Genomic DNA, 57,671 nt, shown 5'->3' with positions numbered 1-57,671 from the left:
TTGGACAAGATGAGAGAGCTGCTGCGCGAGGAATACGAGGCTTTTGCCGCCAGCTACGACGAGGAGAAGGCTCAAGGCTTAAGGGTGAACCCGTTAAAGGCGTCCGTGCAGGAATTTGTCCGGATCGCTCCATTCGCGTTAAGCGGAGTGCCCTGGGCGTCGGAAGGGTTCTATTATGGAAAGGAAGACCGGCCGGGCAAACATCCTTACCATGAGGCGGGTCTGATCTATATTCAGGAGCCCAGCGCGATGGCCGTCGGCGCGCTCGTCAATCCCCTGCCCGGGGAAACGGTGCTCGACCTGTGCGCCGCGCCGGGAGGGAAGACGACGCATCTGGCCGGCCGGATGAACGGGGAAGGGCTGCTGGTCGCCAACGAGCCGCATCCGGCACGCGCCAAAATCCTGTCCCAGAACGTCGAGCGGATGGGCGTCCGCAATGCGGTCGTAACCAACGAGATGCCGGACAGGCTCGCGGAGAGATTTTCGGTATTCTTCGACCGGATTCTGGTCGACGCTCCTTGCTCGGGCGAGGGCATGTTCCGCAAGGATCCCGACGCCTGCGCGGAGTGGAGTCCCGATCACGTGACGATGTGCGCGAGCCGGCAGCTCGATATTTTGGAGAGCGCCGCAAGGATGCTGAAGCCCGGCGGGCGGCTCGTCTACTCGACGTGCACGTTTTCTCCGGAGGAGAACGAAGGAACGATCAGCAGATTCGCGGAGCTTCATCCGGAATTTGCGCTGGAGGACGCGCAAGCCTATGAAGGGTTCGATCGGGGCCGGGCGGACTGGACTTCGGACGCTGCGCCCGGCATCGGCGAGACGCTGCGGCTGTGGCCGCATCGCATACGGGGCGATGGCCACTACGCCGCCGTGCTGAGGAAGATGGACGGCGAGGAACAGCCTGTGAGACGCAAGTATCCGAAGAGCTTGACCGACCGCAAGGCGTTAAAGGATTACTTCGCGTTCGCCGAAGAGACGCTGACGGATACGCCTGCGGGAGAATTTACTTTGTTCGGGGACCAGCTGTACCTGCTGCCTTCCGGGATGCTCACGCTCGACCAGTTGAAGGTCGTCCGCCCGGGCTGGCATCTGGGCACGCTCAAGAAAAACCGCTTCGAGCCCTCGCATGCGCTGGCATTGTCGCTCAAGGGGGAAGAGGTCCGCAACCGTCTGAGCCTGCACGCGGATTCGCCGCAGACGTTTGCTTATTTGAAGGGGGAGGCCCTGCAGGCCGAAGGACCGAAGGGCTGGCATCTCGTCGAAGTCGACGGGTATTCGCTCGGCTGGGGCAAGCTGGCCGAGGGCACGCTCAAAAACCATTTTCCGAAAGGGCTTCGCTGGCCCGGATAATCAAACCAAAAGGCATGCAGCTCCCGATGCGATCGCGCGGGGCGGGCATGCCTTTCATTTTCCGACAGGAGTATTCCAAAAAAATTTACAGGCCGACGTTGCGCCTGCGTCCTTGAAGAAGTCTCCAGCCGGTCCGCAGCCAGAGGAGTCCGACGACCAGCCAGGCGGCCGCCAAGATCATGAATACCGATTTGCGGGCGATGGGGGACAGGAAGGGCGAGTATGCGGTTTGGAGCCGTTTCTCGGCCTTCTTCATCAGCTCGACTTGCAGCGCCGGATCGTTATCCATTCCGCCTGCGTTGAGACGAAATCCATTCGTCTGGCCCGCGGCGTTCAATCCGCTGCGCACCGTGAAGGTGATGTCGATGCCGAGCCGCTTGCAGATGTCGAGCGCCGCTTGGGAATACGCGCCGTAAGGGAAGGCGAGCGCGTAATTCGGCGTGCCCAGCTCCGCTTGCAAAACCTCGTTTGCTTTCCGCAGGTCCTCCGTCACGCGCCACTCGTACTCCTCTTCGGTCTCCAGCCTTTTTTCCTTTTTCAAGTATTTCGGCTTGGCCAGCAGCGGCTTCAACTCCTCGTTGCCGGGAGCGGTGGGAGCGTAGTGATGGGAGTCGAACGTATGGCTGAAAAATTCGACCCCGCCCTGCTGCATTTCCTTGACCTGCTCCCAGTCGGCTTTCGGGAAAGCGCCCTTGTCGTCTCCGACCTTGCCGACGATCAGGAAGGCGGCGGACGGGGCTCCGTACTGTTTCAAGAGCGGGTAGGCCTGGCTGTACAACGATTCGTATCCGTCGTCGAAGGTCAGCAGTACGGCGTTGTCGGGAACGTGAGTCGAATGAAGAATGAAATCCCTGTATTCGCTCATCGTAATCCATTTGAAGTTGTTGGCTTTCATCAGCTCGAGCTGCTTCCTGAAGTTGGCGACGCTGAGCGATTTGCCGTCCTTCGGCTCGGGGCTGACGTCATGATACATGAGCACAAGAACGCGATCCCGGTAATACACGCCGGCCGGTTCGGTCGGAGTCGGCTTCAGCCCGTAATAGACGGAAGGGGATTTATCCAGCGCGATCGCCTGCACGAGGGCGGGAACCGCGCGATGTAACGAAGGGAAATAGGAATTGTACCAGCGGATCGTAAGCAAGCCAAGCGCGAAGCCGCCCAAAATCAGCAGCGAAGTTAAAACCAGAAAAGTTCTTTTGAGCTTCATTCTCTAATTCCTTTCAGTCCATTCCGTTGGTTGATTATGTAATCCCTTCCTGATTTAATCATAACAGATTTTGCGAACGGATTCGAATCATTAGACGAGGAGAGTCGGCCAAGTGTTGCAAGGGGGAAACGATCTATTTTTCGCATGCCGGGCTGCCCAATCAGGAATGTTTATTATTTGTTTATAGCGGATGTGTAGAATAAAGTCGAATTCTATCGATTGGGAGAGATACATAATGGGCCGAAACAACTATAAGAATGGAGGAGCGGACTTGTTGCGCAAATCTTGGAACACGGGACTGGCTAAACTGTTGGTTGTCGCGCTGCTGCTGCAATGTTTTCCTCTGATACAGGCGGGCGGCATCGCTTCCGTTTATGCGGAGGATCTGGACGGCGATCAAGGCAACTATGAGTCGACCAGCGTTACGCAAAGCACTTACGGACCTGACGAGCCTTACGAACCTGAAGAGCCAAGCGTAACAACCGTCACCTATGGAAACGATCATTTGATCGATTATACCTGGGAACGGATGACGGGAGGCACATTTAAGCCGAATGCGAGAGACGCGGCGGCCATGGCCTACGACGAGAAGTACAATAATGTCGTGATGTTCGGAGGCGAGGGGAACAGCAGCCTGCTGGACGATACCTGGATATGGACCGGGGGCGCGATCAACTCTTGGGCGGAAGTTTTGCCGACGACCAAGCCGGCCAAGCGCAAGCATGCGGCAATGGCTTTCGATCCCGTCAGCCAAAGCGTCATTCTCTTCGGCGGGGAGGGGCAATCCGGCACTTTGCTGGGCGATACGTGGAAATGGGACGGCAGCTTCTGGACGCAAATGACCGGATTGACGCCGTCTCCTTCGGCGCGCAGCGGTGCGCAGATGGCCTCTGACGGACAGAATCTGATTCTGTTCGGGGGGTATACGCTTAGCGGTTCGACTAAGGTGCCGAATCGCGAAACCTGGCTTTGGGATGGAACGTCCTGGTCGAACGCGACCCCGGCAGATCCGGGCGATTCTCCGCCCGGAGCGTATAACGGCCAGATGAGCTTCAATGGTCAGACGGCCGTTATGTACGGCGGGATTACGGGAACGGTGACGGTAAGCGGCCATACGATTAAAGATAGCTCTCCGTTTTTGTGGATCTGGAATGCCGATACGAAAACCTGGAGCTCGACGCCCGGCCCGCTGGATTTCGGCCGTTGGGACCATGCGATGGCGTACGACGGCAAGCGAACCGTTATTTTCAGCGGAGCGCGGGACTATATTCATTCCAACAATGTATTGGTGCCGGAATTAAAGCTGCCTTCATCCATGTATCCTTATCCGAGAACCGGCATGGCCTATGGATGGCACAACGGGAAATGGGAGGAATCTCCGCAGTTCGGATCGTCTGAAGGCGCGTTTTTGGACGACGTTGGGTACCCGGGCCAGCTTCAGCTTTGGCCGAATATAACACCTTTTCCGATTACGGGCGCCAGCATGGCTTTCGACGGGTCCAAATTTATCGTTTTCGGCGGTCATCGCGATACTGTAAGTGTCTATACCATGCATCAAACGCAAACGCCTGATAAGCAGCCGCATTTGGATCATACGGAGCCTGCCAGCCGAATGAACGAAACGTGGGCGTTCGGCTATACGCCGCCGTCCGCTCCCGTCATCGAGTTGGTTGACGGCCCGCTCTTCTACTTCGATCCGGGGCATATTGACGATACAGTCAGCTTTATTACGGAAATTCAATCTACTGGCGGCAGAACAGTCAGCTCGCGAGGGATGGAGTATCGGCCGTATACGGAGGAAGGCAGCGAGGAATGGATTTCCGTCCCCTACACGGGCACAAATCCGCAAGGAGTCGGCTCCTTTACCGTTACACTGACCGGTCTCGACTGGCATCTTAAATACGAAGCCCGGGGCTTTGCCGTTAATGAAATAGGCAAGAGCTATACCGAGATCAAGCCGTTCGAGCTGGAGGACGATACGGATATTCTCCCGCCGGAGGTTCGTTTCGATCGCGTCGGCGCGACCTACGTCCATGTAAAGGACAGGAAGCGGATCGTTGCCATCGGCGAAGGCATCACCAATCTGCTGCGCAAGCCGCTGGATCAAATTCATTTTCATCTGAAGAACGGCGCTGCCGAGCATACGCTAAAATATAATATTTTGAACGGTCGTCAACTGGAGTTGACCTGGGAAGAGGATTTACTCCCGGGAAAATATGACGTCGTACTTGAACATGATTTCTATAATAAAGAAGCTGATAAAGATACGTCCGAAAAATATACGTTCCCGGAAGGGCTGCAGTTGATTGCGCTGGACTTCTACAAGCCGCGCGATTTCGCGTGGGTGGACGTGCCAAGCACATCCTCGGCCAACGAGCTTAGTGTTCTTAGGCTGCAAGGACCGTTTACGGAAACTCCGGAGGCGCCGAACGTATACGAGCTGAACGACGTCTCCGAGGTCGTTGCGATTAACAATACCGTTATGTTCAAAGGCAGCAGCCTTGTTGTGGACAAGAGCAATTCGGCGCAATCCGTCATTACCGGAGAAGGGCGCCTGTACGTCAATACGGGAGGCCAAGGGGCGAACGCGTCGTATACGCTGTACGACGGAAGCTTCGAGCTGACTTCGAACGATTTCTCCATCGTCTTGAGCGACGGCAAGGCCGCCGATTATTTGGGCATCGATATGCCTCTTAAACCGACGAAGATTACGTTCACCAAGGACGGCGTGAATTTGGCCGGTTCTCTGGAGCTCGGCTTTATGGTCGGCAGCCAGAAAGTGTCCAAAGCGATTGCCGTCGACGATCTGCAATATCGCTACGGACGGTTCGAGCTGGTCGGCGATTACCCGCTGGACAAGAGCTTTAAGGTCGGTCCGATCGACGTAAGCGACACTTCCTTCGTCATCGACAGCCGTTATCCGATGGTTAACGTGAAGGGCAAGGGCAAGCTGCCGGGAACGGACATCGGCTTCGACCTGCGTATGAAGCTGAACCAAGGACGGCTCGACGAGATCGGCTTCAGCATGTTCAACAAGTCGAATTTGGGCTCCACAGGCCTGCAGGTCGATTATTTGTACGGCAACGTGGACAAGCTGGCCGGCAAGACGCAAATACCGCAGCGTCTCCCGGTATCCGGTTCGGTGACGGACGTTCTCGTTCCGCAGCAGAAGCATCCGGCGGTGAGCAGCAAGTTTAACCTGCTCGGCACCGACGAGATCGCCGTCAATCTGACGCCTTACGGCTTCGACGCGACGGGGATCGAATATTACTACTGGCTGCCGATCAAGAACATGACTTTGCAAGCGGTCGTTAGTCCCTCGATTGCAGGGATCAACGGCTTCTCGAAGCCGGGTTTCCTGGCGTCGGGCGACATTAACGCCTTCGATACGATCAAAGGCAAAATCGCGGCGTATTCCTTCAATAAAAAAGGATACGACGGTATTCTGAAAGCGACCGTATACGTGCCGAAGGGCATTCCACGCATCGGCGGCGCGACGATTCGCGATGTGGTCTTAAGCGTGAACGACAAGCAAATGATCGGGATGATGAAGCACAACGGAATTAATGCGAGAGTGTCGTATACGTTCAGCAACAATACGATTTTGTTCGAGGTCGAAGCCGAGCCGCCGAAGAAGTCCTGGTGGGAGAAGGGGCTGGATTTCGTCGGCAACCTCTATAACAAAATCGACGATTTCTTCGAGAAAACCGCGCCGCTGGGCGACATTCTCGAGGAATTGATCGGCGCCGAGCCAAGCGGGCTGTCAGACTTCAGGCTTGCGGCCGGAGACGATTGGGCGAAGAGCTTCGACTTTGCCCGGTTCAACACGGTTGCCGCCCTGCCGACGGCATCCGGCGAGATGCAGAAGGTGTACGAGATGACGCCGGTGAACGGAATCGTGCAGCCGCAGGACGCCGCGGAGCGGAACGCGAAGGCGCGTTTTGCGGACGGTCAGCTGACCTCCGTTGAGCAGGGGCTGCCGATGACCGTGCAGAACGCGGCCGCAGGCCAGACGTCTTCCGCGTTCCGGTCGGATCGCGCTTACGAGGCATTGATTGTGATGACGGGCGATCAGCGCACCGCGTCGTTAAAGGTTGCCGCCGTCGACAATCCGAAAGCCGAAAGCGCGGTGAGGCCGGAGACGGTCTACGATGCCGGATCGGATCTTACCTTCATGCGGGTTTCCTTGCGTAAAGGCATCTGGAAGCTTACGGTTGGCGACGACAGCCAGATTCGCGTTAACGAGCTGCTGTTCGCGAACCGCTCGCTGACGCTGGAGCAATTGGCTCAGGTCTGGATGCAGACCGGCGAGCGGCTGGTTACCTCCTTATTGGTAACGGAGCGCGGCCTTCATGAGCTGATAGTGGACGAGCCTCCCGCCGAAATGATTCTCTACAAACCGGACGGCAGACCCTATCATCTGGAAACGTCGCCGAGTCAGCCGGGCCGGAACGCCTTTACGGACGCCGACGGCCGTCAGCGCATTTTGCTGGACGCTGCCGAAACGGGAACGTGGCTGATTGTCGCCCATACTAGTCCTCAGGCGCATTTGAGCCGCGTGCCGGCGGATACGACTGTCGATCAGCTCCGGCAGTGGGTGCAGGACGCCGCTTATCCGACGGTGTTCGAGCTGGACAAATGGACCAGCGGCCAGGCGATCGTGGAAATTTACGGAGCGGACGAGCATACGAAGCTGTATACGCCGTCAGGCGATGAGTATGCGATTCAGCCCGATTCGAATGCAAGCGGTATGAACATGATCTATGACGAAGCCCAGCGGAAAATGACCGTATGGATCGACGGGGGCGAGCTGAAAGGCCAGTGGAAGGCGGTCGGCAGCAGCTTTGCGAGCATTCTGGCCTATAAATTGAACCGGAAGTTCAAGTCGATCAAGCCGCTGATTAACGAAGGCCGTTATTCGAAATATTTTAACGTGGTGGAAAAAGGCGACTACATGCTGACCGTCAGCGGCGGCAATGCCGACACGGTCATCCTGAAGCCGGACGGCTCCCGTTATACGCTGGACTTCACAGCGCCGGGCGGCAACGCGTATGTGCAGCCGGCGGCGGACCGGGTGCCGGGCGGTTCCTCCGGCGGCGATCCGACGGAGCAGTCGCAGGTCGCAACGCCTTATCCTGCCGAGGACGGCCGGGACATGCTGTACATCTCTCTGCTGGACGCGCCTGCCGGAAGATGGCTGGTGCAGAACGGCACGCGGACGGAATTGGAAATCCAGAAGCTGATTTCTCTGCCCGAGGTGAAAGCATCCGTAGCCAAGGTGGCCGACAATCGCATTCGCGTGACCTGGTCGACGGCGAATGCCGCTCCCGGCACGGAAGTCGCGTTGATGCTGACCGGCGGCAAGGAAGATTATATCGGAGACGCGCTCGCGGAAGCTTTGCCGGCATCCGGCATGCTCCTGATCGATATTCCGGATTCGGTGCTGCCCGGAACCTATTATTTGTCGGCCGCGGCGACAAGCGAAGGCGAAGCGCCCGCTTACGGCGTTGCGGAAGAGACGGTGGAGGTCAAAGCCTCCTATGCGTTGGCCGCGCCGACGCAGCTTGAACTGCTGTCGACGGGCAATGGCGAAATATCACTGGGCTTCAAGTCCGTATCCGGCCAGGTGGAGAAATATCGGGTATGGATCGGCGAAGGCGCGGGCAGCCAGCCGGTTAATCCGGCGATGGACATCGAGCCTCAGGCCGACGCAACCCAGCAAGTGGTCATTTCCGGACTGCCGACGAACGCCGACTATACGGTGGCGGTATCGGCAATCGGCCAGTCGGACGGCCGGGTCGCGCTTAGCCCGCTGTCCGCAAGCGTCGCCGTGACGCTGCCGAATCCGCAGCCGGCCGCGCTTGCCGTGTCGCTGGATGCCGGGGGCAGTCCGGCTGCGGTCAAAACCAAAACCGTCCAAGCTTACGACGGCAGCGACCGCGTGATATTCTTTACAGCCGCAGACCATGCTCTGCTGAACATCGAAGCCGATCAGACGACGGCGGTAACCCTGACGATTGACGGGCAGCTGCTTGGCAGCAGCGCTCAGATAGCGGCGGGCGGCGTTCACTCTTTTGATTTGAATGTGCTGTTGAACGTCGGCGCGCTGGAAGAGCGGGAATACAAACTGCTGGTCGAAGCGGTGAACGAGCGCGGCGACCGCAGCTTCGAGACTCGCAGCCTGTTCGTAGATCGTACGGGGCCGCTGCTGATCGTTTCCGGCAAGGATGACGCGGGAACGCCAATCCCGCTCAACGGCTCGGTGGACAGCACCGGCAAGCTGCTGCTTGTCGGACAGACGGACATCGGGGCCAAGCTGGTCATCGGCGGCACGACCGTGCCTTTGGATGACGAGGGCCGCTTTGTCTACTACGCTCCGCTCGATTGGAGCGTCAACGCGGATCGGATTCCGATGGAAATTGTCGCTTCCGATGCGGCCGGCAACACAACGGAATACGGCTTTGAGGTACTGAAGGACAGCGACGGGACGTGGGAAGATTTCCCCGGCGATCTCGCGGCGCTGACGGTGGGAGGCGCAACATTAGACGCCGCCTACCAGTTCGGGAAGCTTGCCTATGAGGCGAAAGCCGATTCGAACCGGGTACGCGTCTTCGCGGTTCCGATGGTCGGAACGTCGACGGTAACGATCGACGGACAGCCGCTTTCGGCTGACGGTTATGTCGAAGTCGATGTGCCCGACGCGGGGAAAACGGTGCAAATCCGGGTTCAACCGGCCGGCAGCGAGCCGGAGAAGCTCTACGCGCTGCAGATCAGCGGAGGTTCGAGCATATCTCTTCTCGGCGATCTGACGATAAAATCGCAGACGGACGAAACGATTGCCGCAGCTCCTTTTGCGGGAACGGAAGAAACCTACGAGGTCTATGTTGATCATACGGTGGAAGGCGTGACGTTGACGCCAAGCGCGTTGAAGGCCGGATCGACGGTTAAAGTCGACGGCACCGCGGTGCCAAGCGGGCAAGCCTCTCCGCTGATCGCTCTTCAAGCGGGCGAGAACATCATTCCGGTTACCGTCGTGTCGCCTGACGGCGCGCAATCGCGCGTCTACCAGATTAGCGTCTGGCGGGAAAACAGCGGCGACTCCGAATTGCGTCAGCTGGGCACTCAGACGAGCGGCGCGGTGCTGACGCCGGGCTTTGCTCCGGAGATTGCGGATTATCAAGTGTACGTGCCGGAGGCGACAACGGTCTTTACGCTTCTGCCGGTTGCCCATCCGGACGCGGCCGTTCGCGTTAACGGTCAGCTTCTGACCGGCAGCGCGGCGACGCTTCCGTACGACGGCGACAGCCTGACCGTGCGGATTGAGGTCAGCGCGCAGGATGGAAGCATACGCGACTATACGCTTCACGTTGTGCGTCAGAAGGGCTCGCCGGAAGCGCCGCCGCTGCTGTCCGCTCTGGAAGCGAGCGCGCGGATTGACGACATCTTTACGCCGTACAAGCTGAGCTACGGCACGAAGCAGAAGGTGAGCCAGAGCAGCGTGTCGATTACGGCAACCGCCAACGACCCGCTGGCGACCGTCACCGTGATGGGCAAAACCCTGCAGGGAGGCGGCAGCTTCTCGGCAAGCCTGGCGACGGGACAGAATACAATCAACATTCGGGTCGAATCGCCGGATCAGAAAGTTTCGCAGACGTATTCCATCGGCGTGACCCGCGTAAGCTCCGGCTCGTCAACGACGGAGGTCGTGCGGCAGACGAAGGTTACCGGCGGAGCGGGAGATTGGGTCGTGCAAATTCCGATCGTCCGGACCGTCGGGCCGGACGGCAGCGTAACCGATACGGTGAAGCTGGACGCGGACAAAGCGAAAGACATCGTGGACAAAGCGAAGCAGGGCAAGACGAACGTCGCGCGAATTCAAGTGGACGATCTGCCGGACGATCCCGCCGCCGAGCGCTTCGTGAGTCTAAGCGCCCAAGCGTTGACGTTTCTGTCGGACAACGCGCTGTCGCTGCAGATCGAACTGCCGGAAGGCGTCATCGAGCTGCGGAGCGATTCGCTGAAGCAGCTTGGCCTGAAGGGAACGGACGCCTACTTCCGCGTCGTGCCGATCGTTGCGGCCGGCGAGCGAAAAGCGGTGGATACGCGCGTCCTGAACGCGGAGCTGATTACGGAAGCTGCGGGCAGCCTCCCGGTTTCCGTGATCGGACATCCGATCCAGATTGAAACGAACTATACCGGCTTCAAGACGGAATTGCTGTTCCGTCTGGACGGCTTGAAGCTGCCTGCCGACAAGGCAGCGGCTCAAAGGCTGCTCTCGGGGCTGAACGTGTACATCGAGCACAGCGACGGAGAGAAGAAGCTGGCTCACGGAGAAATTCGTTACAATACCGACGGCAGCGTGGCCGGCATTGCCGTCGAGGTCGACAAGTTCAGCACGTTTACGATTGTGCGAATCGGCGCGGACGAGGACGGCGCGGCGGACGGAACGCTGGAGCCGTACCTGTCCGGCTATCCGGACGGCACCTTCCGTCCGTCGCAATCGATCAAGCGCGCGGAATTCGCCACGATCCTGCACCGTCTTGGCCTGGAGGGCGCGGACGCTTCCGCGGCTGGACAGGCTGGCGGTTATCAAGATGTGGCCGCCAAGCACTGGGCTGCGGAGGCGATTGCCGACATGCAGCGCTCGGGCCTGATGCGCGGGGATAACCAGGGCCGCTTCCGTCCGGAAGCCGCCGTCACCCGCGCGGAGATGGCGAGCATCGTCGCCAGGCTGCTCCCGGCAGGAGCGGCGGATCGGACGTCGGTCGCTCTCCCGAGCGACGTGCAAGGGCACTGGGCGTCACCGGCGATCGGCCAGGCGCTGCAGGCGGGAATTCTGCAGGGCTACCCGGACGGCACGTTCCGTCCGGATCGCACCTTGACCCGCGCAGAGGCGGTACGGGTACTGAACCAGTTGCTCGAGAGACCGACGACCGCCGTCTCGACCTCCTCCTGGCCGGACGTACCGTCCAGCCACTGGGCGATTCGCGACATCGAATCGGCGTCCGGCACCGTAACGGTGTCGTCCGACGGCAGCATTCGTATCGTCAAATAAAGAAACAGATGAAGTCCGTGGACCCATGGGGCAAGTCCCCATGGGAGTCCGCGGACTTTTTTTATATCGTATAGACGCAGCGCCCCGCCGAAACAGCGGCGTGCGAGACCTCCAGTGGCGAGTCGCGGAGAATTTGTGGAATCGGGAGATTAACGGTCCGTGGGACCGTTATTTGTGGGCAGTGGGGGATATCGACGAAATAGCGGTCCGTGGGATCGTTATTCGTGGGAAATAGGGGATATCGGCGAAATAGCGGTCTGTGGGATCACTAATTGTGGGAAATGGGGGATATCGGCGAAATAGCGGTCTGTGGGATCACTATTCGTGAGGAATGGGGGATATCGGCGAAATAACGGTCTGTGGGATCACTAATTGTGGGAAATGGGGGATATCGGCGAAATAGCGGTCCGTGGGATCGTATCGGCACAGATGTGAAGGAGGATTAATTCTTTTTCGTTATATATAGACATAAAAAGTATATTGAAGTATCATTAAGTATACTAAATGATAAAAATCAGATACAGAGAATACCGGAGGTTGGGGAGCGATGGAGAAGTGGTCAGCAAGCTGGATCTGGGTGGAAGAGGGGCTGAGGAGCAACAATCAATATATGGAAGCGCGGGGCTCGTTCGAGCTCCCGATGGCAACCGAGAGCGCGGTGCTTCGCGTAACGGCGAACCAGGAATACGTGCTGTTCGTTAACGGCTTCGAGATCGGCAGAGGTCCTTCGCCGTGCGATAACGGCTCGCAATATTACGATATTTACGAGGTGGCGGAAAAGCTGCGTCCGGGACGCAATGTTGTCGCCGTTCTGGCCTATAACTTCGGGACGGACAAAGTGGTGACCGGACAGCGGCAAGGTCCGGGAGGCCTGCTGTGCCAGGTCGATTTGGGGCCCGTTGCGGAAGGCGGCGAAAAGGTGTGCGCGACAGCTACGGGAAAGGGATGGAAATGCCGCGTTTCTCCAAGGTGGAGGCCGGACTCGATTCGAGCGCATATGTGGGGCGGATATCGTGAAATTTATTTGGCCGATCGGGAGGACGGCTGGGAGCTGCCGGAGTATGACGATACGGACTGGGCGAACGCGACGGCCGTATTCGAGCCGAATGACAGGAGGTCGCCTTGGCCCAGGCTGCTGGCAAGGGAGATCCCCCATCTGCAGCGGCAATGGCTTCGGCCGATCGGCGTAATCGGAGAGATGGCCTATCTCGGAACGATAGCCAACGGGGATTCCGTGCTGGAGGGGGGAAACCGCTCCGTTCCGATGTCCATCGACGCCTCCGTGCCCGGCTCCTATCCGAACGTGACGTACGATTTCGGGACGGAAGTCGTCGGATATCCGGAGCTGGAGCTCGAGGCGCCCGAGGGCGGGGTCGCTCACCTTTTTTACGGAGAAGGGCTTGAGTTGGAGCATGTCGATACGTTCATTCTGAAAAAGGGGAGCAATCGCGTGAGTTCCTTCGGCAGACGGGCGTTCCGGTTTATGAAGCTTGCACTGCAGGGGACGCCGGAGCCCGTGGAGGTCCGTTCGGTGCGAATCAAGTCGGTGCACTACCCGTATGCGGAGCAGGGCAGCTTTGTTTGCAGCGACGAGAAGCTGAACCGCATTTGGGAAGTCGGCAAATATACGACGATCGTCAACAGCCAGGATCATTTTGAGGATTGCCCCCACCGCGAGGCCGCTTTATGGGTGGCGGACGCCGTCGTGATGGCCCGGGTCGTCTACCAGACATTCGGGGATTTGGCTCTGGTTCGCAAATGCTTGCTGCAAGTGGCGCGCATTCAGAACGGCGACGGCTCGATTCCGGGCACCGGGCCGGAGAACAATTCATTTACGCTCCCGGATTTTTGCGCGCATTGGCTGTTCGGCGTGAAGGAGTACGTCGACTACAGCGGGGACGAAAATTTCCTGGCCGAGCTGTGGCCTTCCGTCAACAGGCTGGAAGCGTGGTTTCGGACGCAGGAGGACGGGGACGGCTTGTTCGCCAATGCCAACCGCGACGGGTGGTGGTGTTTTATCGATTGGTCGGACGACATCGAGCGCAAGGATAAGGTGACGGCGATTTCCTGCTACTATTACAAGTTCCTACTGACTGTTGCGCAGCTTGCCAGACGCAGGGGAGAGGAGCCGAGGGCGCAGGAGTTGGAGGTCAAAGCGGACGGGCTGCGCAAGGCGGTTTGGGAGCGCATGCGTTTGCCGGAAGGGCCGCTGTTCGCGGATTGCTTGTCTGCCGACGGACTGTCCGACAGCGTAACGGCGCAGACCAATTTCGTCGCGGCTTGGTGCGGGATCATGGAGCCGGAGGAGGTCAAGCGTTTTATCGAGGATTTCTACCTGGCGGGCAAGCTTCCGCCGATCAAGGGCGCTTTTTTCTATCATATTGTCCTGGAAACGCTGTTTGCTTACGGCTATCGCGAGGAAGCACTGAAGGAAATTCGCTATTTCTGGGGCGCGATGCTCGACCGGGGAGCGACGACGTGGTGGGAGACGTTCGATCCGTCGCTGCCCGAATGCACGGTTCCCAGCCCTTATCTGGGCCATACGCCTACCTTTATGCAGGCCGCTATTCCGGTCAGCTTCTCGCACGGGTGGGGGGCTTCGCCTACCTACCTGTTGTCGCGCGAAACGCTTGGCGTCGACACCTCCCGGCTCGGGGAAGGCATTGTCGCGTTTCGTCCCGGCGCCGTGGGCGGACTGTCGTGGGCCAGGGGAACGATTCCGACGCCGCGCGGAGACATCGAAGCCTCCTGGTCCGCAGCGGAAGGCGGGGAGTATGCCTTCGAAGCGCAGCTGCCGGCCGGTCTCGAATGGTCCGCGGCCACGTCGCTCCAAAACGTCGAAGCGGCAAAGGACGGGGAGCGTACGCTCCTGACCGGCACCTTTACCGCTGCTCGATCCGACTATAGCTGCGTCTAAAGTGCCCCGTGCGGACGGCCGATTCTGGCCGTCCGTTCTCTTATCGCTCGCCCAGCCTGACGGAGATAAGCCTGTGCCGCGGGCTTAATGGATCGTACTCGCCAGGCCGGGGGGAGATAAGCCCGTGCCGCGGGCTTAACGGACTGCACTTGCCCGGCCCGGCAGAGATAAGCCCGTACCGTGGGCTTAACGGACCGCACTTGCCCGGCCCGGGGGAGATAAGCCCGTGCCGCGGGCTTAACGGACCGCATCCACCTGGCCCAGGGGAGATAAGCCCGTGCCGCGGGCTTAACGGACCGCATCCACCTGGCCCAGGGGAGATAAGCTCGCGCTACGGGCTTAAAAGACCTCCCCCGCCTGTCCCAGGGGAGATAAGCCCGTGCGACGGTCTTAACGGACCGCATCCGCCTGGCCCTGGGTAGATAAGCCCGTGCCGCGGGCTTAACGGACCGCACTTGCCCGGCCCGGCAGAGATAAGCCCGTACCGTGGGCTTAACGGACCGCACTTGCCCGTCCCGCCAGGCATAAGCCCCCGCCACAGTCTTAAAAGACCACCCACGCCCAGTCGAACGGGAATAAGCTCGTGCCGCGGCTCTATCAGCGCACTCCCCGCCACTCCAAGACCCAACCACCACCACCACGACCACCACGCCCGCTCCGCTGACCCGCGTTCGCAATCCCGGCAGCTGTTGCGTCTTGCGAAATATGCGGAGCTAAAGTATACTAATCCCAATTCGGGAGGAGTGTAGTCGCATGGTCACGGATAAATCGGACAAGACTCCGATGTATCGATACATCATGAACGATATTAAGCGCAAGATCGAGAACGGGGAGCTTAAGGCTCACGATCCGCTTCCGACGCAGATCGATCTGGCCAAGGCCTATCATACGAGCGAGATTACGTCGCGCCGCGCGCTTTCGGATCTCGTGCAGGAGGGCATCGTCTACCGGATTCGGGGCAAAGGCAGCTTCATTCAGGAGACGGGGGCTTCCGACTCGCCCAAGCCGATCCGGACGATCTTTTTCGTTCACCAGCTTAGCGACATCGGTGCGTTTAACCATCCGTTCTTCACGGATATGTTCGACGGGCTTAAATCCGTCTGCGAGAAGAACGGAATAGCTTTCCACATCTGGGATATCGGCGAGCATTACGTGCTTCCGCCGGACCCGTACGCCGGAATCGTGCTGCTTACGACGAAGGATTCGTTCGACCAGTCGCATCTGGGCCTCTGGCAGCAGGAGAAGAGACGAATCGTTACGGTGCATTTTTATTACCCGCACCTGGGCATTCCTTACGTAATCGTCGATAATTTGACGGGCGGTTATCTGGCCACGCAGCACCTGCTTTCGCTTGGACACCGGCGCATCGGAGTTATCCTTACGGGCAGCTCGATCCTCGAGCTGAATCAGGAGTTCTCGCTCAGGCTGCAGGGATATCGCCTGGCTTTGTCGCAGCGGCAGATTCCTTTCGATGCGGAGCTGGTTGCGATCATGAGCGGGGAGAACGAACAGGCGGGCATGGGCAGCGCGGGGTTCAGGCAGCTGATGGCCTTAAGCGACCCACCTACGGCGATCTTCGCGACAAGCGACCTGAAAGCGATCGGGGCCTTGAACGCGGCTATGGAGATGGGGGTCCAAGTGCCCGAAGAGGTCAGCGTGATGGGATACGACGACGTGCAAATAAGCGGGTACGCGTATCCGCCGCTGTCGACGATTAACCAGAATACGTTCAAAATGGGCGAGCGGGCGGCGCAGATCTTGCTGTTCGAATTGGCGGATGGAGAGAACAGGCTGCTGAAAGACGAGATCGTGCCGTACCTTGTGGCGAGACAAAGCACCGGACCGGTCCGGGGGGCCGACCGGCCGGAATGACAATCGCATAATGGCGCAGGCGTTGTTCCGGGAAGCTGTCGAGTCGGATCGGCGGCTTTTTCTTTTTCGGTTTAAGACGTCGTGGCTCGGTGAAAAGCATAAAAAAGGGTTGCTTTAGCCGCTTTCATATAGTATTCTTTTGTTATTAAAGTATACACAATATGAAATGTTATACTTTGGTGAAGAGCCGGTCCGCCAGGGAAGTCAAACCTCGCTGCTGCGAAAAGAGGGGACGCTGCAGGTATCTGCCGCTCTGCTTCTCGGTAGATCACGGCGCGCAGGGAAAGGAGAAAGGCGGCGGACACGTCATAATTGCAAACGTTTTCTCAAATCTGACGAAAATGAGGGTGAGTCGACATGTTCAAAAAGAAGGGGCTGGCTTTACTGCTAGGTATACTTATGGTTGCTTCTTTGCTTGCGGCCTGCAGCAAAAACAACAACGCTGCGGAACCGAGCTCCTCCAGCGCAAGCCCGAGCGGCACGGCGGCGGAGAGCCCGTCTTCAAGCGCCTCCGATAGCCCGTCGGAAGCGGCTCGCAATTTGCAAGGCACGATCAACATTTCCCTGCCCAGCGGTTCCTCGTCGGTATGGAACGCCGTGGCCAACGCTTACATGGCCAAAAATCCGGGCATCAAGGTTACGGTCGATCACAAGCCGCAGGAAGGCTACAAGGAATGGCTGACCGCGCAGTTCGCCGCAGGCACGCCGGAAGTGGACATGGTGGTCAACAACGAAGTGATGTCGCTGAAAAACGAACGGAAATTTATGGACTACTACGCTTATCTGGACAAGATGAACCCGTATACGGGCAAACCTTGGTCGGAATCGCTCGATCTGTCCGCGATGGGGATTAACCTCGAGGGCGTCAGCTCGGAGGATTTTCTTCCGGACCTGAATTTCGAATCCGTGCAGATCGTATGGGTCTACAACAAGGAAATTTTCGATAAAGTCGGCATTGCGGAGGCTCCGAAAACCTTCGACCAGCTAATCGCCGATTTCGAGAAGATCCAGGCGGCCGGATATACGCCGCTGGCGCTCGGGGGAGACTCCATGTCGATGTGGAGCGGCGAAGCCGGCTGGCTCGTGCGAATCTATGCGGACCAATATTTGCGGGATTATATCAATATCAGCCGTTCCCAGGAGCAGGACTATTCGTACGTGCCGGACATCGACGACAAATGGACGTACGATCTGAGCGATCCGTACAACGATGCGAACAGCAATGTGACGAAGAACGAAATACGCCATTGGAAGGCGATCCGCGATAAAGAAGGGCCTTACAAGGTGGTCGGAAATCCGAAATGGGAGGCTTACGCCGACAACCTGAAGCGTCTGTTCCAGTACGTGCCGGACGGTTTTTTCGGAGTGAAGGCCGAGCAGGCGTATAATCTGTTCCTTACGGGCAAGGCGGCGACCTTGATGGGAACGCCGGGGAACTACTTCCAATTGCCGAAGGATTTCGCCGACGAGGAGAAGAGCGGAGCGAAGGGCGGCGTCAAGCCGTTCGACTACGGATTTTTCAACATGCCGTCGATGGAAGGTCCCGAAGTCATGGCGCCGGCCAGAACGATTCAAATTCCGATCGGCTTCTACGGCTTCGTCAACAAATCGGCCGAGCAGAACGAGCTGAACGCCGACTTCATGATGTACCTGACCAGTCCGGAAGGCTACGGCGTGTACATCAAGGCGATTCAGGACAGCGACGACGCTTCGATCGCCGGAGCCCCGGCGCTGAAGGATGTAACGCTCCCTCCGGAAATGGCGGCGGCGTTCGCCAACTTCGAGCAGATCGGCAATACCGAAGGCTACTACAGCCCGGGCAACAGCTTGGCCCGTGGCCTTATGGATTACCAGCCTTCCGTGCAGGACTGGGTAGGAAGCGTGCAGCGCTTCTTCGACGGCCAGCTGACGACGGAGCAGTACCTGAGCGAGCTGCAGACCAATATCGACAAGTATCTCGAACCGGCTCTGAAGAACGCGAAGAAGGAGCTCTCCGACCTGGATACGCCGGAGAGAAGGCCGCCTGAACGTCAATAAGCCGATCCAACGGCACGGGCCGAAGCGAAGCCTGTGCCGTTGGATTTCCTATTGGGAAGAGGCAACCTGCAGGGGGAAGGAGAAGGCAGCATGAGAAAAATCGCATGGCTTGCGATCGCGTTACTATTCGTGCCGGGGCTTTTCCCGAGCGCCGCTTCGGCGCAGGAGCCGTGGGTCGTCGACGACGGAGGGGAGGTCACGTCGATTTCCGCCGGTTCCGATGGCAGCCGCCTTGCGGTCGGCAGCAGATCCGCCAAGGCGTTGGTGTACGACCTGTCCGGCAAGCTTATCTTCGAAACGAAGGCCAACAACGTCGTCAACGCGGTTGAGCTGCTGGATAACGGCGATCTGCTGGCCGCTTCCGACGATCGGAAGCTGTACGCTTACGACGCTCAAGGGGAGCCGCTGTGGACGGCCGATCTCAAGCGCCAGGTGAAGAGCATGTCGGCTTCAACGGACGGCTCCGTCATTGCCGCCGTCGTGCAGCGCAATAACGATCTGCTGTTCATCGACGGCAGGACGGGCGAGCCGCGGGGAGCCGTTCCGATCGGCACGACGATGAAAAACGTTAAAGTGTCGGGCAGCGGGAGTTGGGTCCTCGTCGGCTCTACCGACCAATACGCGCACCTGCTGGACGGCGAAGGGAACATCGTCGCCAAATTCGGAGCGAAGGGCCAGATCCAGGCGATCGACGTGACCGACGACGGAATTTCCGCAATCGGCACGAAGCTGGGCGAGGTGGAGCTGTTCGATGCCGGGGGCAAGGCGGCGCATGCCGCCAAGACGAGGGACTATCCGACCGATGTCGCGTTTTCGGCGGACGGCCGGACGATCGCCGCCGCCGATTTGTCCGGTTACTTTTATATTTTCGACGGGAACGGCAAGAAGCTGTGGGAGACGAAGGCCGGCAATGCCGGACGGGCCGTGGCGTTCGACCCCCAAGGCAAGACGCTGTACGCCGGCACGGACGACGGCCGCATGCTCGCTTTCGATGTCGGCAGCGTAATCGCGGCTTCGAAGAGCGATGCCCGCATGAAGACGATCGTCTGGGGAAGCGCCGCGCTCCTCGGGCTGGCGCTGGCCGCGTTCCTGCTGGGCTGGCTGAGAAGAAGAAACAAGCTGGGAATATTCAAGGAGATTTGGCGTTCGAAATGGATCTATGCCGGTCTTGCACCAAGCTTTGTTCTGATCTTTGCGTTTCTCTATTTTCCGGCATTCTCGGGTTTGTTCCATTCGCTATACCAGTGGCAGCCGGGAGGCCGAACGACCTTCATCGGCCTGGACAACTTCAAGCGCATGCTGCACGACCCGTTCGTCACCAAAGGCATCGGCAATCTGGTCATTCTGATCGTGACAGGACTGATCAAAACGCTAATTCCCCCGCTGATCGTCGCGGAGCTGATCTACCATCTGCGCAGCAAGAAGCTGCAGTATGGATTCCGCACCGCGTTTACGGCCTCGATGGTCATTCCGAGCGTCGCGGGGTTGCTCATATGGCAAAACTTTTACGATCCCAATCTGGGCCTGTTCAACAATTTTCTGCGGCTGATCGGACTCGGCTCGTGGGCGCACGGCTGGCTCGGCGATCCGAATACGGCGCTGTGGGCGCTCATCTTTATCGGCTTTCCGTTCGTCGGCATTTTGCAGCTGCTCGTCTTTTACGCGGGGCTGCTTTCGATCTCGGAGGAGATGGTCGAATCGGCCAAGATCGACGGAGCGACGCTGCCGCGCATCATCCGTTCGATTCATCTGCCGCTGCTGGCCGGTCAATTCAAGTTTCTGATCATTCTCGGACTGATCGGCATCATTCAGGACTTCAACGGCATTCTGATCGTCACGGGCGGCGGGCCGATGGATTCGACTTACGTCCCCGCGCTGCAAATGTATTACGCGGCGACCAAGTTCAGCGAGCTGGGCTATGCGTCGGCGCTTGGAGTGAGCATGTTCGCAGTTATCCTTATCATTACGATCGTCAATCTGAAATTTATTAAAACGGAAGACCAATAGGGAGGGGACGAGATTATGCGGCTGTTCCACATCGTTACGATCCGCCAGCTCGTCATCATCGCGCTCCTGGCGGCGCTCGTCTTTCTGACGCTCGTCCCGATCTTGTTCATGCTCGTCAGCTCTCTGAAGAGCAATGCGCAAATTTTGGGCAATTTCTGGGGGCTACCCGCCCCGGCCAGATGGGGCAACTATGGCGAAGCCTTTCACAGCATCTGGCGCTATATCGTGAACACGCTCGTTTACGCCGTCGTCGGAAGCGTTCTCGTTATGGCGCTGTCCTCGGTGTCCGGCTATTTGTTCGCGAAGAAGACGTTTCCGGGCAAAAATTTCCTATTCATGCTTATGCTCGCGATGATGATGGTGCCGGGAATTTTGACGCTGATTCCGTCCTACGTGCTCTACGAGAACATGGGGCTGACGAATACGCCGTGGGCGATTATTATCGCCTGCGCGGCCGGAGGCCAGATTTTCGGCACGTTTCTGTGCCGCACGTTCATGGCGGGGCTGCCGGGGGAATTGTTCGAGGCGGCGCGCATCGACGGAGCAACGGAGAGGCGGGTGTTCCTGCAGGTCGTTATTCCGCTCTCCGTGCCGATTCTGGCGACTCTGTTCATCATGCAGTCGGTCGGCGTATACAACGATTACATCTGGCCGCTGTTGACGATCCGGGACAGCAGCATTCAGGTCATATCGGTCGGCCTGACGATCTTCACCCGGCAGTTCGGCATTACCGATCTGGGAACGCGGTTCGCGGCTTATTCGATCGCGTCTTTGCCGCTGCTGGCGATTTTCTCCTTCGGCATGAAATATTACATTCAGGGCATGACGCAGGGTGCGTTAAAGCTGTAAGGGGATCGGAGGCGAGCCGCATGACGGACAGAAACGCGCCGATGTATCAAGTCATGATCGAAGAGCTGAAGGCGCAAATCCGCGGCGGAAAATATGCCCCAGGGCAACCGCTGCCGAATCAGCGGCAATTGGCCAAGCTGTATCGTACAAGCGAGATCACATCCCGGAGGGCGCTGACCGAGCTTGTCAACGAAGGCTGCGTCTACAGGGTGCGCGGGAAGGGAACGTTCGTCCGCGGCGGAGAAGCGGAGGCGGAAAGCCCGGCGCCCGTTCGCCATATTTTTTTCACCTATCACAATCTGTCCGTGGATTCGCTTAACCACCGGTACTGGGGAGATATGCTGGAGGCGATAAGCGAGGTTTGCGAGGAGAACGGGGTCGACTTCCATATGTGGGCGGTCGACGAACGCTACCGATTGCCGGAGGAGCCGGGCGCGGCGTACGTGCTGACGACCCCGCCCTGCGACTTCGACCAGAAGTCGCTCGAGAGGTGGCGGGACGAGGGCAAGCGGTTCGTAACCGTTCAGTTCTACTACCCGCATCTGTCCATTCCGTACGTTGTCGCGGACAATTTGACCGGCGGATACTTGGCCACGCAGCATCTGCTGTCGCTCGGCCACAGGCGGACCGGCATCATTCTGACCGGGAGGTCCGTCGTCGATCTGAATCAGGAGTTTTTGCTTCGGCTGCAAGGCTATCGCTTGGCGCTGCAGCGGCAGCAGATTCCTTTCGATCCGGAGCTCGTATGCGTGATGGACGGCGAACTGGAAAGCGCGGAGATGGGCTACCGCGGCTTCAAAGAGCTGATCGGGAGAAGCGGGGAGCGGCCGACGGCGATATTCGTCACCAGCGATCTGAAGGCGTTCGGCGCGCTGAAAGCGGCGCAGGACATGGGGCTCGAGGTGCCCGGCGACATCAGTCTCGTCGGCTACGACGATATTAGAATCAGCGCCTACACGTATCCGCATCTGACGACGATTAACCAGAACACCGCGCAGATCGGCAGAAGGGCGGCGGAAATCTTGCTTCGCGAGCTGCCGAGAAGTCCGGGAGAGCTCGTCAAGGACGAGATTGTGCCGCGATTGATCGTTCGGGGGACGACCGCGGCTCTGCGATAGATACTCGATTTCTTAGAACATGGTCAGCCGCTTGAGAGGAATTGCGAGGAGGCTCGGCGACGTTTCTTCGGTTTTTATAGTCGAAGTCATCTTGACATGAATACGGGTTAATGTGAAAATATAGCTGTGTTGGCACTCGGATGAAGCGAGTGCTAAACCCTCGAACCCCAGCCGAATGCGTTTATGCAGCTAAATTTTACATATCCCGAAAGGAGCAAGATCATGGCCAAGAAACAATTCCAAGCCGAGTCCAAACGCCTGCTCGAAATGATGATCAATTCAATCTACACGCAGCGGGAGATTTTCCTGAGAGAGCTGGTCTCCAACGCAAGCGACGCGGTGGACAAAATCTATTACAAGGCGCTGACCGACGAAAATCTTACCTTTAATAAAGAGGATTACTATATCAAGCTTGCCGTCGACAAAGCTTCCCGCACGCTGACGGTGACCGACACCGGCATCGGCATGACGAAGGACGAGTTGGAGAACAACCTGGGCATCATCGCCAAGAGCGGCTCGCTCGCGTTCAAGAAGGAGAACGAGGCGCAGGACGGCCATAACATCATCGGCCAATTCGGCGTCGGCTTCTACTCGGCGTTCATGGTTGCGGACAAGGTGACGGTGACGAGCAGGGCGCTGGGCAGCGACGAAGCGTACCGCTGGGAGTCGACCGGCGCGGACGGCTATACGATCGAGCCGGCGGAGAAGGAGACGGTCGGCACGGAAATCGTGCTGAAAATCAAGGAGAACACCGAAGAGGACCAGTACGACGAGTTTCTGGAGCAGTACCGGCTTAAGGCGATCGTCAAGAAATACTCCGATTTTATCCGCTATCCGATCAAGATGGACATTACGGGCAGCCGTCCGAAGGAAGGCGACGACAAGGAGTTCGAGGAGTACACCGAGGAGCAGGTCGTCAACAGCATGGTGCCGATCTGGCGCAAAAATAAAAGCGAGCTGACCGACGCCGACTACGAAAACTTCTACAACGAGAAGCGCTACGGCTGGGATAAGCCGCTGAAGCATATCCACCTGAGCGTCGACGGCGCGGTTCGTTACCAGGCGATTCTGTACATTCCGGAAAATACGCCGTTCGATTATTATACGAAGGAATTCGAAAAAGGGCTGGAGCTCTACTCCAACGGCGTGCTGATCATGGAGAAATGCGCGGACCTGCTGCCCGATTACTTCAGCTTCGTGAAGGGAATGGTCGATTCCGAGGATCTGTCGCTCAATATTTCCCGGGAGATGCTGCAGCACGACCGGCAGTTGAAGCAGATCGCCAAGAACATCCGGAGCAAGATCAAGAGCCAGCTGCAAAGCCTGCTCAAGGACGAGCGCGAGAAGTACGAGAAATTCTACGAGGGCTTCGGACGCCAGATCAAGTTCGGCGTATACAACGATTACGGGGCCAACAAGGACGTGCTTCAGGACCTGCTGCTGTTCTACTCCTCCAAGGAGCAGAAGCTGACGACGCTGGACGAATACGTGTCGCGCATGCCGGAGGAGCAGAAATTTATCTATTACGCGACCGGCGAATCGAAGGAACGGATCGAGAAGCTGCCGCAGACGGAGCTTGTCGCCGACAAGGGCTACGAAATCCTGTATCTGACCGACGATATCGACGAATTCGCGGTGAAGATTATCGCCAGCTACAAGGAGAAGGAATTCAAGTCGGTCTCCAGCAGCGATCTGGGCATCGAACCGGACGAGAAGGACAAGGAGAACGAAGCCGAGGCCGAGGAGAGCAAAGAGCTGTTCGAGGCGATGAAGGAATTCCTCGGCGACAAGGTGAAGAGCGTACGGGCGTCCAAACGTCTGAAAAGCCACCCCGTCTGCCTGAGCACCGAGGGAGATTTGACGATCGAGATGGAGAAGGTGCTGAACGCGATGCCGAGCAGCCCGGGCGTAAAAGCCGAGAAGGTGCTCGAGATCAACGTCAATCACGCGGTATTCCAATCGCTTAAGGACGCTCAAGCCAAGGACAAGGAGAAGCTGAACCTGTACACGAGTCTGCTGTACAACCAGGCGCTGCTTATCGAAGGCTTGCCGATCGGCGATCCGGTCGAGTTCACGAACGATATTTGCAAGGTGATGGTATAAAAAAGAAGGGCCGGCGGCCGATTCGCTGTTCGCGAATCGATCGTCGGCCCTTTTGCGGCTCATGAATCGGCTGTCGGCTCTTTAGCGTCCGGATCGTCGGCAGGCTCGAATACATGGTACGTATTTTTGCCTAATTTTTTCGACTTGTACAGGGCGATGTCGGCGCTTCTGCACAGCGCGTGGGGATCGTCGCCGTGCTCGGGAGCGAAGGCGATGCCGATGCTTACCGTAAGCTCCTGCCCGTACGATTCCGCTTCCGAATCGATCGCCCGGCGAACCGAGCTCAGCAGGAGGCGGGCCGCGGCTTCCGCTTCCTCCGGCGCGGCGGAGGGCAGGAGCATAACGAACTCGTCCCCTCCGAGCCGGTAGGCGAAGCCCCGGCTTCCGGCCGCCGAGCTGATCTCCCGCGCGACGCCGCGCAGCAGCCGGTCGCCGGCCTCGTGGCCGAGCCGGTCGTTAACGATCTTGAAGTTGTCCAGATCGATCATCAGCAGTCCCGGCGAGTCGTGGGACTTTGCCAGCGCTTCCCGAATATCGTCTTCGAAGGAGGCCCGGTTTTTCAAGCCGGTCAGACTGTCGTGGAAAGCCAGATACATCGGCTTGGCCACCCAGTCGGCGATCAGCATCGACAAACCCGCGGCCACGACGAGAATGCCGAGCAATTGCAGCAGGAACATTCTCGTATTGACGCGAAGCACGGCATTCAGCTCGTTCTCGTTGTAGACGATCTCCAGAATTTTAACCTTGGTCGCGCCATCGTCGTATTGCGATTCGTGCCGGACGTATCGGTATATCGTCGTCTCGCGGTCCGTCTTCTCGCGATACTCCATCGTCCTTCCGGTGGCCAGAGCGGCGTCGAAAGCCCGCTTTCTTTCCCCCTCAAGCGTTGGTCCCGCCTCCGGGCTGCCCAGAAGCCGCCGTCCGCCGAGGTTCAGCACGTGAATCTCGTTTATAGAAGAATTATCCCGCAGAATTCCGTCTACCGTCCGGGCAAAATTGAATTCCCGGAAGATCGGGCTGTTCTCCAGGGAATAGCCGAGCTCCACGATATATTTTTTGTCCGCGGTCGCTTGGTAGCTGTATTTCATCAGTTGTCCGGAATGCTGCTGCGTATCCACGCCGTCTTGATAAAAACCGCCGTCGGCCCGCCGCTCGTCCAGAATTTTGGCCAACGTTGCGCAGCAATGGTCGAAATCGAGCCCGATATCGGGCGAATAGCTGCTGTAGACGATGGTGTTGGCCTCGTTAATGATATAGACGTCCACGCCGTAGGCATCCTTGAGGCTCTGAAAGTCCCAGTCGTCGAAGCTCGGATCGGCCTCGTATTTGGCGATCAGCTCGCTAGAGACCACTTTCATGCTTCGCGTCAGGCTTTCCCCGAATATGGCGTAGGCTTTGTCGAGCGTATCCAACGCGTTCCGGACCGATATTTCATACAGCTCGATCTGTTTATCCGTATTCGAGATCGCTTGATCTCTCATTCTGAGATGATCCGTAGTCGCCACCAATGCCGAAATCAGCATGGCGAACAGGAGCAGGGCGCAGGCCAGCTTGAATTGAAACCGCGATTTTACGTTGGACAAAGGTGATCTCTCCTGTCTGAACGAAGATGCAAAGTCCTGCGCCTGGCGGAATTTCAAGCGGTCGGCCATGGGAGACCGGCGTTACAGCATCAGCTCCAGCCACTGTTCCTTCGTAACCGGCCCTACGTAGAAGGGCAGATCGATCCCGTCCAGCGCCTCGCCGACAGCCGCCGCCTCGTAGCGGACGCCGACGAACCGGGCGGCCAGCTCGGCGCTGTCGCCGCGGCCGAAGAAGTCGCCGTAGATCGCGGCTCCGGCAATTATGCCGTCCTCGACCTGCAGCCGCACGTCGAATGTGCCGGCGCCTTCGATCCGTTTCGTCTGGCGCACGTTAAACGCCGGGGAACGTCCGTAGTTCCATTCCCAGCTGCGGTAGCGCTCGTCCGCCAGCTTGCGCACGTTGGCCCAATCCTGCTCGCTCAGCTCGTAACGGGGAATTTCCGCCTCCCCTTCGAACAGGGTAACGAGCAGCTTTTCCCGGAACTGCTCGACCGTCATCGGCTCCCGCAGAAATTCCGAGATGTTGGCGACCCGGCTGCGAATCGATTTGGTCGCCTTCGAGACGTACTTCTCGGCGTTCGCCTTCAGCGCGGACACGACGTTCTCGATCTCCGAGTCGAACAGCAGCGTGCCGTGGCTGAACATTTTGCCCCGCGTGGAGAACTGCGCGTTGCCGGATATTTTCCGTTCTCCGACCTGCAGATCGTTGCGACCGGTCAGCTCCGCTTCGACGCCCATTTTGTGCAGCGCGCGCACGACCGGTTCGGTAAACTTCTTGAAATTGTGGAACGATTGTCCGTCGTCCTTCCTAATAAAGCTGAAATTCAGATTGCCCAGGTCGTGATAGACGGCTCCGCCGCCGGACAGCCTGCGCACGACGCGAATGCCGTTGCGCTCCACGTATTCCGCGTTGATCTCTTCCACCGTGTTCTGGTTTTTGCCGATAATGATCGACGGTTCGTTGATGTAGAACAGCAAGTAGTCGTCCGTGTCCGGAAGCGACCGCAAAATATATTCTTCCAGCGCCAGATTCAGCGTCGGATCGGTTATCCCGTTGTTGCTGATGAATTTCATCGGTTTCCCTCCACATTAAGGTTGATCCACTCAACTCTCTATTGTACCTCCGAGACTCGAGGCTGTCACATCGTTCCGTATTTGGCCGTCAGCTCGGCCAACAGCCGCCGGATATCCGCGACCAGCCGCTCCGGGTGCTCCACGGTCGCTTCGCCGCCCAAGCCGAGAAAAAACTTGGCGAAATAAGGAAGCTCGCTCTCCGGAACGCGCTGATCCAGCCGTCCGCTTCCGTCCTCGCGCACTTCGATGTGCGGAACGTGCGACAGCTCCCCTTGGCATCTCTGCACGCCCTCCCGGCTCAATTCGGCGACGATGCGGACGTCGATCCGCTCCTTGCGGCCGAATTCCTCCCAGTTGCCGAGGTGGACATGGCGGTGATCGAGCGGCTCGATCCCGGTTTCGTCGAAGGCGGCCGACTCTATCCGGTCGCAGCGGAACAGACGGAATCCCCGGCGAAGAAAGCAGTAAGCCGGGCAGTACCAGAAGCCGTTGCTCGCATAGATGCCGACCGGCTGGATGCTCCGCTCCGAGTCCTCCTTCTTGCTTCCGTAGCGGATCGTCACCACCCGTTGGCGCACGGCCGCCTCCAGCAGGAGGCCGAGGCAGTCGACCTTCTGCCGCCGATCGCGGGCGTGGAAGTCGACCCGGTTTTTCATCTCGTCGATGCGGTCGCGAACGTCTCCCGGCATATAGTAGTAAAACTTCTGAAGCGCGGAGGACGATTCGGCCTCGAAGGGAAGCGACAGATAGTGCCGCAGCGCATGGCTGGCGAAAAACATCGCCGCCGCCTCGTCCACGCCGAACGCGATCGGAGGGAGAATCCGCTCCTTCAGCACCTGGTAGCCGCCGTGCGGGCCGACCTCGGAGTAGAGCGGGACGCCGAGCTCGCCAAGCTCCTGCAAATCTCGCAAAATCGTCCGCGACGATACGCCGAATTCAGCGGCCAGCTCCTTGACCGTAAACTTGCGCATCCGGTTCACGGTCATCATCAGTTCCATTAAACGCTTCGACTTCGACATCGTTTTTCCTCCTCTATTTGGCGCAATTATGACAGAGGTTGTCATTATTATAAGCCATAGCAGGCAAGGGGACCAATTTGGCCCCGCAGCCGCTTATGAAAAGGAGAGAACGAAGATGAACGAGCTGCAGGAGAATGAAGGGTTTGCTGTTCGGGGATGCGGACAAGCTGGCGGCATGGATGGCGTCGGGACAGGCGGATCTGAAGCGATATATGGAGGGCTTGCCGGACGAGGATTTTCTGCGGAAAAAAACAAAGCCGTTTTATCTGGAGCACGGCTCTGTGCAGGCCAAGTGGCTGATCGAGATCGTTACGCCCGCCCAGCACCATCGCGGGCAAATGTTCAACTACATGAAGGTGCTGGGCTGCGAGGGCATGTACTATTAGACGCTAGACAGAGTAGGCGCTTTTCATTTTATCCAGGCCGAATCGGGCCAGCTCGGGAGCCGACAGGCCGCCGACGCCGCGCAGGAACAGCTCCAGCGACAGATACCCCCGATAACCGAGCCGATCCAGCCGCCGGGCGAATTCGCCGGAGGGCGCGATTCCGTCGCCGGGAAACAGGCGGTCCTCGTCGCCGATCGTCTCCCGCGGGGGCTGCTCGGGATAATCGTTCGCGTGCACGATGCCGATTCTGTCCGCGGACAGAAAGTCGAGATCGGCGAGCGAGCTTCCGCCCGTGTACATGTGGAACGGGTCGAGCAGCAGCGTCGCGTCCGGAACGCGGCTCTGCATCGCGACGTATACCGCTTCGCTCAACCGATTCAGCTTGGGGGCCCGGCCCCAAAATTCCAGCACCGGAGCGACGCCGTGCCTGCGGCACCGTTCCGCCAAGACGGCGAACCGTTCGGCGATCTCGTCGAGCGAGGCGTCCGCGACGTCGCCGAACGGGGGCGCGGCGAACGACGGGCAGCCCAGCTCGGCCAGCAGCGCCAGCTCCTCGTCGGTCTGCGCCGCGGCTTGGCGGCGGACCGCTTCGTCGTCGTCGGCCCACGGAATGAACGAAATTGCGTTGGCGATCTCAATGCCGGCGTCGGCGGCTTCCCGCCGCAGCTCGGCCGCCGAACCGCCGCCTGCCGCATATTGCTGCAGGTCCTTCATCCAGATTTCGATTCCGTCGTAGCCCGCCTGGGCGGCAATGCGAATTTGCTCCCGGATGCCAAGCTTGTACGGGAACAGCGTGGACGCGTTAAGCGCCGCGCGAAAAGGAAACATGGGCAGCACGCTCCTTCTGGTTAAAAGTCTCCGAAAAACACCCGATTGGACGGGTACAACGCATCCTCGTCGTTCGCCGGGGCCAGATCCTCGTATTTGGGCTTGTAGTACTTGGCCCGATAGTCGGTGGCGGTGATCGCTTTCGCCGCCTTGAATACCCGGCAGAAATAATTTTCGTCCGCGAATCCGACCTCGAAGGCGATCTCCTTGACGCTCATCCGGCCGTACAGCAGCAGCTGGCAGGCGCGGTCGATTTTTTTGCGCACGATCGTCTCCTTGGGCGTCATGCCCAGATGGCGGGAGAACGACCGGGCCAGATGCTCCGGCGTCCATCCGACCTGCCTGGCCAGCTGATCCACGGTCAGCGGGGAGGACGGATGGCTGTCGATCACGCTCAGCGCTTTGGCGAGCTGGGGCGGCAGCCGTTCCGTCTCCGGCGATTCGTCCGCGGCCAAGGCGTCGATCTCCGACAGCAGGGAGAGCAGGAGCAGGCTGCCCCGATCCTGCAGCTTATCCGGCCTTAAGAAAGCGATGGCGTTGATCTGCTTCATGAGCGAGAAGAGCAGCTCTCCCTGATACGGAATAACCGACGGGCCATCCGGCTGCAGCACGGCGAGCAAGTCGTCGGGGAGCGCCTTCAGCCAGAAGTGGATGAACAGATGCCTCGTCGGCTTGTGCGGATCGTAGCGATAGCTGTGAACCTCCCCCGGACGGGTCAGGACGAAGCAGGGCTTGTTCAGGGAAAACTCCCGTTCTCCGACGCGATAGACGGATAAGGTCCCTTCGGGAAAATAAAGCACCTCGTAATCGGGAATTTCCCGTTCCTCGAGCTCCGTCCCCTGCTTCTTCACGAAATCTCCCAGCACGCGAATGGATGGAAGCTTCAGCGCGGCGCGAAGCCCGGCCGGCTGCCCGCCGGTCTGATCGGGCTCCGGGAATGCGGCGGTCTTGGTCATATGCGGGCACCTCCCGGCATCGCTTACCCGGCGTTCTTGCGGTTCAAGCCCAGCTCGGACAGATTGCGGTAGCTGATGGCCAGACTGTCCAGCGGATCGCGGCGGCACGCGTCCTGCTCGACGATCAGCCACTCCGTTCCGACCTCGGCCGCCGCGTTCGCGATGTCGCGGAAGTCGAGAACGCCTTCCCCGATCTCCGCGAAGAAGCGCTCCTCGCCGGCTTCCATGTCCTTGATGTGCAGCAGCGGGCAGCGGTCCTGCAGCTTGCTCAGGAAGGCGACCGGATCTTCTCCTCCCTTGGCGACCCAGTAGGTGTCGAGCTCCAGCTTGACGAGCTCCGGATCGGTCTCCCGCAGGAGGAGATCGAGCACGTACTCTCCGTCATACTGCGCGAATTCCCAGTCGTGGTTATGGTAGAGGAAGGTCGTGCCGCCGTCGCGGCATTGCTGTCCGATCCGGTTGAACCGTTCGGCTTTGCGCAGCGCATCCTCCCTGGACTCGAACTTCATCGAGACGGCGACGTACCGCCCGCCGACCTGATGGAGATAATCGATAAGGCGGCCGAAATCAACGTCGAGATTGTCGAACGAGGCGTGAGCTCCGACGACCTGAAGGTTTAAGCGGTTGAGAAGCTCCTTCTGTTCGGCGACCGTCATTCCTTCCGGCGGAGGCCCGAGCTCGATGCCCTCGTAGCCGATGGCGGCGATCTTCTCCAACGTTCCGACATAATCTCGGCTCAACGCCTCTCGTACGGTATAAGGCTGGACGGCGATCGGAAATTTCTTCACGGACAGCAGCTCCTTCTATCGAAAAATGATGGGCTTAACGCTCGGCCGCCGGCTTAAGCGTCGAGCCGGTTATATTTCAGGCCAAGCGGCAGCGGATCGGGGCGTTCGACCGTCGAGGCTACGGCGACGTGCCGCTCCTCGCGCGACGATTCGAAAATGCCGAGCGAGACGTCGAGCACGTGACGGGCCAGCGCGCCGCTCGCGCGGTGGCCGCGGCCTTCGCGAATCGCATAGGCCATGTCGGCCAGCCCGATGCCGCGGGTGTCCTCCGTAAAGCCGTGGGCGATCGGGAACTCCTTGGTCTCGCCGCTCGGGAATTGCACGGCGACGCGTCCGCCGAAGAAGTTCGGATCGTTCGCGATCAGGTTGCCCTCCGTGCCGAAGATCTCCAACCGCGGCGTATATCCGAAGCTTTCCTTGGCCGCTTGCAGGCTGCCGACCGCGCCGCCGGCGAAATCGAACAGCGCGGAAATATTCGTCGGCGCTTCGATCGGCACCGTCTCTCCGTAGGCCGCCGATTTCGGATTTCGCACCGTCATCTCCCGGTGCAGCTGCCGGGCCATTCCCGACACCTTGCGCACCGGACCGAGCAGGAATACCATCGCGGTCAAATAGTAGGGGGCCATGTCCATGATCGGGTCCCCGCCGAACTTGAGGAAATTGCGGAAATTGGGATGCAGTCCGTTCCAGGCGTTGCCCATGACGATCGTTCCGTTGGCGGAATAAGGCGTGCCGATCCAGCCGTCGTCGATCAGCTTTCGGCAGGTTTGCAGTCCGCCGCCGAGGAACGTGTCGGGCGCGCAGCCCACGAGCAGGTTCCGCTTCGCGGCCAGCTCCAGCACTTCGTCCGCCTCCTCGCGGGTCAGCGCGAACGGCTTCTCCGTATAGACGTGCTTGCCGGCTTGCAGAGCCGCCAGATTGAGCGGAGCGTGCGCGGCCGGAGCCGTCAGGTTAAGCACAAGCTCGATATCGGGATCGGCCAGCAGCTGTTCTACGTTCCAGGCGTTCGGAACGCCGAATTGCTCCGCGCGCTTCGCGGCCAGCTCCGGAACTTGATCCGCAACCGCTTTCACCTCGATGATGGCGTCGAACGTTTCCGTTAAATTTTTCAGATAGATGCCGCTGATCTGTCCCGTGCCCACGACTCCTACGACCACTTTGCGCATGGAAATCCTCCTCTACGAAATCGTCTGTCTCGCTCTCATTATTGCTCAGCGCGCCCAAACTCTCAATAGAGAAAGCAGGCGCCGAACTGGACAAATCTGATATTGTGCGACGGCGAAGCGAGGAGCGCTCTTGTTGCTCCGAACGGGGCAATGCTATCATTAGAAATCGTTAAGCTGCGTCATACGCAGAGTTCCGGGCAAAAAAGTTCGTTTTTCAAACGGATCTTGCAGGATCAAACTTCATTTTTTCGTGAAAAAGAGTAATCTGAACAGTAGCGGACCGGGAGCAGCGGCAGTTAATATTGAAAGCGCTTCACAACAAGGCGTAGAGACAGGGGGACGGAAATGAAGCGTATGCTGGAAGGAATGAAGCTTAGAACGTGGTATTCGAAGTTTTTCTTGTCTTTCGTCGTTTTATCGGCTGCGATGGCTTTGACCGTAACGACGCTGCTGTCGCAGGCATTCTCCAGGGGCTCGGCGGAGCAGATCAACGAAATTTCGCAGAAGAGGCTGGAGCAGAGCAGAAGCATGTTCGAGTTCGTGCTCGATCAGGCCCGGCTCGTCGCGCTGCAGCTGTCGCTGGACAACGATCTTATCCGGACGATGAACAGCCCGGAGCCGACGGCGGATTATTTTCTCTATAGCGCCACGCTCAGGAAGATCAACGATCAGATGCTAACGAACAAAAACATATATTCGATCACGCTTTACAACGGGTTAAGCGAGACCTTGATCGGGACGGACCGGGATAAGGCGAAGGCCGAGAAGGAGACAATCGCTTGGCTGACGGAGTCGCAGACCGTTCAAAGCTTGGGCCGGGCGATTCCGCGCAGGCTGAAGATCGAGGGACGGGAGGAGCCGGACGAGCGGGTCTATACGGTGTTCTGGTACGACCGCAATTACGAGAGCCGGGAGATTACGAGCGCCATCATACTGAACTTGACCTTGGACGGCTTCGCCGATCAGCGGGCAGGGACGGTCGAGGGCGACAGGTTTCTGATTCTGGACCAGACGGGACGCCTCGTCTTCTCTCCCGGGGCGGAACGATTTCTCGACGATCTCTCGGATACGGCCCTCGTTCAGCGAATTCTATCCTCCGGGACGAACGAAAGCTTCATAGACGGGACGGACGGCAGGAGGACGCTCGTTTCCTCGGTCTATTCGGAGCAGCTCGGCTGGTATTTCGTCTCCGCGATTCCTTACGAGACGGCGACGAAGCCGATCTCCGACATCCGCAGGACGGCGATCTGGACTTGCCTTGCTCTATTGGCGTTGGCTTTGGGCGCTTCGGCCGTCCTGAGCGGGATGCTGTCCTCTCCGCTGTCCAAGCTGGCTCGGAAGGTGCTTGATTCTCCGATCGATACGGGGAGCATGGCGGAGAGGAAGCTGAGCGAAATGGAGATTCTGAACCGTTTCTACGCCAATGTAACGGAGAAATACGAGCGGCTCGAAGCGACGAGCCGCAGCTCGCACCTGTCTATGAAGGCGGAGTATCTCAAGGAGCTGCTTCACGGCATCCGCGTGCCGGAGTCGGGGGACGCCGCGCAGTACGGGCTGAACGTCGATCCGGCCGGAGCGGACGCGCCGCTGCTGGTGGCGGTTCTGAAGCTTGACGGCATCGCGGAGCTGGCGGTGCGCAAGGACGAGCTCGATCATACGGTCCGGGCCGTGCTGTCCGACTTCGCGGAGCGTTATCTGAAGAGCAGAATCGCCTGCGACGTCGTTAAGGTCGACAAGGAAATCGTTCTGCTCATCGGAGCGGCCGGGACGCCGCAGAGCGCGGCCATACAAGCGCTAAGCGACTTGCAGCGGGAAGTGGCGCGGGATTACGGCGTGACGCTGACGATCGCCATCGGCCAGCCGGCACGCGGCGGGCACGAGGTTGGCGACGCTTATTTGAGCGCGAAGGAGGCGGCCTTGTACCGGCTCGTCCACGGGGAAGGAAAAATTCTTTTCTATGAAGAGATCGCGTCCGGGCTTGACGCCGATTTCGAATACCCGCACGCCAGGCAGAAGGCATTGCTGGAAACGATAAAAGCCGCGAAGGAAGACAAGGCGGAAGCGGCCGCGGCGGATTTCTTCCGCGAGCTCAGACGCGCGCCCTATCCGATGATCCGGTCTGCCGTGCGGTATCTGCTGTTCTCGCTGCTCTCCGCGGCCGCTCCGAGCTCGACCGCTTCGACTGCTTCGGGCAGTTACCTCGGAGCGCTGGAAGAGCTGGAGAAGATGGAGTCCTTGCAGCGGATCGAGGAATGGTTCGCGGAGTACGCGAGGACGGCAATCCGGGCGGCGATGACGAGCAAGAAGCATCCGAAGTCGGGGCTCGCCGAAGATATCGCCTCGTTCCTGGAGGGGCAGTACGGCAATCCCGAGCTCTCGATTGAGCTGGTGGCGGAACGGTTTCACTATAATGGAATTTATTTCGGCAGACTGTTCAAGGAGCTGTTTAATCGGACGTTCCTGGAATACGTGACCGAGCTGCGGATTCGCAAAGCGAACGAATACCTGGCGGATTCGAAGCTGACGGCGAAGGAGGTCGGGGAGAAGGTAGGCTTCCTCAACGCCTCGTACTTCGTCACCTGGTACAAGAAGCATACCGGCCTTGCGCCGACCGAGTATCGGAAACAGAGATAAGGCGCGGCGGCGCATCCGGTCCGATCGTCTGCGGCGCGGACGTTTGAAAAGCTGCGATACGCGCCGCAGGCGCTTTTTCAAAGGCCCGAACCTCAGCGAATAAAAACGAAGTTGCTTATTCAAACTTGTCGCTCCGTCGATGTAAGCGCTAAATTGGAGACCGTAAGCCGAGAGGCGAGGCAAGGAGAAGGGGGTGAGCAACTTGAGGAGAGCCGCGCGCTTCTTATCGGCCGATCTCGTCAAAAACCGTTTTTTGTACGTATTGGCTTTACCCGGACTCGTTTATTTCCTGCTCTTCTGTTATTGGCCGATGGCCGGGGTCGTCGTGGCGTTTAAGGAATACCGGATGGACCTGGGCATCTTCGGAAGCCCGTTTAACGGTTTGGACAATTTCAGGTTTCTGACGGTCGATACGGCATCGGTTCTGAAAGCGATCTTCAATACGCTGTTTCTGAACGCGCTGTTCATCGGAATCGGAACTTTCCTGGCCGTGCTGACCGCGCTTCTGGTGAACGAGATCCGCTTTGCTTTATTCAAGAAGGTTTCCCAATCGCTCATTATTTTGCCGAATTTCATTTCCTGGATTATCGTCGCCGTGTTTGCCTATAACTTCCTTAACACGGATTACGGCATACTGAACGGATGGCTGAAGGGCTTGGGAATCGATCCGGTCGGCTGGTACAATCGCGCCGAATTGTGGCCGGGCATTCTGGTCGCGCTGTATTCCTGGAAGACGGTTGGGTTCAACAGCATCATCTATCTTGCGGCCATTGCGGGAATCGACCAGGAGCAATACGAATCGGCGGCGTTGGACGGCGCGAGCAAGCTCAGGCAGATGTGGCACATTACCGTGCCCGGCATTTCCAAGACGATCATCATTTTGCTGCTGCTGGCGGTCGGCCGGATTTTCTACGGAGATTTCGGCATGATTTACGGACTCGTAGGCGATAACAGCCTGCTGTTCTCGACGACCGACGTTATCGATACTTACGTGTATCGCGCGCTGCGCACTTTGAACGACGTCGGGATGTCCTCGGCGACAGGCTTGCTGCAATCGGTCGTCGGCTTCGTTCTCGTCTTCGCGGTCAACGCCGTCGTCCGCAGACGCGACAAGGATTCCGCACTGTTCTAGAACAAGAATCCGGAAAGGAGTCAACCGATGAAGCACCGATCGCCCGGCGACCGCATCGTCACGGGATTCGCCTACGTTTATTTGCTCTTGTTCGTCATCGCCGCGATTATCCCGTTCATGACCATCGTCTCCACGTCGCTGACCGACGAGCGTTATATTCGGGCGAACGGATTCGATCTGTTTCCTCACGAATTGTCGCTGGAAGCCTACAGGTTCGTGCTGGGCAGAGGGTCCGCCATTCTGGACGCGTACCAAGTGACGGCGATCGTCACCGTGGCCGGCACTTTGTTGAGCCTGCTGCTGACGACGATGATGGCGTTCGCTTTGTCCCGGAAGGAATGGAAGATGGCGGGACCGATCTCGTTCCTCGTCTATTTCACGATGCTGTTCAACGGCGGCCTCGTTCCGTGGTATATCGTGACGACGAAGTATTTGCATCTGTACGATCATCTGCTCGCTTTGATTTTGCCGTATGCCATTAACGCGTTTAACCTGCTGATCATGAGAAGCTTCATCTCGACGATCGACAACTCGATTTTCGAAGCCGCCAAAATCGACGGAGCCAACGAAGTCCAGCTGTTGTTCCGGATCGCGCTGCCCTTGGCGCTGCCGGGAATCGCCACGATCTGCCTGTTCTATGCGATCAGCTACTGGAACGACTGGTGGCTTGGGCTCATGCTCGTCAGCGACAGGGAGCTGTATCCGCTGCAATTGCTGATCCGGGCCATCACGTCCAATATCACGTATGCGGCATCAGGCTCTGCGAATTCGTCGATCGCTGCGGCAGCCATCCCCAAGGAAGGCGTAAAAATGGCGACGACGGTGCTGACGATCGGGCCGATCATTTTGCTGTACCCGTTCCTGCAGCGTTATTTCGTTAAAGGACTGACGGTGGGCAGCGTTAAGGGATAAGCGAGAGCCGCGGCGCTTCCGCGAGGTTCGCATTTACGGCCGTACGGAGCGTTGTTTAAACAGATTGTTCAAAAAAAGGGAGGACAAGATATGCGCAGTTCTATTGGAAAATGGTTGGGAGTCGTTCTATCCGGCATGCTGCTGGCCGCATTGGCGAGCGCGTGCGGTTCATCTAATAATGGGGGTGCCGCGTCTCCTGGCGGAACCGTCGCGCTGTCGGAGCAGGCAAGCGAGTCGGCGCCAAGCTCGGAGCCGCTGCCGGTCGTGACGCTCAATATCGTCTATCCGGGAGATCCGCAGCCGGATCAGGATACGGTTACGGCGGCGCTGGAGAAGAAATTGGCGGAAGACGGAGTTAACGTGAAATTAAAATACCAATACATCCCTTGGGGCGACTATTACCAGAAGCTGCCGATCATGCTGACTACCGGCGATCAGGTCGACATCATGTGGACCGATCCGAATCTTCTGGGCACGTTCGTCAAGTCGAACTCGATCGCCCCGCTCGACGATGCGTTGGCTAAGAACGGACAGGCCATCGTCGCGGCGCTTGACGAGAAATACTGGCCTCCGGTCACGGTGAACGGCCAGAAATACGGCATTCCGGCCGGCGCTCTGGGTACGACGAAAGGGTATTACACGGCGACGCTGCGCAAAGATTTGCGCGAGAAATACGGCTTGCCCGAAGTGAAGACGATGGACGACCTGCTCGCGTATGCCGAAGCCGTCAAGACGAACAATCCGGAGATGATCGTATTCAACGAGCCTCCGGCCGGGTTCCTACGGGGAGAGCCGGTGCAAAGCACCGTTTCCGACGGCATCGTGTTCAACTACGCCACGCTGAAGGCGGAAGCGAAATACGATCGTCCCCAGTCGCTGGAGGATGCGCGCTATAGCCGGATGCTGTACGAGAAAGGGTATATCGACAAAGACGTGATGGTCGGACGCGACATCCGCGCCGATTTCAATTCCGGCAAAGCCGCCGTCGGCGGCGGAGACGTATACGAGTATAACAACTATTTCCGCAACATCGCGGTGGACGGCGCGGAGGTCGAGTTCGTGAAGATCCCGCTGACGACGGAGCCCTACATGCCCACGACGACCTGGAACTTCCAGAGCGTCGCGGCAACCTCCAAAAATATCGACCGGGCGATTCTGTTCCTGAACTGGATTCAGCAGAGCGAAGACAACTACGACATGATGACGAACGGGATCAAGGGGACGCATTACGACGTCAAGGACGGGGCGATCGTAGTTCCGGAAGGCGCGGATGCGGCCAAAATCGGCTACGCCCCTCCGGAGTGGATGTGGCAGAATCCGAAGTTCCTGAAGCCGAAAGCTTCCGACGCGCCGGATTTCATGCAGCAGCTGCAAGATTTCGATAAGAATACGAAGCTGTTCAGCCCGATCATGAGCTTTAACTTCGACCAGACGCCGGTCAAAACCGAGCTGGCCGCGATGAGCACGATCGAGAACAAGTACAAGTACGGCATTACGGCCGGCGTGCTGGACCCGGAAACCGCGGTTCCCGAGTATGGCGCGGAGCTGAAGAAGGCCGGTTTGGACAAAGTTATCGCCGAGTTCCAGAAGCAGGCGGACGCTTTCCTGGCCGCTTCGAAGTAATCGATAAGCAGGGCTTTCCCATTAGCAGAGTTGCTTAAAATGATCGACCAAAAAAGAAGGTGTATATACCTCCCTCCGATGCTATACGCTCCCGAAATCTGAATAGGAAGACCCGTGATAAGGTGATTTCAGGAGCGTATGAGGCAGTCTACGGGAGGTATATACACCTTGCACCTTTATTATCGATTATTTTCCTGAGCAACTTGACAGGGGACAGCCCCTCTTCCCGAGTTCGATTTAATTCTAATTTGGAGGCGTTTACACATGAAAAAGAAGTCGATTGGCTTTGCCGCAAGCCTGCTTTCCGTCTTTCTGGCCAGCGCTCCGGCCTATGCCAGCTTCAGCGCCGAATACGTGGCGGAAAGCGCGTCCACGGTAACCGTGCATCCCGGCGAGACGGGCAGCTTCTGGGTCGATTTGAAAAACGCGGGCAGCGATACGTGGCTGTTCGGCTGGCCGACCCACGAGGTCGTTTTGGCTCATACCGATAGCTCGTATTCGCAGGAAACGAGCTCGATTATGACCGGGTATGACAAATGGTTGAGCTACAGCCGTCCCGCAGCGCCGAATTATTCGGGAATTGCGACAGGGGGAACGGGCAGATTCCAGTTCGGCTTTACGGGACAGGAGGAGATCGGCACAAGCCGAGTGTACTTGCGCCCGGTGAAGGAGGACGGAACGTTCCTGGAGGATCTCGGACTCTGGTTCGACGTCAACGTCGTGCCCTACCCTTCGTTTTCTTTGGCCGCGGGCGCTCCGTCCTCCAATCAAGTCTCGTTAAGTTGGGCCAAATATACGGGAAGCGGGTTCGGCTCGTACAAGATTTACAAGTTTCCGAAAACCTATCCGCAATTGCGAACGTACTCGGGCGGAGACTGGAGCAAAAATTTTCAATACCTGCCGCAGATGCATCCTTATTACCTGGACGCGACGATCGCGAATTTGAATGCGCTTACTTATACAAGCTCGCTGGAGGACGAGAAGTCTTACGTCTACATCGTCGACGTCTGCGATGCCGCCGGCAATACGATTGCAAGATCCAACGCGATCGACGTGCGGAACGTCTCCAGTTACTTGGTCAAGCCTCAAGAGAGAGGCCAACGGATTTACTACGATCCGCAATTGGGAGATTACCGCAACACGGAGACGAGAGGGTACATCGAGAGCAGCATGCGGTGGAGCACCGATTCCGCGGAGATGCTGCTGGCGTTGAAGAAGCTGCCCGAAACCTACGCGCTCGCAACGACGCAGAATCTGGCCGATTTCGTGAAAGAGAGCATGCCGAGAGGACTGGCGACGCATCGTTGGGCGGATTTCCGTTACGGGCAAGGACAGAGCGTCTTCGTGGACCCGCAGTTCAAGTTCGACAACGGCATCTATCTCGTCACGGGTGATCTGAGCGTGCCGAGAATTACGTTTAAGGAAAGCACCTATGGAGCCGAGCCGCTCGGAGCGCTTCGGTTCGCTTACGGCTACGACGGACTGACGCCGATCGAACTGACGGCTCCGACGACGAGGTCGGTCACCTTCGATCCGGAGACCAATGCGATGATCGTGGAATTCTCGAAAGAAGAAAACCGGGTGCGCGTCTCCTTCAAGGTGACGATTCATGGAGGCGTAGCCGAAGTGGAAGGCTCGATCGTGCCGACGAGCGGCTCGGTAACGAATCCAAGGCTGATCGTGAAAGCGGCGAACAACGACGGCATCGGCAGCACGACTTTCTTCGACTCCGTGAAGCAGTGGGGGAGCCAGGCTTGGCTGCTCTACGACGACGGCCAAGGCTTCGTCAGAGGAGAGGATCTCGCCAAGAACAATCCGAGCCGGTTCGAGGGCATTCTGCAATCGAACGGCAGCTCTTATTTCAAATATAGCGGAACGTTGACGCAGGGCTCGACGTGGAACGAGTATTTGGAAAAGATCCGATTCGGCTCCCATATGCTCGGCGGGACGGCGGACAGCTACGAGCCGACGGTCTACAATTCTTCCACGTACGACAATTACTTGTTCGGCAGGCTGATGAATTACGGCTATCCGGTCATGGGACTGGCCTCGTGGAGCGCCGATCATCCGGCGGATACCGATGCGAGAGCGATCCTCAACGACGCCTTGGCCATCCTCTACAAAAATATGAACGATTATCCGAATCACAATTGGTCGTCGTTCGCGGACGTGACGAACGGTTCGTTATTTTACGGAGAGCTTGGACCGATTTTGTACGCTTTGTCGACGATGGCCGATATTGATTCTACGACGACCGTGTCCGGGAAAACCTACGCGCAATTGGCGCAATTCGTGTACGACAGATTTCCTTCGGCGGCGACCGGCTTTTTTGCGGGGGATAACGACGGGCTCGGCAACGCGATATACGGCATCCGGAAGTTCAAGGGGGCGAGCGATCCGAAAGCGCTGGAGTACGAAACCCATCTGCAGGACATCAACGTCAACAACAATAAGGGCTATTATACAACCAAAACCTATTTAGCCTACAGCGACAAGCAAAGTCCGAAGGCGCTGCAGGCGCTGAGCCATTTCCTTCAGCTTCCGCAGTGGGATACGAACGACGCGCTGGTGATCCGGAACGAGCTCGGGTACGCGGGGATGGGCGAGGCGCAGGCGTGGGGCGAGCTTCTGTTCGACGATCTCGAGCAAAGGTACGGAGGCGTCTATCCGCTGCTGATCGGGACGGATACGCGGCACGACTATCAGAATATCAAAGTGACGGCCATCGGATGGAACGCCGGAACCCGTACGCTGACGATGGGCTTCGACCGATTCTTCGAGGAACTGGACGTGTACACGGGAGCTTACGACCTGGAGAGCGTGAAGATCAACGGTACGACTTTGACCTCGGGCACGGACTATACGTTCGACCCCGTTACGCACATTTTGCGGATCATGAAGACGTCCAGTGCGGGAACGAATTTTACGGTAGCGGTAACGGTCGAATAGAGGCGGTCGGGGGCAAAATCTGCTACACTGATGGCAACGACTGCATCGCCAAGGAGATCGAATGAAAAACCTGCTGATTACCGGCTACCGCGCGCACGAGCTGGGCATTTTCGACCAGAAGCATAAAGGGATTCCTTATATTCGCCGGGCGATCGAGGCCCGGCTCATTCCTCTGCTGGAGGAGGGGCTAGAATGGATCATCACCCCCGGCCAGTACGGCGTCGATCTGTGGGCCTGCGAGACGGCGCTGGAGCTGAAGGAGCAATATCCGAATCTGAAACTCTCGATTCTGACCGCCTTCGCCGGACAGGAGGAGAAGTGGAAGGAGGACAAGCAGGAATACTACCGCAGCATTGTTAATCGCCTCGATTATTACAGCTCGGTCAGCAAGCAGCCGTTCAGCGGAGCATGGCAGTTCCAGGCCCGGGACGACTTGCTGCTCCGCAAGACCGACGGCATCCTGCTCGTCTACGACGACGAGGCGGGAGATGCGAGTCCGAAATATATGAAGACGAAGGCGCTGCGCAAACATGCGGAGGAAGGCTACGGCTTCATCGCCATCGGGGCGGAGGAAATTCAGAACGTCGCCAGCGAGCAGACTTACGGCGATTTCGACTATGACGACGAAATTCGTCAAAACTAGCGATTGTCAAGCGGCGAAATCTGTTTTATAGTATAGAAAACGTTTTCTATAACGATGGAATGCAGATTGAAGAGAAAGCGATTTGGAAAAAAGGCGCGCGCTGCGAAGGAGGCGCTTTTTTTTCAGCGGTTTTAGAAAACGTTTTCTACAAATAATGTCGAAACCCGGAGGAGGAGAAAAAGCGGCGGTTCAAGTGAAGTACGGGGCTGCGGTTAAGAAGGCTTTTCCGGCACGGGAAGCAACGGCGCTTCCGGCTTGGTCTGTTTCGTTTCTATTATCGTAAACGGAGGAGAAATGCAACGATGAAGATGGATATACGCAAACGGCTTCTGGCACTGGCTTTGGTCGGATCTTTGTTATTTGCCCTTAATCCCTTATTGTCGGCCGTAGCCGCAGGGGAAGAGGCGGGAGGAGGAAGCTCGGTAGGGGGTTCCGCCACAGTAACGGAGTCGGTATATTACCCCGACCTGCTCGGCAACGACAGCGTACGAAAGCCGTCCGAAGCGGGCGCGCTGCAGATCGTCGAAGAGAACGGAATGAAGACGTTGGCCGGGGAAAACGGGGAACCGATGCAGCTGCGGGGAATGAGCACGCACGGGCTGCAGTGGTTCCAGGAGATTATTAACGACAATGCTTTCGCGGCGTTGGCGGGAGATTGGGAATCCAACGTCGTCCGTCTTGCGATGTACGTCGGCGAGAGCGGCTACGCGACCAATCCCGCCGTCATCAAGCAAAGGGTGATCGACGGCATCGAATATGCGATCGCCAACGACCTGTACGTGATCGTCGATTGGCACGTGCACGATCCGGGCGACCCGAACGCCGACGTCTATTCGGGAGCGATGGATTTCTTTGAAGAAATTTCCGGCCTGTATCCGAACGACAAGCACCTGATTTACGAATTGGCCAACGAGCCGAGCAGCAACGCGCCGGGCGTCACGAACGACGCCGCCGGCTGGCGGAAGATCAAGGATTATGCCGAGCCGATCGTAGGGATGCTGCGGGAGAACGGCAACGAAAATATCATCATCGTGGGAAGTCCGAACTGGAGCCAGCGACCCGATCTGGCGGCGGACGACCCGATCGAGGACCCGAACACGGGCGAAGCGGACCCGAATACGATGTACACGGTGCATTTCTACACCGGCACGCATCTGTCGGCCGCCGACGGCTCGGACCGGCAGAACGTGATGAGCAACGCCCGTTACGCGCTGGAGAACGGAGTCGCGATATTCGCCACCGAATGGGGGACAAGCGAGGCGAGCGGCAACAACGGCCCGTATTTGGCCGAGGCGGACGTCTGGCTGAGCTTCCTGAACGAGCATAACGTCAGCTGGGTGAACTGGTCGCTGACGAACAAGAACGAGACTTCCGCGGCGTTCACGCCGTTCGTGCTCGGCAAGAGCGAGGCCACGAATTTGGACCCCGGCGACGACAAGCTGTGGTCGATTCCGGAGCTGACCGTGTCTGGCGAATACGTCAGGGCGCGTATCAAGGGCATTCCGTACGAGCCGGCCGATCGGACGCCCCGCGAGGAATTCTCGACGGTCGTCTGGGACTTCGACGACGGAACCGCCCAAGGATTCGGGGTCAACGGGGAAAGCCCCGTGAAGAGCGTGGAGCTTGCGGTCGAGAACGGCAGATTAAAGCTGTCGGGAATGGACGCGAGCACGGATATTTCCGAAGGGAATTATTGGCCCAACGTCCGACTGTCCGCAGACGGCTCCGCCGCGCGGCCCGATATTCTGGGCGTGGAGCAATTAACGATCGAAGTCTTCGCCGCCGAACCGGCGACGGTGGCGATTGCCGCCGTCCCGCAAAGCTCCACCCACGACTGGATGAATCCGAACAAGGCGATTCGGGCGCAGCCGGGCGATTTCGAGGAGCAGGACGACGGGACCTATAAAGCGACAATCGCGATCTCGAAGGCCGACGCGCCCAACCTGGCGGTCATCGGCGAGGACGGCTCGGACAGCACGATGACCAATATCATTCTGTTCGTCGGCGCGGTCGGCGCGGAATGGGTCGCGTTGGACAACATCACCGTGTCCGGGGTGCGGGAAGTCGTCGAGCAGCCGATCGTGCACGATCCGCTGGGGACGCCGACGCTTCCGTCCACTTTCGAGGATTCGACTCGTCAGGGCTGGGCCTGGGACGGTGGTTCGGGCGTCAAGAGCGCGTTGAAGGTTCAGCCCGCGAACGGAACGAAGGCGCTTTCCTGGGAAGTCGCTTATCCCGACGTGAAGCCTTCCGACGGTTGGGCGTCCGCGCCGCGCATCGTATTGGGCGGAATCAACGCGACTCGGGGCGACAACCGGTATTTGCTGTTCGATCTCTATTTGGACCCGGTTCGCGCGAACCAGGGAACGCTGTCGATCAATCTGGCTTTGGCGCCTCCAAGTCTCGGGTATTGGGCCCAGGCCGCCCAAAACTTCGATATTCCGCTGGATGCCCTGAACCGGCAAACCAAGACATCCGACGGATTCTACCATTACCGCGTTTCCTTCGACCTGACCCGCATCGTCGACGACAAGGTCATCGCCGCGGATACCGTGCTTCGCGATATTACGATCGTCGTGGCGGACGTTCAGAGCGATTACGCCGGTAAAATGTATATGGACAACGTGAGGTTCGGCAAAACCCTGGAATTGCCTCCGGGCAAAGGCAACAACAACAGCGGCAGCGGCGGCGGAGGTTCGGCCGAAACCGCGGACCCCAAGACCGAGCTCGTTCGCGAGCCGAAAGCGGACGCATCGGGCCGAATTTCGGTGACGTTGGGAGAAGGCAAGACCAACGCTCTTTTCCCCGCGGACGCGGCGGCATGGGCGGACGCCGGATCGCTCGCGGTGACGGGCGACGGCGGAGCTCTGGACATCCCGGGCAAGGTGCTGACCAGTCTGCTGGCGCTGCTGTCCGACGAAGAACGGAAAGGCTCGCAGCTGTCGGTGACGTTAAGACGGCTGGAAGCGGAGGAGGCGTCCGCCTTGGCGAAGAAGGCGGACGCCGGCAGCGCGGCCGAGCTGCGTCTGGCGGGGCCGCTGCTGGAGCTGGAGCTGTCGCTTGTCGCGAAGGACGGCCGGACGCTGAAGCTGGAGCGCTTCGATCCTCCGATCCGCTTGCGGGTAACCGCGAACGACGGGGCGAATCGCGACCTGGCGGGCGTCTACCTGATCGGGGACGACGGCAAGGTCGATTATCTGGGCGGCCAATGGCTGGACGGGGCTCTTGCGGTCACGGTCGGACATTTCAGCAAATACGCCGTCCTGGAATACGATCGGTCGTACAGCGACATTCCGGCCGCTTTCTGGGGAGCGGACGCAATTCGCAAGCTGTCCGCCAAGCATCTGGTGAACAGCGTAAGCGAGACGCGGTTCGCTCCGAGCGTTCCGGTGACGAGAGCCGAGTTTGCCGCCATGCTCGCGCGGGCGCTTGATCTTAAGGCCGGAGACGGCGCCGCGTTCGCAGACGTCGATCCGGGCCAATGGTATGCCGAAGCCGTGGCGGCCGCCGCGCAAGCGGGCATCGTCACGGGCGGAAGCGGAGGCTTGTTCCAGCCGGACGGCCGGCTCACTCGCGAAGAGATGGCGGTTATGCTCGTCCGCGCCTACGAGGCGAAGACCGGCAAGCGGGCGCCGTCCGGCAAGGCCGGGTTTAAGGACGACCGGAGCATTGCCGGCTGGGCGAGCGACGCGGTGAACGCCGCCTTCGGACTCGGCCTGGTGAACGGCAGAGGCGCCGAGCGGTTCGAGCCGCAGCATTTCACGACTCGCGCGGAGAGCGCGCAAGTCGTCTGGCGTTTGCTGGAAGCGATGAATTAAGCAAGAGGGGCTATTCCTTCGGTCATGAGCTTCGCGGCCGGGGGATCGCCCCTTCGTCCGTTTAAAATACGGCTGCGCATGCGATTTCGACCTGGAGATGCCGCTTCGTTGACAATGGGAGCGTTGTTCTCTATAGTTTAATTTAATGGATATCTAATTAGATGAAATCTAAATTAGTGGGGGCAGAAAACATGCAGCTCGATAAAGTCATCGCTTACCACAAAGCGCTCGCAGATCCGACGAGAATCCGGATGCTGATCCTGCTGGCGGGCGGAGAGCGCAACGGGCAGACGCTGGCGGAGAAGCTGGCGGTGACGCCCGCGACAATTACGCATCACGCCGCAAAGCTTCGGGAGGCGAGTCTGATCAACGAACGCCGCGATAAAAATACGATTTATTTCTCGTTAAACGATTATTTGCTGAGGGGCAACGCGGAGGCCGCCGTTCGCCTGATCTACCGGGGAACGGACGGAACAAAAGGAGAAAAGGATATGGAAGAGGAACAGGAACAGGAGAGAACGCGGGACTCGGTTATTCGGCATTTTTTCACGAAGGAAGGCCGCTTGAAGCACGTGCCGGCGCAGCTTAAGAAGAAGCTGATCGTTCTGGAGCATATCGTCTCTCGTCTGGAGTATGGGAGGCAATACGCGGAGAAGGAAATCAACGAGTTCATCGGGCAATATCACGAGGATTTCGCGACGATACGCAGAGAATTCATCATGCATCAGTTCATGTATCGGGAAGACGGCGTATACGAGCTGAATCCCCCGGAAATGTGGGCCAAATGGCAGCGCTTGTCCTGAGCGACGGCATACCGAGCCGCGGGAAAAGACAACCGTTACCTCACACGGCGGATTGCGCTATACTGAGGAAAACCGGGCGAGCCGGATCGAGGGAAGAGGGTCGGAATATGCCTTTTTACATTGTCGCGTTACTCGTCGTTGCCGCCGATCAGCTGACCAAAGCCTGGATAAGAATGCATCTCGAGGTGGGAGAGACGCTGTTCCTGTGGGGCAGGGAGTGGACCCGCTTCGAAAACAGCGGCATGGCGGGCAGCTTATTGCAGGGCTATGCCAGACTGTTCGGCGTGCTTGCCGTCCTGTTCGTGCTGGGCGTGCTGATCTACCGGAGAAAAGGGGAGGTGCGGGGCGTCCCGTTCGACATCGCGCTCGGCTTTCTCGTCGGCGGAGCGATCGGCAACGGCGTCGACCGTCTGTTATTCGGCCAGGTGACGGATTTTATCGTCCGCTCGAACGGCATTCTGAACGTCGCGGACCACGCGATCGAGATCGGCGCGGCGCTGCTTGTGCTGACCATGATCGTACGCTGGGCGAGACGCATAAGGGCGGAAAGGTTGTAGCTTTTCGGGAAAGAAATAGCGACTCTTTGGATGAATGACGAATGAAAGGCTGAGAGATGATGAAGAGGCTGATTACGGGAACGATCGCGTTTTTCTTTTTTGCAGCCTTGTTACCTATTCAAGCGAACGCCGCAGGAGAGGAACGCGGACCGGCGAAGCATCCGTTAGCCAGAGTGGCGGTCAACGGCGAGTATGTTGAATTTCCGGAGTCTCTTTCCGCAACGATTATAGACGGGCGCGTATTCGTTCCAATACGTCTCGTTCAGCATTCCCAGATTCAGGCCGACTATTTGTTTGGACAGGAACGAAACGGATTGTTCTACTTGTCCGTAAAGGGCCCTCTTAACTATATAACGCTAGCTTTCGGGAATGGAGTCAAGATGCTGCGGATATCCGACTACGACAGCGAGGATTCGCGTCAGGAAGAGCTGGGAGGAGCGGTCCCCTACATCCAAGGCGAAGAAGCGATGGTTCCTCTGAGAGTGCTCGGGGAAGCGATGGGGCTGGATGTGGAATGGGACAATGAAGCCAAAGTGGCCAGACTGGAAACGGACGAGAAGTATGAAGCGGAATTGGAATCCGCAGAGGAATGGGAAGAGGGGATGGGGGAGTACCCCGTTCACTGGGACGAGCAATTCGCGGAGCCGATTACGGAAGAGGAACTGTTGTCGTTCATTGAAGAGAATCGGCTGAGTATCGCCGATTACCGGTTGGAATACGAGTATGCGGCGATCGTTCTGGAAGTCGGAGAGCATGAATCGATTATATATACCGTGGATCGGCTTCGCAACGGTCAACTGGGCGCTCATGATTTAAGATTTTCTGCCGGAGAGAATGGAGAGGGGATATCGGTCAAGAAGGCGGCTGGATACCTTAGCGTTGCTATCCACGAAAAGGCAAGGCAGCATCAAATCGATTCTTGTATAGTATCTTTTTCAATTAATGGGGAAATGAAGAGGCTGAAGTTCGATATTGGAGACAAGCCCGGTTACTTGCTGCCAATAGGCCAGGATGTCACTTCGGGGAAGATTTATCTGTACGGAAACGACGGATTCTTTTACGAGAATTGGTTCTGGTGACCGAACCGGAGAAAGGGGCGTAACGAGGTGGCAAAACTCGTGTTTTTTATCGGCGGGGCGGCATCGGGGAAAACGACGCTGGCGAAAAGGCTGGCGGCCGGAAGCCGCGCGGCCGTGCTGGATATGGACACGCTGCTGAGACCGGCCGCGGAGGCGTTAATGACGCAGGCCGGACTGGACCCGAGCGATCGGGATTCGGCCGAATACAAGCGGCTGTGCCGAGATTTGGGCTACCGGATCACGATGGACGCCGCGTTGGAGAACGTGGAGCTGGGCAACGACGCTTATGTGATCGGTCCCTTTACGAAGGAGACGCAGGACCCGGAATGGCTTCGCGGAGAGCTGTCGAGAATCGGCCCGGCGGCCGCCGCCGTCGAAGTGAAGGTCGTAGTCGTCTACCTGGCCGATCCGGCCGTCTATCGCGAGCGTATTGAGCGCCGGGCGACGGAGCTGGACCGCTGGAAGCTGGAGCATTGGCCCGAGTTTAGCCGATCTCTGGCGAAGAGGACGCCGAGATGGCCTCTTCCGGACGGCAGCGTGCTGGAATACGACAATACGCCTCCGCTCGACATAAACGGCCTGGCCCGGCTGGAAGCTTTTATTCAACGAACCGGCCAAGCATGAAACTCGGCCGCTATCCTTGTCCGAATGGTCTCCATCGCAGCGCCTTCACCGTTCCAAGGACGCCGAAGGCGTATTTTTTTGCGAAAAAAACTGGTCTTTGGTCTAATTTGAAACTCGACCTTAACAAATTGAGTATATATTACTATAGGTCTAGAATTGAACCGAGGAGGACAGAAGGGACAGCGACGACCAACAACAACAGATCGTTCGGATAGGAGCCGGCTATGTTTCAAAACTTGATTGACGCTTTAATGCAATTTGGCATCTGGGGATTATTCATACACTCTTTCGCCGACGCGATCTTTTTTCCGATTCCCGCCTTTTTCCTGCAAGTGCCCTTAAGCTTGATGCAGCCTTCCAACGCATTGTGGCTGGCGACGGCCGGCTATGTGGCCTGTTTGCTTGGCACCCCTATCGGTTATTTGATCGGCAAGCTGCTAGGTCAATCCGTCCTCCATAAATTTCTGAAGAAATCATGGGTCGACAGCGCTACGCGGATGTTCCAGAAGAGCGGCGAGGCCGCGATCCTGATCGGTTCCTTTACCCCGATCCCGTTCAAGGTGTTCACGATCTTGTCCGGGTGCTTGAACTATCCGCTGTGGAGACTGCTGGCGTACGCGGCGTTCGGACGCGCGGTCAAGTTCTACGCCATCGGCCTGCTGTTCTACAGCTACGGCCGCGCAGCCGAAGGCATGGTGAAGGATATTTCCCTCTATATCGCCGCGATCGCGATTCCGCTCATCGTTATTTTTCTCCTGATCAAGAAGAGAATCGCCAAGAAGAAAGCCTCCCAAACCCCATCCCCGGACGCCGAAGGCGAATCGGACGAACGGATAACGGGTAACATGTAGAAAATGGGAGGGGATGGCGAATGCGGAAAACCGGCGAAGAACGGATTACGCTTCACGGCTTCAACAATTTGACGAAGACGCTCAGCTTTAACATGTACGATATTTGCTATACGAAGACGAGGGAAGAGCGCGAAGCGTATATCGCCTATATCGACGAACAATACAATTCGGAACGGCTGACCCATATTCTGAGCGCCGTGTCCGACATCATCGGAGCGCACGTGCTGAATACGGCGAAGCAGGATTATGTTCCGCAGGGAGCCAGCGTTACCTTGCTCGTGTCGGAGGGACCGATCGTGGAAGTGCCGCAAGCCTCGTACGACGAATCGCCCGGCCCGCTGCCGGGCAACGTCGTCATGCAACTGGACAAGAGTCACGTCACCGTGCATACGTATCCGGAATATCATCCGAGCGAGGGCATCAGCACGTTCCGCGCCGACATCGACGTCTCGACGTGCGGCGAAATTTCCCCGCTTAAGGCGCTTAATTTTCTGATCAACTCGTTCGACACCGACATTATGACGATCGATTACCGCGTCAGAGGGTTTACGAGAGACATTAACGGCGACAAGCTGTTTATCGACCACAGCATCGACTCCATCCAAAATTACATTCCCGAAGAAATCGTGCGGCAGTACGACATGATCGACGTTAACGTGTACCAGGAGCATATTTTCCATACGAAGTGCAAGCTGCGCGAATTCGATCTGGACAATTATTTGTTCGGCTACGGCAAGGACAAGCTGAGTCCGGAGGAGCAGGAGGAGATCGCGAGCCAGCTGCAGGCGGAGATGGACGAAATCTTTTACGGAAAAAACAGGACTTGAACCGGCCCGGTGTTGTAAAATAAACGGGATACGATCATGGGGGCGAGAAGATGGACGACAGTCGCGCGAATCCGGCCGGCGGCGGCCAGGACGGGGACGAAGGGAAGAAGCCGAGTCAGGCCGAAGCGATCAAGCGCATTCTGGAGCGCAAGAAGCAGGCCCGCCAAGGCGGGAGCGGGAAAGGCGGCTTCTCGACGGAGACGAAGAAGATGAAGACGCAAATTCACAAGGTGCAAAACAACCAGAAGCGGCGTACGGGTGTCTGATCGCCCGGGCCAGCCGTATTCGACGCAGCAGAAGGCTTTGTCTCCCCGCGGAATCGCGGAGCGGACAAAGCCTTCTTTCGAATGTGTATGGAGGGACCGGAGCGGCTTAGAAATTAAAGTTGTCCGGATCGGACCCGACCCGCTGGTTGCGGTTGAGGGCGTCGATGGCGGCAACGTCTTCCCGGCTGAGCTCGAAGTCGAACAGCTCCGCATTGGCGGCAATCCGCGCCGGCTGAATCGATTTCGGAATGGTGACGATTCCGCTCTGCAGGTTCCAGCGAAGCACGACTTGCGCGGCGGTTTTGCCGTATTTGGCGGCAAGCCCCTCGACGACCGGGTCCTTAAGCACGAGCCCTTGGGCCAGCGGGGACCAGGCTTCGATCTGAATGCCTTGGGAGCGGGCGAATTCGCGAGTCTCCACCCTTGTCAGGTAAGGATGCAGTTCGATTTGGTCGACTGCCGGCACAACTTCCGCTTCGGTCAGCAAATCCTCCAGATGGTGGGCGAGGAAGTTGCTGACGCCGATCGCCCGGACTTTGCCGGACTTGTAAATGTGCTCGAGCGCTTTCCACGTTTCTTTGTATTTGCCCTTGACCGGCCAATGGATGAGGTAGAGGTCCAGATAGTCGAGTCCGAGCTTCTTCAGGCTGAGGTCGAACGCGTCCAGCGTCGATTGGTACCCCTGGTCGGAGTTCCACACCTTGGAGGTGACGAACAGCTCTTCGCGAGGCACCGAATATTCGCGGGCCGCTTCCGCGATCGCTTGTCCGACGCCTTCCTCGTTCCGGTAGACCGCTGCGGTATCGATGCTGCGGTAACCGAGCTTGATGGCGGTTTTGACCGAATCGATCACTTCGTTCCCTTCCTGAACCTTGAATACGCCCAGTCCGAACCACGGCATGCGCACGCCGTTATTCAACGTTACCGAGTCTTGCAGATGAGAGGCGGTCGCTTGACTCATGATCAATCTCCTCCAATTCGTATAGGATTAAATCCTTTTACCAGTATAAGCCAATGGACGGGCAAATTCAAAACGGCGTTTCGACATCATCAATCAGGCAAAAAACAAAAAGTTCGTCGGCAGCTTGCGAAGCTGGCCGTCGGACGGATTGTTGACGACGCGCCCGTTCCAGACGAGCGACGTCGAGCCGCCGCCGTCGAGATTGTAGCCGTTGATCGCCCCGAAGCGCTTCAGCAAAATTTGCAGCTCGGCCAGCGTCGCGCCCGAGCTGCCCTTCTCGTTGTAGCCGTCGACGACGAGGAACAGCAGCTGGTCGTCCTTGTAGTTGGCGATGACGGTGCGGGGCGCGCGCTTCGGACTGGTCTGCCACTTGGCCGGAATTTCCGTCGAGCGGCCGTTCTGCAGCAGAATCGGCACGAAGGAGGCGCCGAACTTCGGATTATGGGCGTCGAGCTGCGACTTGCTCGAGAACTTGCCGCCGATCAGCTTGTTGCCCTCGCTCATGCCGACGAAGAACAAATCCTTGATCGTCGGCTGGAAGCCGCCTACGTATTCGCCGTCGACGATCGTCGTGCTCAGCGGGTAACGCTTGCCGCCGCCGTCCGCGAAGCCGCCGCCGTTGACGCCGATGGCGGCTTTGTACCGTTTGACCGCCTCCAGCGTCGTTTCCGAGCCGCCCTCCTCGTCTTTGCCGAGCGCGAGCATCATAGCGTCGTCCTTTTTCAGCTTGATTTTTAACGCGTACGCCTTGAAGTTTTGCGTGTTCAGGTAGAACAGCTGCGCCGTCAGCTTGTCCGAATTCATCGTGGAGGCCGGCTTGCCGAGCTTGCTTGTAATGCGTTTGTCGTAAATCTGATAAGGCCGGGAAGCCTGCTTGGAGGCGACTTCGGCAATCTGGTTCATGTCGGCGTTCGTCTTGTTGTACAGCTCGACCTGCTTGCGGATCGATTGGCCGGTGCCTTGGGCGAGACTCTCGGCGGCGCTCAGGCCATCCCGGGCCGCGGCCGTGCCGGCGCTCCAATCGGGAGACGACAGCTTATGGGCCGGATAGGCCGAATCGGACAGCGCAAGCTCGACGTTGGAGACGAGCAGCCAGGCCAGCAGTCCGAGGAAGGGCGCGGTCGCCAGGAGCAGCGTCCGGTTCATGGAGCGGATCGCCGCGGCGCTCATTTCAGCACGTCCAGGCTTTTCTTCAGCTCGTTGAGCTGTTTTTTCACTTCCGCCAGCTGCGTGTACAGCTTGTTGCTGTTGTCGGTTTTCGTGTCGGCGTTGTCCTTGGCGAAGGTGAGCAGCTCGTTCAGCGTCTGAACCTGGCTTTCCAGCTGCGTCATCTGCTCTTCGAAGTCGGTTTCCAGTTGGGCGAACCGGCTTTCGTAATCCTGCTGCATCGCCGCGAGCTGCGCGGCCGTCTGACGCTCCAGGTCCGCGGACACCTGCCGCTGAATCCGGTCGGAATACCATTTCGTTCCGTAGACGCCCCCGGCGATCAGGGCGAGCCACAATATGGCGAAGAAGATTGCGGCGCCCGTGCGCTTGCGCCGGGGCGATCTTTCTCTGTAAGTGTCGGCAGGTACAGCATAGTTGTTCTCTACTCCTGAATCTCTCATCTCTTTTTCCCTTGCACCTCTCTTGTTGTCTCCCGATATCCCGCGGACATCAGATTAGCCTGTCGAAATATGAACGCGAGACAAGCCGTAAAGTTGCACTCTTCATCGGATTGTAACATACTTTCAATCGTCGAACGGCAATCCGCGCCGAGGGATTCGCGCTGCGGACTGCATGTTTTGACGTCTGGTCAAGTTGAATATAATATGAAGGGGATTAATAGCAGGAATCGCCGTTTTAATGAAAAGAGGGGTTCTCATCCGCAACTTTTTCTTGCGAACGCTAAAGGGCAGAATGACGCTATACTATTGCACAATTTTCATCGTATTTATCGGATTGCTGGGGGGAACTATCTACCGGCTGGTCATGAATGTGATGCTCGATCAGATTTTGCAATATACGGAAAAGATCATTGAAGAGAAGCAGAGCAGCATCGATACGTATTTCGGCCAAGCGGTCAACCTGGTTCAAATCGCCGCCGGCAGCCAGGTGCTGCGAGATGTCGTTAACCATCAAGACGAAACGGACAGCGTTGCAAAGCTCCGGTATCAAAGGCAGGCCAACGATTTTTTTACGGATATTTTACGATTTAACAGCAAAGTCAAAGATATTCTGATCCTTAACGACAAAGGCTATATTATGAATCAATCCGGAGCAACGGTCGATAGCGGCTACCCTTTTTTTGAACAGGCGTGGTTCAAGAAGATCGAAGCTCGTTTATTCCAGGTTGCTTTTTTAGGCGCACATCCCCAGGATTACTATCTGATCGGGAACCATAATGAGGCCAAGGTCGTATCCGTCATGGCTCCGATCTATGACTTGGATCGCCAGGTATACCTGCTGTGCAATTTAAATATCGAGGGTATCGAATCCATCAGCAACGAGACCCGCATTGAGAAGACGGGTTTCATCACCATTCAGGATCATGACAACAAGCCCGTCTATAAACCGACAGACATGCCGAACGTTTTGAGCGCGGAGCTTGACCATTCGCAATATTTCAATCAAGAGAAAGGCCACTTTGCAATCGGTGCCGGAGCCGATAAGTATTTGGTGGTCTATACGACGCTTACGATATCCAAATGGCGGGTCGTCGCCTATATCCCCTACAGCGAAATTTATGAACACACGTATATTATTCGCAATATTGTGCTGGCTTCCATTCTTACGGTTATCGTCTTAATCGTTCTCACCTCCATTCTGGTCTCCGCGAGAATTAACAAACCGCTGCTGCGGCTGATGAACAAGATGCAAATGATCGAGAGTGGACGAACGGATGTCGTCCTGCAGGATAACAGCACGATTGAAATTGAGAAGCTGACGCGGCGAATCGATTCTATGATTTTGAATATCAGAGCGCTTACCGAGGATAATTTTCGCTATAAGCTGCAAAACAAGGATATGGAATTGAAAATATTATTAAGCCAAATTAATCCGCATTTTTTGTATAATACGCTGCAATCGATTAAAGCTCTGGCGGTAACCCGAAAGACGGACGAAATTAGCAGAATGGTGACCCTGATCGGCAATATGCTGCGATATGCGATTAATTCCACCCAGAACGCAGTAACGATTCAGGAAGAAGTCGAGCACATCAGCAACTATTTATCGATTCAGAATTACCGTTATCCCGGCAAGTTTAAGTATGAATTCGCAATACCGGACGAGCTTCGGGCGGAGCTGACGCCCAAACTGATTTTGCAGCCGATAGTGGAGAATGCGATTGTTCACGCGTTTCCACAGATGGAGGAAGGTTTGATCCGCATTAACGTTCGTGAGGACGGTGCGGATATTCGCATTGAAATTGTCGATAACGGAAAAGGTATGACTCAGAATGAGTGGATTCAATTGACGGACAAGCTGTCATCTGTCGATCACGAAGACGGGTATAAGGGCGGCGTCGGATTGCGCAACGTTCATCAACGCATTCACAATCGATACGGCGCTCCGTACGGCGTCACGATCCGCGCCGGGCTGGAATCCGGCCTGTGCGTGAGTATTCTGATCCCCAGATTGAGAGGTGCGACATGATCAAGGCGATATTTGCCGACGACGAAATTTTGACGTTGGAGATGCTCGAGCTCGTTATCGACTGGAGAAAGCTGGGGATTGAAATCGCAGGCAAAGCTGCAAACGGGCTGGATGCGATGGAATTGATCGAGCGCGAAAACCCGGATCTGGTGCTCACGGATATTCTGATGCCGCACATGGACGGAATTGAACTCATTCGAAGACTTTCCCGGTCACATCCGCACATCAAAGTAATCATTTTAAGCGCGTACGGGGAATTTCAATATGCTCAGGAAGCCATCCGCTGCGGCGCGATCGGGTATTTGGTCAAGCCGATTGACGAGCTTGAGCTGGAGGAATTAATTAAACACAGCGTGCTCGGCAGTCAGAAAGTCGAGACGTCCGGCGGCATCTCTCACGATAACAGCAATGAACTTGTCAGGAATGCCAAGGCTTACATTCACGACAACTTTAACCGGCAAATTTCTTTGGATGCCATCAGCAATCACGTGTTGATGAGCAAAAATTACTTGAGCTCGCTCTTTAAAAGGGAGACGGGAATCAACTTATGGGACTATGTAACGTTGGTACGAATAGAACATGCCAAAAAATTGCTGTCAAGCTCCCGCATGAAAAATTATGAAATTTCAGCACGAATCGGCTATGAAAACCCCAGCTATTTTACCAAAATGTTCAAAAAAGCAACCGGCATGCTGCCGCAGGAATACCAAAACAGCGTCAAGGAAAAGGGAGAATCGTAATATCTGATTAGAAAATCCGTAATATCCTTGCTTCAAGACCGGGAGCCCGTTGATTAAGATTAGCACTAAAGCGTGTATGTATGCGCTGCATCTACTTAGGAGGGGCGACATGAAAAAGTATTCTATCACCGCATTACTCATGATTTTCACGTTATCCGTCATGCTGGCGGCTTGCGGCGCGGACAGCGGCGGCGCGCCGGAGGATAACGACGTGACCGGGCAAACCTCGGCGTCACCGGACAAGAAGGTTACGATTCGAATCGCAACGATTAACCGGGAAGAGAATAGAAAAGAATTTCTCGATCTGATTAAAGAGAAGCTTCCCCATATTGCTGTGGATTATAATTTTATTGACAATAACACGTTTACAGATGTCGTAACGACACAACTGATATCCGGCGCAGGTCCGGATATTATCGAAGGCTTTGATCCCAAATGGGTCAATAACGGCTATTTGATGGACCTCAGCGATCAGCCGTTCGTCTCGCAATTTTACGAAACCGGACTTAAGGAAAACACCGTGGACGGAAAAGTTTTCGGGATTCCGACGACAGGATGGTTTGAAGGGGTCTGGTACAACAAGGCAATCTTCGAACAGAATCAGTTAGAATCGCCGAAAACCTTCGACGAATGGCTTGCGATTCATGACAAATTGAAGCAGAACGGCATAAAGCCGCAAGCAATGGGCGCCCAATCCTGGGAACCCATGATGAAGCAAGCGATGTCGATGGCGTTCAATGAATTCTACGATAAGCCGGAGAACGGCAGCTTCGATAACGACCTCCAGACGGGCAAGCGGAAATTTTCCGAATTGACGGAGGCCTTCAAAATTTGGGATGAAATGATTCAGCGGCAGAATATTACCCCGGAGATGCTTGGAATTACCTATGATCAGGCGCTGGACGAGTTCGCTTCCGGCAAAGCCGCCATGTGGGAATCCGGACCTTGGTCTTATGAAATGATGATGAAGAAAAATCCGGATTTAGAGCTCGGCATGTTTCCGTTGCCGGGAAAAACCTCCGCTGTCGGTTATCTGATCGGCGGACCGGGAGTGCCGTGGACAGTCAACGAGAACAGCAAGCACAAAGAAGAAGCCCTGCAAGTATTGAACCTGATGGCGACGCCGGAAGCGCAAAAAGCGCTGATGAAGACATACTTCGGTCCGTCGTTCCTGAAAGGATTCGACGATCCTGAATTGCCGGACCCTTACAAGGGCGTTGAGGAAGCGTTCACACAAGGGCGTGTATATGCTCCCTGGCCGAACTGGGGCCCGTTAAGCGGCAACACCTTTATTACAGAGG

General features: G+C 57.5%; 38 protein-coding genes (2 of these 38 cut by a window edge). 27 read left to right on the top strand and 11 right to left on the bottom strand.

The features are described 5' to 3' along the window. Positions 1–1,350, top strand: partial view of an RsmF rRNA methyltransferase first C-terminal domain-containing protein gene (locus ACFFT4_RS10450; RefSeq protein ID WP_378047390.1) — the 3' portion only. The gene continues 21 nt to the left of window position 1, outside the view; the window shows 1,350 of its 1,371 coding nt (coding positions 22–1,371); the start codon falls outside the window, past its left edge; its stop codon occupies positions 1,348–1,350. Between the two features lie 85 nt (positions 1,351–1,435). Here the strand turns inward: ACFFT4_RS10450 and ACFFT4_RS10445 are convergent, their stop codons facing one another. Then, the gene (locus ACFFT4_RS10445) at positions 1,436–2,557 is read right to left on the bottom strand and encodes a polysaccharide deacetylase family protein (protein ID WP_378047388.1); all 1,122 of its coding nucleotides are present in this window, start codon (positions 2,555–2,557) and stop codon (positions 1,436–1,438) included. A 271-nt stretch (positions 2,558–2,828) separates the two neighbouring features. Here ACFFT4_RS10445 and ACFFT4_RS10440 point away from each other — a divergent pair, with 271 nt between their 5' ends. From ACFFT4_RS10440 to htpG, 8 genes are all read left to right on the top strand, one after another. Next, entirely contained in the window at positions 2,829–11,612 is an 8,784-nt protein-coding gene (locus ACFFT4_RS10440) for a cadherin-like beta sandwich domain-containing protein (RefSeq protein WP_378047386.1), read from the top strand. 547 nt (positions 11,613–12,159) lie between these two features. Further along, positions 12,160–14,529, top strand: a complete 2,370-nt coding sequence (locus ACFFT4_RS10435; protein ID WP_378047384.1) for an alpha-L-rhamnosidase-related protein — start codon at positions 12,160–12,162, stop codon at positions 14,527–14,529. Positions 14,530–15,282: 753 nt separating this feature from the next. Further along, positions 15,283–16,401 carry a GntR family transcriptional regulator gene (locus ACFFT4_RS10430; protein WP_378047383.1) on the top strand — a complete coding sequence of 373 codons (1,119 nt, stop codon included), beginning with the start codon at positions 15,283–15,285 and terminating at the stop codon, positions 16,399–16,401. A 357-nt stretch (positions 16,402–16,758) separates the two neighbouring features. Continuing rightward, complete coding sequence (locus ACFFT4_RS10425) at positions 16,759–18,438, top strand: ABC transporter substrate-binding protein (protein ID WP_378047381.1); 1,680 nt, start codon at positions 16,759–16,761, stop codon at positions 18,436–18,438. 90 nt (positions 18,439–18,528) lie between these two features. Next, positions 18,529–20,445, top strand: coding sequence for an outer membrane protein assembly factor BamB family protein (locus ACFFT4_RS10420; protein WP_378047380.1), 1,917 nt, complete (start codon positions 18,529–18,531; stop codon positions 20,443–20,445). Between the two features lie 15 nt (positions 20,446–20,460). Next, positions 20,461–21,294, top strand: a complete 834-nt coding sequence (locus ACFFT4_RS10415; protein WP_378047378.1) for a carbohydrate ABC transporter permease — start codon at positions 20,461–20,463, stop codon at positions 21,292–21,294. A gap of 20 nt (positions 21,295–21,314) precedes the next feature. Continuing rightward, complete coding sequence (locus tag ACFFT4_RS10410; protein ID WP_378047377.1) at positions 21,315–22,412, top strand: GntR family transcriptional regulator; 1,098 nt, start codon at positions 21,315–21,317, stop codon at positions 22,410–22,412. A gap of 222 nt (positions 22,413–22,634) precedes the next feature. Beyond that, positions 22,635–24,515, top strand: coding sequence for a molecular chaperone HtpG (htpG, locus tag ACFFT4_RS10405; protein ID WP_378047376.1), 1,881 nt, complete (start codon positions 22,635–22,637; stop codon positions 24,513–24,515). 59 nt (positions 24,516–24,574) lie between these two features. Here the strand turns inward: htpG and ACFFT4_RS10400 are convergent, their stop codons facing one another. The 3 genes from ACFFT4_RS10400 to ACFFT4_RS10390 form a co-directional block, all read right to left on the bottom strand. Then, the gene (locus tag ACFFT4_RS10400; protein WP_378047374.1) at positions 24,575–26,098 is read right to left on the bottom strand and encodes a diguanylate cyclase domain-containing protein; all 1,524 of its coding nucleotides are present in this window, start codon (positions 26,096–26,098) and stop codon (positions 24,575–24,577) included. A gap of 81 nt (positions 26,099–26,179) precedes the next feature. Next, positions 26,180–27,172, bottom strand: a complete 993-nt coding sequence (gene lplA / locus ACFFT4_RS10395) for a lipoate--protein ligase (protein WP_378047372.1) — start codon at positions 27,170–27,172, stop codon at positions 26,180–26,182. 65 nt (positions 27,173–27,237) lie between these two features. Beyond that, positions 27,238–28,191 (bottom strand): helix-turn-helix transcriptional regulator, encoded by a 954-nt coding sequence (locus ACFFT4_RS10390; protein WP_378047370.1) that lies wholly within the window; start codon positions 28,189–28,191, stop codon positions 27,238–27,240. A 134-nt stretch (positions 28,192–28,325) separates the two neighbouring features. Between ACFFT4_RS10390 and ACFFT4_RS10385 the strand changes: the two genes are divergently transcribed. Continuing rightward, on the top strand, positions 28,326–28,577 hold the full coding sequence (locus ACFFT4_RS10385; protein WP_378047368.1) for a DinB family protein: 252 nt from the start codon (positions 28,326–28,328) through the stop codon (positions 28,575–28,577). Positions 28,578–28,580: 3 nt separating this feature from the next. Here the strand turns inward: ACFFT4_RS10385 and ACFFT4_RS10380 are convergent, their stop codons facing one another. Genes ACFFT4_RS10380 through ACFFT4_RS10365 form a run of 4 tightly spaced genes read right to left on the bottom strand, consistent with a single transcriptional unit; the run spans position 28,581 to position 32,315 of the window. Further along, positions 28,581–29,405 carry a sugar phosphate isomerase/epimerase family protein gene (locus ACFFT4_RS10380; protein ID WP_378047366.1) on the bottom strand — a complete coding sequence of 275 codons (825 nt, stop codon included), beginning with the start codon at positions 29,403–29,405 and terminating at the stop codon, positions 28,581–28,583. A gap of 20 nt (positions 29,406–29,425) precedes the next feature. Continuing rightward, positions 29,426–30,361, bottom strand: a complete 936-nt coding sequence (locus tag ACFFT4_RS10375; protein WP_378047365.1) for a helix-turn-helix domain-containing protein — start codon at positions 30,359–30,361, stop codon at positions 29,426–29,428. Between the two features lie 23 nt (positions 30,362–30,384). Further along, on the bottom strand, positions 30,385–31,149 hold the full coding sequence (locus ACFFT4_RS10370) for a sugar phosphate isomerase/epimerase family protein (RefSeq protein WP_378047363.1): 765 nt from the start codon (positions 31,147–31,149) through the stop codon (positions 30,385–30,387). A 53-nt stretch (positions 31,150–31,202) separates the two neighbouring features. Beyond that, positions 31,203–32,315, bottom strand: coding sequence for a Gfo/Idh/MocA family protein (locus ACFFT4_RS10365; RefSeq protein WP_378047362.1), 1,113 nt, complete (start codon positions 32,313–32,315; stop codon positions 31,203–31,205). Between the two features lie 345 nt (positions 32,316–32,660). Between ACFFT4_RS10365 and ACFFT4_RS10360 the strand changes: the two genes are divergently transcribed. The 14 genes from ACFFT4_RS10360 (at position 32,661) to ACFFT4_RS10295 (ending at position 51,033) form a co-directional block, all read left to right on the top strand. Continuing rightward, positions 32,661–34,949 carry a helix-turn-helix domain-containing protein gene (locus ACFFT4_RS10360; RefSeq protein WP_378047360.1) on the top strand — a complete coding sequence of 763 codons (2,289 nt, stop codon included), beginning with the start codon at positions 32,661–32,663 and terminating at the stop codon, positions 34,947–34,949. 202 nt (positions 34,950–35,151) lie between these two features. After that, positions 35,152–36,081: an ABC transporter permease gene (locus ACFFT4_RS10355; RefSeq protein WP_378047358.1), complete on the top strand. Its 930-nt coding sequence runs from the start codon at positions 35,152–35,154 to the stop codon at positions 36,079–36,081. Positions 36,082–36,108: 27 nt separating this feature from the next. Continuing rightward, complete coding sequence (locus ACFFT4_RS10350) at positions 36,109–36,993, top strand: carbohydrate ABC transporter permease (protein WP_378047356.1); 885 nt, start codon at positions 36,109–36,111, stop codon at positions 36,991–36,993. Positions 36,994–37,083: 90 nt separating this feature from the next. Beyond that, positions 37,084–38,616, top strand: a complete 1,533-nt coding sequence (locus tag ACFFT4_RS10345) for an extracellular solute-binding protein (RefSeq protein WP_378047355.1) — start codon at positions 37,084–37,086, stop codon at positions 38,614–38,616. A gap of 264 nt (positions 38,617–38,880) precedes the next feature. Further along, entirely contained in the window at positions 38,881–41,565 is a 2,685-nt protein-coding gene (locus ACFFT4_RS10340; RefSeq protein WP_378047353.1) for a hypothetical protein, read from the top strand. A gap of 61 nt (positions 41,566–41,626) precedes the next feature. Then, positions 41,627–42,208, top strand: coding sequence for an SLOG family protein (locus ACFFT4_RS10335; protein ID WP_378047352.1), 582 nt, complete (start codon positions 41,627–41,629; stop codon positions 42,206–42,208). 302 nt (positions 42,209–42,510) lie between these two features. Further along, a complete protein-coding gene (locus ACFFT4_RS10330; protein WP_378047350.1) occupies positions 42,511–46,026 on the top strand; it encodes a carbohydrate-binding domain-containing protein in 3,516 nt (1,171 codons plus the stop codon). Positions 46,027–46,217: 191 nt separating this feature from the next. Beyond that, positions 46,218–46,829 (top strand): DUF2087 domain-containing protein, encoded by a 612-nt coding sequence (locus ACFFT4_RS10325; RefSeq protein ID WP_378047349.1) that lies wholly within the window; start codon positions 46,218–46,220, stop codon positions 46,827–46,829. Between the two features lie 107 nt (positions 46,830–46,936). After that, the gene (gene lspA, locus ACFFT4_RS10320) at positions 46,937–47,386 is read left to right on the top strand and encodes a signal peptidase II (protein ID WP_378047347.1); all 450 of its coding nucleotides are present in this window, start codon (positions 46,937–46,939) and stop codon (positions 47,384–47,386) included. A 56-nt stretch (positions 47,387–47,442) separates the two neighbouring features. Continuing rightward, positions 47,443–48,465, top strand: a complete 1,023-nt coding sequence (locus ACFFT4_RS10315; protein WP_378047346.1) for a stalk domain-containing protein — start codon at positions 47,443–47,445, stop codon at positions 48,463–48,465. Between the two features lie 27 nt (positions 48,466–48,492). After that, complete coding sequence (locus ACFFT4_RS10310; protein WP_378047344.1) at positions 48,493–49,089, top strand: P-loop nucleotide/nucleoside kinase family protein; 597 nt, start codon at positions 48,493–48,495, stop codon at positions 49,087–49,089. A gap of 224 nt (positions 49,090–49,313) precedes the next feature. Further along, a complete protein-coding gene (locus ACFFT4_RS10305) occupies positions 49,314–49,940 on the top strand; it encodes a YqaA family protein (protein ID WP_378047342.1) in 627 nt (208 codons plus the stop codon). Positions 49,941–49,960: 20 nt separating this feature from the next. Continuing rightward, complete coding sequence (gene speD, locus ACFFT4_RS10300) at positions 49,961–50,767, top strand: adenosylmethionine decarboxylase (RefSeq protein WP_378047341.1); 807 nt, start codon at positions 49,961–49,963, stop codon at positions 50,765–50,767. A 50-nt stretch (positions 50,768–50,817) separates the two neighbouring features. Then, positions 50,818–51,033 (top strand): hypothetical protein, encoded by a 216-nt coding sequence (locus ACFFT4_RS10295; RefSeq protein ID WP_378047339.1) that lies wholly within the window; start codon positions 50,818–50,820, stop codon positions 51,031–51,033. Between the two features lie 106 nt (positions 51,034–51,139). Here the strand turns inward: ACFFT4_RS10295 and ACFFT4_RS10290 are convergent, their stop codons facing one another. The 3 genes from ACFFT4_RS10290 to ACFFT4_RS10280 form a co-directional block, all read right to left on the bottom strand. Next, entirely contained in the window at positions 51,140–51,994 is an 855-nt protein-coding gene (locus ACFFT4_RS10290) for an aldo/keto reductase (RefSeq protein WP_378047337.1), read from the bottom strand. A 93-nt stretch (positions 51,995–52,087) separates the two neighbouring features. Next, positions 52,088–53,164, bottom strand: coding sequence for a phosphodiester glycosidase family protein (locus ACFFT4_RS10285; protein WP_378047335.1), 1,077 nt, complete (start codon positions 53,162–53,164; stop codon positions 52,088–52,090). Beyond that, complete coding sequence (locus ACFFT4_RS10280) at positions 53,161–53,601, bottom strand: hypothetical protein (protein ID WP_378047333.1); 441 nt, start codon at positions 53,599–53,601, stop codon at positions 53,161–53,163. The genes ACFFT4_RS10285 and ACFFT4_RS10280 overlap by 4 nt, the downstream gene beginning before the upstream one ends. Positions 53,602–53,839: 238 nt before the next feature. Here ACFFT4_RS10280 and ACFFT4_RS10275 point away from each other — a divergent pair, with 238 nt between their 5' ends. The 3 genes in view from ACFFT4_RS10275 to ACFFT4_RS10265 are tightly spaced (at most 49 nt apart) and all read left to right on the top strand, a layout consistent with a single transcriptional unit that may run on beyond the window. Beyond that, positions 53,840–55,630, top strand: coding sequence for a sensor histidine kinase (locus tag ACFFT4_RS10275; RefSeq protein ID WP_378047331.1), 1,791 nt, complete (start codon positions 53,840–53,842; stop codon positions 55,628–55,630). Beyond that, positions 55,627–56,370, top strand: a complete 744-nt coding sequence (locus ACFFT4_RS10270) for a response regulator transcription factor (RefSeq protein ID WP_378047329.1) — start codon at positions 55,627–55,629, stop codon at positions 56,368–56,370. The genes ACFFT4_RS10275 and ACFFT4_RS10270 overlap by 4 nt, the downstream gene beginning before the upstream one ends. 49 nt (positions 56,371–56,419) lie before the next feature. Next, positions 56,420–57,671, top strand: partial view of an ABC transporter substrate-binding protein gene (locus ACFFT4_RS10265; protein WP_378047327.1) — the 5' portion only. Its footprint extends 104 nt past the window's final position; 1,252 of the gene's 1,356 nt are visible here — the first part of the coding sequence; it begins with the start codon at positions 56,420–56,422; its stop codon lies off the right edge, out of view.

Origin of the sequence: Cohnella cellulosilytica, assembly GCF_042431195.1 — a bacterium.
Lineage (GTDB): Bacteria > Bacillota > Bacilli > Paenibacillales > Paenibacillaceae > Cohnella > Cohnella cellulosilytica.
The sequence above is the reverse complement of the archived record's forward strand: the minus strand, read 5'-3'. Positions and strand labels throughout refer to the sequence as shown.

Excerpts from the sequence above, each read along its gene's own strand:
- ACFFT4_RS10445 (WP_378047388.1), bottom strand. The coding sequence starts at position 2,557 with ATGAAGCTCAAAAGAACTTTTCTGGTTTTAACTTCGCTGCTGATTTTG.
- ACFFT4_RS10435 (WP_378047384.1), top strand. The coding sequence starts at position 12,160 with ATGGAGAAGTGGTCAGCAAGCTGGATCTGGGTGGAAGAGGGGCTGAGG.
- ACFFT4_RS10430 (WP_378047383.1), top strand. The coding sequence starts at position 15,283 with ATGGTCACGGATAAATCGGACAAGACTCCGATGTATCGATACATCATG.
- ACFFT4_RS10425 (WP_378047381.1), top strand. The coding sequence starts at position 16,759 with ATGTTCAAAAAGAAGGGGCTGGCTTTACTGCTAGGTATACTTATGGTT.
- ACFFT4_RS10420 (WP_378047380.1), top strand. The coding sequence starts at position 18,529 with ATGAGAAAAATCGCATGGCTTGCGATCGCGTTACTATTCGTGCCGGGG.
- ACFFT4_RS10415 (WP_378047378.1), top strand. The coding sequence starts at position 20,461 with ATGCGGCTGTTCCACATCGTTACGATCCGCCAGCTCGTCATCATCGCG.
- ACFFT4_RS10410 (WP_378047377.1), top strand. The coding sequence starts at position 21,315 with ATGACGGACAGAAACGCGCCGATGTATCAAGTCATGATCGAAGAGCTG.
- htpG (WP_378047376.1), top strand. The coding sequence starts at position 22,635 with ATGGCCAAGAAACAATTCCAAGCCGAGTCCAAACGCCTGCTCGAAATG.
- lplA (WP_378047372.1), bottom strand. The coding sequence starts at position 27,172 with ATGAAATTCATCAGCAACAACGGGATAACCGATCCGACGCTGAATCTG.
- ACFFT4_RS10390 (WP_378047370.1), bottom strand. The coding sequence starts at position 28,191 with ATGTCGAAGTCGAAGCGTTTAATGGAACTGATGATGACCGTGAACCGG.
- ACFFT4_RS10385 (WP_378047368.1), top strand. The coding sequence starts at position 28,326 with ATGAAGGGTTTGCTGTTCGGGGATGCGGACAAGCTGGCGGCATGGATG.
- ACFFT4_RS10380 (WP_378047366.1), bottom strand. The coding sequence starts at position 29,405 with ATGTTTCCTTTTCGCGCGGCGCTTAACGCGTCCACGCTGTTCCCGTAC.
- ACFFT4_RS10375 (WP_378047365.1), bottom strand. The coding sequence starts at position 30,361 with ATGACCAAGACCGCCGCATTCCCGGAGCCCGATCAGACCGGCGGGCAG.
- ACFFT4_RS10365 (WP_378047362.1), bottom strand. The coding sequence starts at position 32,315 with ATGCGCAAAGTGGTCGTAGGAGTCGTGGGCACGGGACAGATCAGCGGC.
- ACFFT4_RS10360 (WP_378047360.1), top strand. The coding sequence starts at position 32,661 with ATGAAGCGTATGCTGGAAGGAATGAAGCTTAGAACGTGGTATTCGAAG.
- ACFFT4_RS10350 (WP_378047356.1), top strand. The coding sequence starts at position 36,109 with ATGAAGCACCGATCGCCCGGCGACCGCATCGTCACGGGATTCGCCTAC.
- ACFFT4_RS10345 (WP_378047355.1), top strand. The coding sequence starts at position 37,084 with ATGCGCAGTTCTATTGGAAAATGGTTGGGAGTCGTTCTATCCGGCATG.
- ACFFT4_RS10340 (WP_378047353.1), top strand. The coding sequence starts at position 38,881 with ATGAAAAAGAAGTCGATTGGCTTTGCCGCAAGCCTGCTTTCCGTCTTT.
- ACFFT4_RS10335 (WP_378047352.1), top strand. The coding sequence starts at position 41,627 with ATGAAAAACCTGCTGATTACCGGCTACCGCGCGCACGAGCTGGGCATT.
- ACFFT4_RS10330 (WP_378047350.1), top strand. The coding sequence starts at position 42,511 with ATGAAGATGGATATACGCAAACGGCTTCTGGCACTGGCTTTGGTCGGA.
- ACFFT4_RS10325 (WP_378047349.1), top strand. The coding sequence starts at position 46,218 with ATGCAGCTCGATAAAGTCATCGCTTACCACAAAGCGCTCGCAGATCCG.
- lspA (WP_378047347.1), top strand. The coding sequence starts at position 46,937 with ATGCCTTTTTACATTGTCGCGTTACTCGTCGTTGCCGCCGATCAGCTG.
- ACFFT4_RS10315 (WP_378047346.1), top strand. The coding sequence starts at position 47,443 with ATGATGAAGAGGCTGATTACGGGAACGATCGCGTTTTTCTTTTTTGCA.
- ACFFT4_RS10305 (WP_378047342.1), top strand. The coding sequence starts at position 49,314 with ATGTTTCAAAACTTGATTGACGCTTTAATGCAATTTGGCATCTGGGGA.
- speD (WP_378047341.1), top strand. The coding sequence starts at position 49,961 with ATGCGGAAAACCGGCGAAGAACGGATTACGCTTCACGGCTTCAACAAT.
- ACFFT4_RS10295 (WP_378047339.1), top strand. The coding sequence starts at position 50,818 with ATGGACGACAGTCGCGCGAATCCGGCCGGCGGCGGCCAGGACGGGGAC.
- ACFFT4_RS10290 (WP_378047337.1), bottom strand. The coding sequence starts at position 51,994 with ATGAGTCAAGCGACCGCCTCTCATCTGCAAGACTCGGTAACGTTGAAT.
- ACFFT4_RS10285 (WP_378047335.1), bottom strand. The coding sequence starts at position 53,164 with ATGAGCGCCGCGGCGATCCGCTCCATGAACCGGACGCTGCTCCTGGCG.
- ACFFT4_RS10280 (WP_378047333.1), bottom strand. The coding sequence starts at position 53,601 with ATGAGAGATTCAGGAGTAGAGAACAACTATGCTGTACCTGCCGACACT.
- ACFFT4_RS10275 (WP_378047331.1), top strand. The coding sequence starts at position 53,840 with ATGAAAAGAGGGGTTCTCATCCGCAACTTTTTCTTGCGAACGCTAAAG.
- ACFFT4_RS10270 (WP_378047329.1), top strand. The coding sequence starts at position 55,627 with ATGATCAAGGCGATATTTGCCGACGACGAAATTTTGACGTTGGAGATG.